The organism is Paenibacillus sp. sgz302190 (assembly GCF_059820445.1).
Window position 1 is genome coordinate 1 of the sequence record NZ_JBZYAO010000045.1, and the last position, 55,158, is coordinate 55,158.

Genomic DNA, 55,158 nt, shown 5'->3' on the forward strand with positions numbered 1-55,158 from the left:
GTCCGCCGCTATCCCCGAAGGGACCGCTCGACTTGCATGTATTAGGCACGCCGCCAGCGTTCGTCCTGAGCCAGGATCAAACTCTCCAAAAAGGTGTTACCTTATTGAAAGCTGAATAGCTCAATTTCAAAGCTGACGAGATTTTGCAATCTCTTGTTTTGGTTGATTGCTCAACGCTTCTTCACTCGTTGTTCAGTTTTCAAAGAACAATTTCCATCCTTCTTGCTTCGCCACCGTTTTAGCGGCGACTTTTATAATATAACATGTTCGCCTACTCAATTGCAAGTGTTTTTTTACTTTTATTTTAAAAAAGTTTTTCATTCACTTCATCACTGAGCTCTTCTTTCGAAGCGGCGAGATATAAAATAACATACTTTTAGAGGGTAAGTCAAGCCTATACCCTCTATTTTTTTTCCACTTGATAATTCCGGTTTCGTGCGTACTTGGAAATTTCCTTGGGGGAAGCCAATCGTGCATACATCCTGAAAATGACTTTGTATCTGGATTCAATGGCTCCTTTTATTTCTTGGTCGATCCTTTTGTCGTTTAAATCGAACAACATCTCGTCCAATTCTTTGCGAAGCACGTAATCCAGTTCCCTGCATTCGCGTTCATTAAACAAAAATCCAAGCATAAATCCATTCAAACCCCTCTCGACTGTAGATACAGACTTCAAAAACAAGGATTTATGGCAGTATCCCGGCAGGTGACATGAAGTGGCACGTCTCCCTTTCCGCTTTACTGTTATGCTCAGATTTTCCTTTTTTTATGAGGATTATTTTCAAATATTTTTTACCGATGAAGCAACCAATAAGTTAAAGTACTTTCGATGACAGCCGCCACAAATAAAGCGCCAACAAGCAGGATAGTTAAAGGTTTCGTTAACTTCAATACTTGGGCAAGCTCCGATCGGGCGGTTCTGGCGTGATCGGGAATGAACATCTGGAACCCGTTTTTCCAAACGAGCATCCCTAATTTCAATCCGTACGCGCAGGCCAGCAGAATGGCCGGAATTTCGATGATGCCGTGAGGCAGAATGCCCTTCAGAATAAGCGCCACGGTGCTTTCTTGGCTTTTCAAAGAAAGAACGAAGCCCAGTACCATTCCGTTGGCTACCAGCATAAAAAGCGGCAAAACGCCAAACAAAAGACCTAAAAACATAATGACGACAGCCTTGATCGCATTATTCAAAAAAATAACGATGAAAAACATCAATTGCGGATTGTCTTTACTGTTCAATGCTTCGCTTAGCGATTTAATGCCCTTGAGTTGTCCTTCAAGAAAGTTCGAAAATGAGCCCGAATAGGCCCAGCCCATGTAGAGACCAAATGCAAAAACAAGAACAGATGCAATAAAATAGTGTTTCATTTCCTTAAAATGATGGAACAACGGTTGAAATTTCACGTTTGATTTCCTCCCGACATTTGGAAGCATAAGTGGAGTGTGTACGAGCATACATTGATTGTAAAACTAATAAACAAGCCTTACCCGCTGTAGGGCGTCAAGGAGGCTCTTGTCAGTGAACTATTTTCTGGTGATGAACGGCAAAAAAATAAAGCAATATCTATTCATTGCGGTTGCTATTATATTCGCCGCGGCGATCGTGTATTCGGAGCAAAGCAACATTTCCGTCTTCTCGAGCAGCGAGCCGGCGGCGATCTACAGCGTGCAGACTGACAAAAAAATCATTGCTTTAACTTTCGATATCAGCTGGGGCGAGAAACGAACGGAGCCGATTCTAAAAGTACTTGAAGACAAGGGCGTCAAGAATGCGACTTTTTTCCTTTCCTCCCCCTGGAGCAAAAGCCATCCCGAAATTGTAGCGAAAATTAAAAAGGACGGCTTCGAAATTGCGAGCCACGGACATAAGCATGCCAATTACAGCACTTTGAGCGATGAAGAAATCCGCAAGCAAATTTCTACAGCACATGAGATTTTGACTGAATTAGTCGGAAAAGAGCCGAATTTGATTCGCATGCCGAATGGCGATTTCGACAAAAGAGTGCTGCGGATCGCGAATGACTTGGGATATTCCGTCATACAATGGGACACCGACTCCCAAGACTGGTTGAATAAAGGCGTCGATAATATCGTGGGTCGCGTCGTTTCCAAAGCTCATCCCGGTGACATCGTATTGCTTCACGCCAGCGATTCCAGCAAGCAAACGCATGAGGCGCTGCCGGCCATTATCGACCAGCTCCGGGCCAAAGGATACGAGTTTGTTACCGTCAGTGAATTGATCAAGCAGACTCAAGTCGATAATAAACCGGTCGAAGATCAGGCGATGAAACACGTTTATTAAAACTCGCAAGAAAGAGCTAGCCCGGACTAGCTCTTTTTGTTGTCCAAAATTTTATGCAGAATCAGAATTTGCCAAGCGTTGCATGCAATCAGCGGAGACAGCATAAACCAGCTGGAAGCCGAATTATCGAGCTTTAGCGCAGGAACTGCCTCACAAACGGTAACGGCAAGCATAAAGAACAGAGTGGGAATAAAAGCGCTGCGATTTGTCAGCTTGACTTTCCAATACGCGACGCCCAAGGCAATAATCAGCAAGACGACAGGCATTATTGAATAGGTTATAATCGTCCCTGAGTTGGCGAAGCTTGAATAACGCAAATATACAAGATCAAATAATACTACAATGACAATTGCCAATTGGAGAAAATCCCAGACCGTTTTGGAGCGAATAATTCCGGCAACAATGAATCTCACGATTAAATAAGCGAAAAAACCCATCTGACTCAGCACGCTTATGGTTGCTCCGCCCAATATCATATAGGACAGATTGATGCCTACAGCCGACAAGCCCATGACCGAAAATTCGCGATCCGAATATTGCATAATAAGACCGATAATGGTAGATACAATCATTCCGATGACCAAAGTCGTCCAAAACAAATGAAACCATTTGCGCAAAGTCAAGTTTATTAACCCCCAAACATGAAATCTAATAGTTAATTGTACCAACGTTTTCGGCAAAAAGCCAATGAATGGCGGTCATATTCTTTCCCGAACGACACATACTATCGATATCAAGCCAGGGAAAGGAGCAGGAGTTTCATGTTGAAGAATAGGCTAAAAAAGCTGCAAATTATACCTATTTTCCTGATGACTGTTCTTCTTGCATCGTGCGGGTCGGACAGTTCCTCTTCACAAGGCGCTTCTCAAGGAAGCAATTATAAAGATACGAAATCCATGGTGCTCGATATTTTGAAATCAGATGACGGCAAAAAGGCGATCACAGCCGCGACACAGGGCGGTTCGGGAGGCAGTTCAGGCGGTGGGGCAAGTTCCAGCAGCGCAGGCGGACAATCTCAAATCAAGCTGCTTTCCTCCAATGAGTCCCTCCATCTCCAAATGGCCGTCAAGGATGTTTTGACAGCTCAGGAAAACAATAAATTTCTTCAAGATATGATGAAAGACCCGAAATTTGCAGGCGATTTTGCCAAAGCGATTAAAACCGATACCAAACAAATGTTCAAAGAACTGCTCAAAGATCCTGAATACCAAAAATCGCTGGTTGATGTAATGAAAAATCCGGACTACGAGAAAATGATGATGGATTCGATGAAAACTGCGCCTTATCGTCAACAAATGATGACAGTTATGCAGGACGCGGTGAAAAGCCCTCTGTTCCGGGCGCAAATGATCGATTTGCTCAAAGCGGCCATCGAGCAGCAGAGCCAGCCTCAGCAGTTGTCCCAACAAGGCAAGAAAGGCGATCAAAGCGGCGGCGGCAAAGGCGGCGGGCAAGGAGATTCGGAAGGGGAAAGCAAGAAAAAGGATGACAGCGAGAAGAAGAAAAAGGATTCCGACTCCGGCTCTGACTCCGATTCTGATTCTTCCGATTCCAGCGGTTGATAAAAGGAAAAGGACTAACGGTCAAATCGCCGCTAGTCCTTTGTTTAATTTTCCAACTTATGGATAACTGTTTCCGCAACATCCAGATATATTTGCCCCGCGGTCGTCTCCGCTTTATAAACCGATGGAGAGTAATCCTTTTCGGAAATATGGTTGTCGGGAGCGCCGAGCGGGATTTGGGCCAACAGCTCGCTGTGCAGCTCTTCGGCCAGCTTCGCGCCTCCGCCCCGGCCAAAGATATAGTCTTTGGCTCCGCACGATTTGCATTCGTAATACGACATATTTTCTATGATTCCGATGATGTCGTGATTCGTCTGCACAGCCATCGCCCCCGCCCGCGCGGCTACGAAAGCTGCTGTCGCATGCGGTGTCGTCACGATGATTTCTTTGCTCTGCGGAATCATTTGATGGACGTCCAGCGCTACGTCGCCTGTGCCGGGAGGCAGATCAAGCAAAATGTAGTCCACGTCGCCCCAATCCACTTCGTTGAAAAAATTGCGCAGCATTTTGCCCAGCATAGGACCGCGCCAAATGACCGGAGCGTTATCCTGGACGAAGAAGCCCATGGAGATCACTTTTACGCCGTATTTTTCCACAGGAATGATCGTGCTGCCAACGACCTGCGGACGGTCTTCAATGCCCATCATATCCGGGATGCTGAAGCCGTATATATCGGCATCGACGATCCCGACTTTTTTGCCCTTGCGAGCCAAAGCAACGGCCAAGTTGACTGTAACGGTCGATTTGCCGACTCCGCCTTTGCCGCTTGCCACTGCGATGAACTGCACCTTGGAATCTTCGCCTAAAACGGCTTTTTTAGCCGATACAGCTTCTTCCTGATGGCCCGGGGATTGCAGCGCCTCTTCGATTTGATTTTTCTCATAATCGGTTATGGGACGGAAGCGGATATGTACTTGCGATATGCCGATTTCTTTTAAAAACCCTTCGATCGTCTTTCTGGCTTGTTCCTTATACGCTTCTTCCTCTACAGTCGTAATGAGGCTGAGCGAGATGCTATCTTCTTTAATCATGATATCCCGAACCAGATTCAAATCCGTAACGCTCTGTTTGTACCGCGGGTCCACAAAAGGTTTCAGAGCCTGCAGCAGTTGTTCTTTTGTGATCATAGCCATCCACACACCTTTACCGAGACAAAGTATTATGCGGGTCTATTATATCACAAATTGATCAAGAACCCACTTTTTCACCGGCATAATACCGCAGGATGCCTTGGTAGATGGAGGCGGCTATTTTTTGCTGATACTTCTCATTGTTCAGAAGTCTTGCTTCTTCCGGATTGGAAAGAAAGCCGACTTCGACCAGTACGCTGGGAATGGACAACGTTTTTAACAAATACACCGTCTTATCCGCTTGTTTGGCCACTCTGTCCGTATTCTCCAAATTTTTCACGAATTCGCTTTGAATCAATGCCGCCAAGTTCGAATTGTCCTTGTTGTTCGGGTAGAAGAACGTTTGTGCACCTCTCCATTTTTGGGAGGGAATGCTGTTCAGGTGAACGCTGAGGAACAGATCCGCTTTTTTATCGATAATGAAATCGGCACGATTGTGGAGATCCTCGGTTTTTCGTTTGCTGTAGCCTTTGGTGCCGGGCGAGGCCAGATCCTTGTCTTCCTCCCTGGTCATGACAACAACGGCGCCGGATTGCTGCAAATAGTCGCGAAGGTATAGCGTGATGGCCAAATTTATGTCTTTTTCGATAACGCCTTCCTTGCTCGAGGCGCCGCCGTCCGGGCCGCCATGTCCTGCATCCAGCGCAATCGTTTTTCCCGATAAGGGCAGCGTAAATTCGCTCCATGTTTTCGTAGCCGGCAATTCATACGTATAAATGAACACCATCAAGCCGAGCAGAACGGCCGACAACCCCAACTTCAGGGCCCCGTTTAAAGTCAACCAGACAATCAGCCTGCTCTTCCTTTTGCGCATAAAAAATCCACCTCTGTTCCCCATAGACTCTGTAACATCTATATGGGACAGGGTGGACAAATATACCTTGCTTACACTTGATATTCGGGGTCTCTGAGCCCTTCAATCAACACCTGCGCAACCTCCGGACGCGTGAACTCGGGAGGCGGACATTGACCGTCTCTCAGCAAGCCGCGGACTTTCGTACCGGAAAGATGCAAGTGAACGGACTTGTCGTGCGGGCATGTTTTGCTGGAAGCCATGTTGCCGCATTTCGTGCAGAAGAAGCTGTGCTCGAAGAACAGCGGCGTGATGCCGATTTCCTCAGCCGTAAAGTTGCTGAAAATTTCCTGCGCTTCGTAAGTGCCGTAATAGTCGCCTACGCCGGCGTGGTCGCGGCCAACGATGAAATGCGTGCAGCCGTAGTTTTTGCGCACCATGGCATGCAGAATCGCTTCACGCGGGCCTGCATAACGCATAGCGGCGGGATACACGCCCAGGAAGGTACGATCCTTCGGATAATAGTTTTCGAGTAGCACGAGGTAGCTTTTCATGCGTACGTCCGCCGAAATATCATCGGACTTCGTTTCCCCTACAAGCGGGTTCAGGAACAAGGCGTCAACGATTTCCATCGCCGATTTTTGAATGTACTCATGAGCGCGGTGAACCGGGTTGCGCGTTTGGAAACCGACTACCGTTTTCCAACCCTTTTCCGCGAAAATGCGGCGGGTTTCGGCCGGATCGAAGTAAAACTCTTCGAACTTCTTGGGCTTCGGACGGTTCAACAGCTGAATCGGTCCTCCCAGGTTTGTAGTCGGGCGCGAGAACAGCTTATCTACGCCCGGATGTGCCATATCGTCGGTTTTAAACACTTTGACGGCCTCATTCTGCCGGTCTACCGTGTATATGCTCGTTACATCCAGGATCGCGTAAGTTACGTTATCTTCTTCGCCGACAAGAGCAACCTGCTCGCCCGTTTGAAGCGTTGCCGCGACTTCCGCATTCACCGAAAGAGTAATAGGTATGCTCCACACCGTTCCGTTAGCAAGCCGCATGTTTTCTACGACCGATACGTAGTCCCGTTCATCCAAAAAACCGGTTAAAGGTGAAAATGCGCCAACCGCGATCAAATCAAGATCGGAAATCGTCCATGCATTTACGCGAATTTGTTTCAAAGCGGCAGCCTGCTGAAGAACGCGTTCCTTGTCCTCTTGCGGCACCAAGCGGTTGATCAGCTCTCCGCCATGCGGTTGAATCCTTGTCATTACGTACTACCTCCGTAAACGTTAATTATGATCGCAAAAACGATTATTTATGAAGTCCGCACTCTGTTTTCTCAAAGCTAGCCCAACGGCCTGCGCGCGGGTCTTCTCCAGCCGCTACAGGGCGTGTGCAGTGCTCGCAGCCGATGCTTGGAAAGTTGCGGTCATGCAGCGGATTGTAAATGACGTTATTCTCGCGAATGTAGTTCCACACATCTTCCGAAGTCCAGCTGGCGAGAGGGTTGAACTTGATCAGACCGAATTTCACGTCATACTCGACTTTCTTGGCGTTAGCACGCGTAGGGGCTTGGTCGCGGCGGATGCCGGTAATCCACGCGTCGTAGTTTTTAAGAATGTCCGTCAACGGATCGACTTTGCGGATGTTGCAGCATGCGGTAGGATCGCTTTTCCAAAGCTCATCGCCATGCTTTTGCGCCTGCTCTTCGAGCGTCAGCTTCGGCAGAACCTGAACGAACTTTTTGCCGTAGTGCTGCTCCAAGCGATCTCTCGTTTCATAGGTTTCAACAAAGTGAACGTTAGTGTCCAAGTAAAAAATATCTACATTCGGATTAATTTTTTGCAGCATATCTACTAATACTACATCTTCAGCGCCAAAACTGCACGCAAGCGTAAGACTAGGGAATGTTTCGACAGCAAGTTTAAGTACAGCTTCAGCGGATTGGTTTTCGAATTCTTCAGCCGCTTTGGCTACAAAAGCTTCTTTTTCAAAAAGGTTCATGACTTCAATTCCTCCCTCGGAAAATATATCCGACTATTATCATATGAATTATCTTAATTATAACTGACTTCTGTATCCTGTCAATGACTTTTTGCCATTTTGGTTTAAACTCGTTGAAATCAAAAAGTCAGTATACGAATCTGCAGCAGTTTTCGTGAAAAAGAAAAAACCTTTCCGGCAAGTTGCCGAAAAGGTTCTCTCTTAAGCGCACAATGGCGCTGCATATTAACGTTTGGAGAATTGAGGCGCACGACGTGCAGCTTTCAATCCGTATTTTTTACGTTCTTTCATACGAGGATCGCGAGTCAGGAAGCCTGCTTTTTTCAAAGATCCGCGATACTCAGGGTCAGCTTTGAGCAGCGCACGGGAAATGCCGTGACGGATGGCTCCAGCTTGTCCGCTGATTCCGCCGCCGTGCGCGAGAACCAGAACATCGTATTTGCCCAATGTTTCTGTCAGGTTCAGCGGTTGTTTCACGATCAGCTTCAAAGTTTCCAGACCGAAATATTCGTCCAGATTACGTTTATTAATAATGATGCGTCCTTCACCCGGTACAAGGCGCACACGCGCTACCGAATGCTTACGACGACCCGTTCCATAGTATTGAACTTGTGCCACAAAACAGTCCTCCCTTTATATTATCCGCGAAGATTCCAAACTTCAGGTTGTTGTGCTTGATGTGGATGCTCAGCACCGGCATAAACTTTCAGCTTTGTTTTCAAGCTGTCGCCAAGACGGTTCTTAGGAAGCATACCGTGTACAGCCAATTCGATGATGCGATCCGGCTTGTTGTTCAGCATATCCTGAGCGGACGTTACTTTCAATCCACCTGGATACAAGGAGTGACGGTAGTACATTTTGTTTTGCAATTTCTTACCGGTTAAATGAATTTGGGAAGCATTGATGACAATGACAAAATCCCCGGTGTCTACGTGCGGAGTGAACTCCGGCTTATGCTTTCCGCGGATGATGCTGGCCACTTCACTTGCCAGACGGCCAAGTGTTTGACCTGCTGCGTCAACAATGTACCATTTACGCTCAACTTCATTTGGCTTAGCCATATATGTGGTACGCATGCTTAATCCTCCTAAAATATATCTCGTAACATGTTCATGAGTTATTTTAACAATTATCGATGGATGTTGTGGCCGAATCCGTGATCCGGGGCCGTGGGATAGCCGATCAAGAAACGCCAAGTAATATTTTACACGAAACCGTAGGCAGAATCAAGCAAATATTTCTTCATCATCATACTCCACGTTCCACAACATGAGACCGATCGCTTCTGCAGTCGGACCTGCTTGACTGCGGTCTCTCGCTTCCAAAATGCACAGCATATCGCCGCTCTTTTTCTTGCCTTCGCCGATTTGCAGCAGCGTGCCCATAATGATCCGCACCATATTGTAAAGGAAGCCGTTTCCCGAAACAATCAAGCGTATCCGGGCTATGTTTCCTTTGGCAAAAGGCTCGTCATACTCCACCTCGAGGCGGGCCTCGTAAAGCGTTCTGACTTTCACTTCCTTATCCGTTCTTACCGTGCAAAATGAAGTAAAGTCATGCTCGCCGATCAAACACGGCAGCGCCTCTATCATCGCCTCCACGTTTAAACGCGTCGGATGATGATACTCATAATTGCGGTGAAAAACGTCCGGAAATCGAGCCGTACGCACCGTATAGCAATACGTCTTGCGCTTGGCGCCTTTGCGAGAATGGAAGGAGAGCGGAACTTCTTCCGCCGTATGGGCGACGATATCTCTGGGCAATCTGGCATTAAGAGCGAGGCACCAGCGTTCCACCGGTATTTTGGATTCCGTCGTAAAGTTAATCACTTGCGCTTTCGCATGAACCCCCGCATCCGTCCGGCCGGAAGAGATGACTTTCACTCTCTCGCCGGTCAGCATGTGGACGGCCTGCTCGAGCCTGTCTTGAATCGTATCCGCATTGGGCTGCGTCTGAAAGCCGGAGTAAGCCGTGCCATCATAGCTGATCGTAAACCGCAGATTTCTCAAGCGTTTTATTCCTCCGACAAACCATTGTTCCGCCGCTTCCAAGACTGCAAAAAAAGGGCTTCATCAGAATCAGCAGATTCTGTCCACCCTTTCCCATCCGTCTTATGCTCGATCTACAAGCTCTAGGTAAACCATAGGCGCTGCGTCTCCGCGGCGTGGTCCCAGTTTCAGGATACGCGTGTATCCGCCTGGACGCTCGGAGTAACGAGTTGCCAGTTCGGAGAAAAGCTTTTGAATCGCATCTTGATTCTCATTAGCAGCTTCTCTGCGAACAAAAGCAGCCACCTGACGGCGTGCATGAAGATCTCCGCGTTTCGCGAGTGTAATCAGCTTCTCAGCGATGGAACGAATCTCTTTTGCTTTTGCTTCGGTTGTTTGTATACGTTCATGTATGAACAGATCCGTTACCAGATCACGGAATAATGCTTTACGATTACTGGAATCGCGGTTCAATTTCCTGTAGTTCATTGAATTAACCTCCTTCTGACTGGATTATTCCTCTGTACGCAAGCCAAGGCCGAGCTCTTCGAGCTTCTCTTGAACTTCTTCAAGCGATTTGCGTCCCAAGTTGCGCACTTTCATCATATCTTCTTCTGTTTTGGTAATCAGCTCTTGTACCGTGTTGATGCCGGCACGCTTCAGGCAGTTGTAAGAGCGAACGGAAAGATCCAGCTCTTCGATCGTCATCTCGAGAACTTTTTCTTTCTTGTCTTCTTCCTTCTCCACCATGATCTCGGCATCCTTCGCTTCATCCGTCAAACCGACGAACAGGAACAAATGCTCCGTCAAGATTTTGGCGCCCAAGCTTACCGCTTCTTCAGGTCTGATGCTTCCATCGGTCCACACTTCGAGGGTCAGTTTATCATAGTTTGTCACTTGGCCGACACGAGTATTCTCGACACTGTAGTTTACGCGGGTAATCGGCGTGTAAATCGAATCGATAGGAATAACTCCGATCGGCTGGTCTTCACGCTTATTCTTGTCCGATTGAACATAACCGCGGCCTCTGCCTGCATGAATCCTCAAATGAAGACGAGCATCAGGAGACAAAGTCGCAATGTGCAGATCCGGATTGAGAATCTCCACATCACTATCACCGCGGATATCCGCTGCGGTAATATTCCCTTCTCCCTCAGCATCAATTTCAAGTACTTTCTCCTCATCGGAGTGAATTTTCAACGATAGGCCCTTAAGGTTGAGGATAATTTCCGTTACATCCTCAAGCACGCCAGGGATCGTCGAGAACTCATGCAAAACGCCATCGATTTGGACAGAGGTTACTGCAGCACCCGGTAAAGAGGACAGCAAGATACGACGTAGTGAGTTACCTAATGTGGTACCGTAGCCCCGTTCCAACGGCTCTACGACAAATTTGCCATAGGCGCCGTCTTCACTTAAAGCTACAGTTTCTATTTTTGGCTTTTCAATTTCGATCATGAAATGTACCCTCCATTCAAAACGTCGTTTCCCTCTGGATACTTCGGTAAAAATTTGATAGTATGCCTATCCTTCAAAACCATTATTCACGATTTTGAGATATTTATACTACAAAGTATGCCTGAATTATACGCGACGGCGTTTTGGAGGACGGCAGCCATTGTGAGGAACCGGAGTTACGTCTTTAATCAGGTTCACTTCAAGACCTGCTGCTTGCAAAGAACGAATTGCTGCTTCGCGGCCAGCGCCAGGGCCTTTAACCATGACTTCAACAGTTTTCAAACCGTGCTCCATAGCTGCTTTTGCTGCGGATTCTGCTGCCATTTGCGCTGCAAAAGGCGTGCTTTTACGGGAACCTTTGAAACCGAGGTTTCCTGAACTTGCCCAGGAAATCGCGTTGCCATGAGGATCCGTAATGGTAACGATAGTGTTGTTGAACGTGGAACGGATATGTGCCACGCCGGACTCAATATTTTTGCGGTCACGACGTTTCGTACGGACTACTTTTTTAGGTTTTGCCATTAGCTCTAACCCCCTTTATTATTTCTTCTTGTTAGCTACTGTACGACGAGGACCTTTACGCGTACGAGCATTCGTTTTAGTACGTTGTCCGCGAACAGGAAGGCCGCGGCGGTGACGAAGACCACGATACGATCCGATCTCGATCAGACGCTTGATGTTCAGGGAGATTTCACGACGCAGATCGCCTTCAACTTTCAGCGTTTTGTCGATTACATCACGAATTTTGCTCACTTCGTCTTCAGTCAGGTCGCGAACGCGAGTGTTCTCGCTAATTCCTGTAGCGCTGACGATTTTTTGAGCTGTTGTATTGCCGATACCGAAAATGTAAGTCAAAGCGATAACTACACGCTTATCACGAGGTAAGTCAACTCCAGCTATACGTGCCATTTACAGGCTGCACCTCCTTTTATCCTTGTTTTTGTTTGTGTTTCGGATTTTCACAGATAACCATTACATTGCCTTTGCGGCGAATAACTTTACATTTCTCGCAGATCGGTTTAACCGACGGTCTTACCTTCATTTTTAACCCCTCCTATAAAGATTTCTTCAAGAAATCTTGTATCGTAAGCACCATGTTGCGTTTTCGTTAGAAAACTTGCTTCGTAAGCATACGCCTTGAGAGAGTAACTTACATATAAGCCGAACATTTATTTAAAACGGTAGGTTATACGGCCTCTTGTTAAATCATAAGGCGATAATTCTACGGTAACCTTGTCTCCGGGCAAAATGCGGATAAAGTGCATTCTGATTTTACCGGATACATGGGCTAGGATTTTATGACCATTTTCCAATTCAACCTTAAACATTGCATTCGGAAGAGGTTCAATCACTGTACCTTCTACTTCAATTACATCTTCTTTGGCCACAGTCATTCTCCTTTCTCTTGTGCTTCAACTTGCAGACGATCTACGAATTTGGCAATTGCGAACCGCAACTTCCCATTAGTTACACGGCCTGTTTCCCTGATGCTTGACTCGACTTCGCTGCTGATTGCATCCTGCAATTGAAGGTGGTTCAGGTTCTTCTTCTTCGGCTGATCGAATTTGCGCTTATCACCGTCTGCGAGCAGCACAAAACGGGAATCTACAATTCCGATCACGACCGCATATTCTCCGGGATCTCTGCCGCGAAGCACCTTTACGATCTGGCCCAGTTGTGGAGTTAGGCTATCCACTCTTTATCACCTACGCTTTAGGCAAAGTTAGTATTTCATAACCGTCTGCCGTAATTGCTATCGTATGTTCAAAGTGAGCACATAGTGTTCCATCCACCGTAACTACGGTCCAATCGTCTTCGAGTGTTTTGACAAACCTTTCGCCAACGATCACCATTGGCTCAATGGCTAATACCATACCCGGTTTCAAGCGTGGTCCTTTGTCCGGTATGCCGTAGTTCGGAATTTGCGGCTCTTCGTGAAGATCCGTGCCAATCCCGTGCCCGACATACTCCCTGACTACGGAGAAGCCTGCATCTTCAATACAGGTTTGGATCGCATGCGACAGCGTGTAAAGCCTGGCATCCGGTTTTGCCTCGGCTAGACCTTGATAGAGCGACTTTTCGGTAACTTCCAATAAACGCTTGGCGGTTTCCGTGATTTCGCCTACCGGATAGGTCCATGCGGAATCTCCATGATAGCCCTTATAGCGAGCCCCGATATCGATGCTGATTATATCGCCCTCTGCCAGCTTTCTTGGACCAGGAATACCGTGAACTAATTCATCGTTGACTGAAGCACAGATGCTGCCTGGAAAACCGTTGTAGCCTTTAAAAGATGGAGTTGCTCCCTGACTGCGAATGTATTCCTCTGCGATCTGATCAAGTTCTTTCGTTGTAATGTTCGGACGAATCGCCCTTGCCAGCAAGCGGTGCGTCTCTGCTACGATCCGACCTGCTTCTCGCATAAGGTCCAGTTCAACCTCGGACTTACAAATGATCATTACGCCAGACCTCTTATCAGTGAGCTGATTTGTTCGGTTACCGCATTAATATCCTGTTCCCCGTTAACCTCACGCAACATTTCCCTCTTTTGGTAGTAATCCAACAGTGGAGCCGTTTTGTTTGTGTACTCATCCAGGCGGGTACCGACTTTTTCTTCCGTATCGTCAGATCTTTGATACAATTCACCGGAGCATTTATCGCATACGCCTTCTTGCTTCGGCGGATTGAAGACGACATGATACGTAGCGCCACAGGATTTGCAAATTCTGCGGCCCGTAAGTCGTGGAAGCAGATAGCTGCGATCGACGGCAAGATTGATGACAAGCTCAATCTTCTTGCCCAGGGATTCCACGATTTCGTTCAAAGCATCCGCCTGGGCGACGGTTCTGGGGAACCCGTCAAGCAAGAAGCCTTTATCGCAATCCGGCTGCGCAAGCCGTTCTTTCACAATACCGTTCGTGATTTCATCCGGAACCAGAAGTCCCTTATCCACATATCCCTTAGCCTCGACTCCGAGCGGCGTTCCTTGGCTCATCGCCAAACGGAATGCATCGCCGGTTGAAATATGAGGAATTTGAAATTCGCTTACGATTTTTTCCGCCTGCGTACCTTTGCCTGCACCAGGAGGACCCATAAAAATAACGTTCACTTTTAACTCCCTCCCATCGCACTCGGCAATACGAACAGCACAATAGGTGCCGATGTCGCAAAATAAACGCCCCATCAGAACCTATTTGCTATTTATTGATAAAACCTTTGTAATGTCGCTTGATCAATTGGCTCTCGATTTGTTTCATCGTCTCAAGACCAACGCCTACTACGATCAATAGTGAAGTTCCACCGATTCTAACCGAAGTAGGAAGACCTGCAAGCCCTCCGAACAGCATCGGCAAAATCGAAATGGCTGACAAAAACAAAGCGCCCGACAAAGTAATTCTGGTCATTACTCGCGTCAGATAAACAGAAGTTGTTTTACCAGGACGAATGCCCGGGATGTATCCGCCGTTCTTTTTCATCTGATCGGCCATCTGAACAGGATTGATTTGTACAAACGTGTAGAAGTAGGTGAACCCGATAATCAGCAGCACGTAAAGCACGATCGCGAGCGGAGCTGTCTGGTTAATGCTCAAGTTAGTAATGATCCACTCGGCAACCACGTTTCCTCTCCAGTAACTTGCAATGGTCGGAGGGAACATGAGCAGTGACAAAGCAAAGATTACAGGAATTACACCAGCCGCATTCACTTTCAGAGGGATGTGGGTCGTTTGACCGCCGTACATTTTTCTTCCAACCACACGCTTCGCGTATTGGACCGGAATTTTACGTACCCCCTGTTGAACGAAAATCACCCCGGCAATGATCAAAATTACGACCAAAGCAATGATGACGAGTTTTACGATGTTAAGGAACAAAGCTCCCTCTGCGTTGGCAAAGAGTGTTTTGTAAATTTGCTGGATGCCAGTCGGAATCGCCGCGACGATCCCTGCAAAGATGATAATGGAAATACCGTTTCCAATCCCATACTCGGTGATTTGCTCTCCAAGCCACATCAAGAAGGCAGTTCCTGCCGTCAGCACGATGGCAATTAACGCAAATGTTGTAAAGCCAGGCGTAATAACAAGCCCGCTGTACAGACGGTTAAAGCCGATCGAAAGTCCAAACGCTTGAATCAACCCTAAGACGATCGTTCCGTAACGGGTAATCTGCGTCATCTTCTTTCTTCCGACTTCGCCCTCTTTCGCCCATTGCGCAAAGCGTGGAATTACATCCATGGACAAAAGCTGAACGATAATCGAAGCTGTGATGTACGGCATGATCCCCATCGCGAAAATCGAAAATTGGAAGAGCGCTCCACCAGAGAACGTGTTGAGCAAACCAAAGACGTCATTCTGATTGGTCTGGTCTTGCAGCTTCAAAACATCTGTATTAATGTTCGGCACCGGGATAAAGGCACCTACTCTGTAGACGATCAGCATAATAAGAGTGAAAATAATTCTTCTTCGCAGATCCTCTACCTTGAAGATGTTGGATATGGTATTGAACATTAAATCACCTCGGTTTGACCGCCGGCAGCTTGGATTTTCTCAATTGCGGATTGAGAGAACTTATTCGCTTTTACGGTTAATTTTACTGTAATTTCACCGTTTCCTAAAATCTTGATGCCATCTTTAGGAGCCTTAACAATACCAGTCTCCAGCAATACTTCTGGAGTTACTTCGGTACCAGCTGCGAAATTGTTCAGATCCTCCAAGTTCACAATTGCAAACTCTTTACGGAAGCGGTTGTTGAAACCACGTTTAGGCAAACGACGGTACAACGGATTTTGTCCACCTTCGAAACCAGGACGAACGCCTCCGCCGGAACGTGCATTTTGACCTTTATGACCGCGAGTTGCTGTTTTACCCATACCACTACCAGTACCGCGACCAACGCGCTTACGAGTGTGACGAGAACCAGTTGCGGAGCTAAGCTCATGTAACTTCATCGTTGCACACCTCCTCTAGATCTAAATGTGTAGCATTTATGCTTCGATTTCTTTAACTTCTACCAAGTGGCTTACTTGATTGACCATGCCTCTGATCGCTGCGTTGTCTTGGTGAACAACAGTTTGGTGCAGCTTGCGCAGACCTAATGTTTTCACAGTGACGCGTTGAGTTTCAGGACGGCCGATCAGGCTGCGTTTCAGGGTAATTTGTAATTGCTTCGCCATGTTTACCCCTCCTTAACCTAATAGCTCTTCAACTGTTTTACCGCGAAGCTTAGCGACTTCTTCCGCTCTTTTCAAACGGCTTAAGCCTTCAAGCGTTGCGTTAACCATGTTAATGGAGTTGGAAGAGCCAAGGGATTTGGTCAAAATATCGCCGACACCGGCAAGCTCGAGAACCGCACGAACCGGTCCGCCTGCGATAACTCCAGTACCTTGGGAAGCCGGCTTAAGCAGAACGCGGCCTGCGCCAAAACGGCCAGTAACAAGGTGAGGAATGGAAGTTCCTACGATAGGAACGTGAATCAGGTTCTTTTTCGCATCTTCGATGCCTTTGCGAATCGCGTCTGGTACTTCGGATGCTTTACCGATCCCTGCACCAACCCAGCCATTGCCGTCGCCTACGACAACAAGTGCGCTGAAGCTGAAACGGCGTCCGCCTTTTACTACTTTAGCTACGCGGTTAATGTTTACAACTTTTTCAGTTAGTTCTAAAGTATTCGGATCTACACGCAAGTCTCTTACCTCCTTATATATGTTTTTCCTAGAATTCTAATCCTGCTTCGCGAGCTGCATCAGCCAATGCTTGCACGCGTCCATGGTACAGGTATCCGCCGCGGTCAAAAACCACTTGGGCAAAACCTTTTTCTTTTGCACGTTTTGCGATCAGTTCGCCGACTTTACGAGCAGCTTCTACGTTACCACCGTTGCCCACTTCTGCTTTCAGTTCTTTATCCTGAGTCGAAGCGGACGCTACAGTGACGCCAGTCGTATCATCGATCAATTGAGCGTACATGTGCTTGGAAGAACGGAAAATGTTCAACCGAGGACGAGCCGTAGTTCCTTCGATTTTTTTACGAACGCGAAGGTGTCTTTTCAGACGCGCTTTGTTTTTATCGCTTTTAGTAATCATGAATACTTACACTCCTTTCATCATCTTATGATGCGAGGTCTATACTTACGAAGCCGGTCTTCTCACGAAAACCCAGAGCTCTTACCCGCGATCTGACTAGCTTATTTTTTCTTACCTGCTTTACCTTCTTTGCGAAGGATGCGTTCGCCTTCATACTTGATACCTTTACCTTTGTAAGGCTCAGGCTCACGAACAGCGCGAACTTTGGCAGCTGTAGCGCCGACCAGTTCTTTATCGATGCCTTTAACGATAATTTTCGTGTTGGAAGGCACTTCGAATTCGATTCCGCTCTCGGGAGCGATTTCCACCGGATGGGAGTAGCCAACGTTCAGAACCAGTTTGTCGCCGCTTTTGTTAGCACGGTAACCAACGCCTACAAGATCCAACGATTTCGAGAAACCTTCCGTTACACCGTTTACCATGTTGGCAACGACACTGCGTGTAGTACCATGCAGGGAACGGTGAAGTTTGTTATCGGAAGGACGCTCAACGGAAATCTCGTTCTCCAGAACGTTGATTTTCATATCTTTATGAAGTTCACGAGACAAAGTGCCTTTAGGCCCTTTAACTGTGATTAAAGTATTGTCCAGGGTTACATTAACACCACTTGGAATGGTGATCGGTTTGCGACCAATACGAGACATGTTTGCACCTCCATTCAATTACAATTGTATTACCAAACGTAGCAGATAACCTCTCCGCCTGCTTTGGATTGACGAGCATCTTTATCCGTCATAACTCCTTTGGAAGTGGAGATGATGGCAATCCCCAAACCGCCCAGTACACGAGGGATTTCTTGAGACTTAGTATATACGCGCAGACCTGGTTTGCTGATTCTTTTCAAACCGGAGATAACACGCTCGTTGTTTGAACCGTATTTCAGGAACAAACGGATGATACCTTGTTTGCTGTCCTCAACGTATTCAGCGTCACGAATAAATCCTTCTTTTTTCAGGATTTCAGCGATTTCCCGTTTCATTTTGGATGCAGGGATTTCAACTGTTTCATGACGAACGATATTTGCGTTACGGATGCGTGTTAGCATATCTGCAATTGGATCTGACATGACCATTTGTGTAAACCTCCTTCCCGAAAATAGGCTGATTACCAGCTTGCTTTTTTCACACCTGGAATCTGACCTTTGTAAGCTAATTCACGGAAACAAATTCTGCAAATTTTAAACTTGCGAAGCACGGAATGCGGACGACCGCAGCGCTCGCAGCGTGTGTATGCTTGAACTTTAAACTTCGGAGCGCGTTGCTGCTTGATTTTCATCGAAGTTTTTGCCACTTAATATTCCACCTCCTGATAGGTACAATTGGTAACCTATTTAACGAAAGGAGCGCCGAGTTGGGTTAAAAGCTCGCGAGCTTCTTCGTCGGACTTAGCTGTCGTTACGATAACGATATCCATACCACGAACTTTATCAATTTTATCATACTCGATCTCTGGGAAGATCAGTTGCTCTTTCAGACCCAGTGTGTAGTTGCCGCGGCCGTCAAAAGCCTTGTTGGAAATACCACGGAAGTCACGTACGCGAGGAAGCGCAACGTTGAAGAGTTTATCCAAGAAGTGATACATACGCTCGCCGCGCAGTGTCACTTTCACGCCGATCGGCATATTTTCACGAAGCTTGAAACCCGCGATGGATTTTTTCGCTCTCGTTACAACCGGTTTTTGTCCTGCGATTTTTTGCAGATCTTCTACAGCGGTATCCAGTACTTTGGAGTTCGATACAGCTTCACCAACACCCATGTTGATAACGACTTTCTCGATCTTAGGTACTTGCATAACTGTTGTGTAGTTGAACTTTTGAATCAGCGCAGGCGTAATTTCATTCAAATAACGATCTTTCATTCTTGCTGACATGTTTCAGTTGCCTCCTTTCCGTGCTTTTGGCATTAGTCGATGACTTCACCGGATTTTTTCGCTACGCGAACTTTTGTTCCGTTCTCTAAAACTTTGTAACCTACGCGAGTAGGTTTGCCGCTCTTAGGATCAATCAGCATCACGTTGGAAACGTGGATTGGAGCTTCTTGATTCAAGATGCCGCCTTGCGGATTTTGTTGGGTAGGCTTCGCATGTTTTTTAACCATGTTGACACCTTCGACCAATACACGGTTTTCACGAGGGTAAGCAGCGATAACGCGGCCCTTTTTACCTTTGTCTTTACCGGTAATTACAAAAACCGTATCGTCTTTTTTCACGTGCAGTTTATTGTTATGAGACTCAAGTCTCTTTTTGGTTCTTGGCATTGTGTTCTACACCTCCTGAAAGCATACTTCAAAACGCTTTATTAGATAACTTCTGGAGCCAAGGATACGATCTTCATGAAGTCTTTGTCACGAAGTTCGCGAGCAACCGGTCCAAAAATACGAGTTCCGCGCGGGCTTTTATCTTCTTTCACGATAACAGCTGCGTTCTCGTCAAAAGAGATGTATGATCCGTCTTTACGGCGAGCACCGCTCTTCGTACGAACGATAACTGCTTTAACAACATCGCCTTTTTTGACAACGCCGCCTGGTGTTGCTTCTTTTACAGAACAGATGATCAAATCACCAATATGACCTACGCGACGACCTGTACCACCCAAAACGCGGATACACATCAATTGCTTAGCGCCCGAGTTGTCAGCAACCGCCAAACGAGTAAATGGTTGAATCATCGTAGTCCCTCCTTTCGGGGTTCATGCCTGAAATGTTTAAATAATTACTGCTTCTTCCACGATTTCAACCAGTCTCCAACGTTTGTCTTTGGAAATCGGTCTAGTTTCCATGATTTTCACGACGTCGCCAATTTTAGCTTGATTGTTTTCGTCGTGAGCTTTGAATTTTTTCGTATATTTGATTCTCTTGTGATAGAGATCATGTTTTTTGTAAGTTTCAACAGCAACAACGATGGTTTTATCCATTTTATCGCTGACGACTTTACCGATCTGCACTTTACGCTCATTGCGTTCAGCCATTTACGAAGCCCTCCTTTCTAGATTTGGTTAGCCAATCCCCAATTCTCTTTCACGCAAAACAGTCTTGGCACGAGCGATCTCTTTGCGCAAATCGCGAATTTGAGTCGGGTTGTCCAATTGACCTGTAGCTAGTTGAAAACGGAGGTTAAAGAGTTCTTCTTTAAAACCATTGACTTTTTGCTCGATCTCAGCAGTGGTTAAGTTGCGGAATTCACTAGCCTTCATTTGCTTCACCACCTACTTCATCTCTTTTCACGAACTTCGTTTTGATTGGAAGCTTGTGAGCAGCAAGACGCATCGCTTCGCGAGCGACTTCTTCGCTTACACCAGCAAGTTCAAACAAAATTTTGCCCGGTTTAACAACGGAAACCCATTTTTCCACGTTACCTTTACCGCTACCCATCCGAACTTCAAGCGGCTTTTGCGTAATTGGTTTTGCTGGGAAAATTTTGATCCATACTTTACCGCCACGTTTGATGTAACGTGTCATCGCAATACGCGCAGATTCGATTTGACGGTTGGTTACCCAAGCCGGTTCCATCGCTTGCAAGCCGTATTCGCCAAAGGCAACTTCCGTACCGCCTTTAGCGCGACCTTTCATGTTACCACGGTGTTCCTTACGGTGTTTTACACGTTTAGGTACTAACATGATTTAATTTCCTCCTTCCGGCTGAGCCTTTTTCTTAGCTGTCGGAAGAACTTCTCCACGATAAATCCATACTTTCACACCGATACGTCCGTAAGTAGTGTGTGCTTCTGCAGTACCGTAATCGATATCCGCGCGAAGCGTATGAAGTGGAACTGTTCCTTCGCTATATCCTTCCGTACGGGCGATCTCAGCGCCGCCAAGACGTCCGCTAGTTGCAACTTTAATTCCTTTTGCCCCGGATCTCATTGTTCTTTGGATAGCTTGTTTCATTGCACGACGGAATGAAACGCGGCGCTCCAATTGTTGAGCGATGCTTTCTGCAACAAGAATTGCGTCCAGCTCAGGGTTTTTGATTTCAGAGATGTTGATGTGAACTTTTTTACCGGACAGAGCAGCGATGTAGTTGCGGATAACTTCAACTTCAGCTCCGCCTTTACCGATAACCATGCCTGGTTTCGCAGTATGAATCGTTACGTTCACACGGTTAGCCGCGCGCTCGATATCGATGTGGGATACTGCAGAATCTTTTAATTTATTTTTCAAGTATTCGCGAATTTTGACGTCTTCAAGCAGCAGAGTTCCGAAATCTTTTTCTGCGAACCATTTGGACTCCCAATCGCGAATAATTCCGATTCTAAGACCTACCGGGTTTACTTTCTGACCCACACGTTATCCCTCCTTATTTCTCAGATACCACTAATGTAATGTGGCTGGTACGTTTTCTGATTGCACTTGCGCGGCCCATCGCACGTTGTTGGAACCTTTTCATTGTCGGTCCTTGGTTCACAAACGCTTGAGTAACCACTAATTTATTCGGATCTAACGAATAGTTGTGCTCTGCATTGGCAATAGCGGAGTTCAGAAGTTTCTCCAGAATTGGAGAAGCTGCTTTAGGTGTGTGACGCAGAATCGCAATCGCCTCACCTACCGCTTTTCCCCGAATCAAGTCAACAACGAGTTGTGCTTTACGAGGAGCAATCCGAGCATGATTAAGAACTGCTTTAGCTTGCATGGTAGTACCTCCTCTCGGTTAAAAATGCGATTAGCGTTTGCCTGTTTTCTTGTCGTCGTCGTGACCTTTGTAAGTACGAGTTGGCGCGAACTCACCAAGCTTATGTCCTACCATGTCTTCAGTTACATACACAGGCACGTGTTTTCTTCCATCGTACACTCCGAAAGTGTGGCCTACGAATTGCGGGAAAATCGTAGAGCGACGGGACCAAGTTTTAACAACTACTTTCTTGCTTGAAGCGTTCAAGTCTTCTACTTTTTTCAGCAAGTATCCATCGATAAATGGACCTTTCTTTAAGCTGCGACCCATGGGTGTTCCTCCCTTCCTTGAACCTCACGAATATTGAAATATCCAGGATTACTTCGTACGACGGCGCACGATGTATTTATCGGATGCTTTACCTTTTTTACGAGTTTTGTAACCGAGCGTAGGTTTGCCCCATGGAGACATAGGCGATTTACGTCCGATTGGCGCGCGTCCTTCACCACCACCGTGTGGGTGATCGTTAGGGTTCATAACAACCCCGCGGACTTGAGGGCGATTGCCTTTCCAGCGGTTACGACCAGCTTTACCGATTTTGACAAGCTCATGATCTTCGTTGCCTACAGATCCGATTGTCGCGCGGCAAACTTTAAGCACTTTGCGAACTTCGCCGGAAGAAAGACGAACTGTTGCATATTGCTCTTCTTTACCCAGCAATTGAGCTTCAGTTCCAGCGGCGCGAACCATTTGTCCGCCTTTGCCAGGCTTCAACTCAATGTTGTGGATAACTGTACCGACCGGAATGTTTTCCAGTGGAAGAGCGTTACCTATTTTAATGTCGGATTGCGGTCCGGATACGATTTGATCTCCCACTTTAAGACCTTTAGGAGCGAGAATGTATCTTTTCTCACCGTCTGCGTAGTTGATCAAAGCGATGTTAGCGGAACGGTTAGGATCGTACTCAATTGTAGCAACGCGTCCTGGTATTCCGTCTTTGGTACGTTTGAAATCGATAATCCGGTATTTACGCTTGTGGCCGCCGCCGTGGTGACGAACCGTAATTTTACCTTGGTTGTTCCGTCCAGCTGTTTTGCTCAAAGGAGACAGCAAGGACTTCTCCGGTGTAGATGTGGTGATTTCTTCAAAAGTAGAAACCGACATAGCACGTCTAGCCGGGGACGTTGGTTTATATTTTTTAATCGGCACTCCGATTCCCTCCTTACTTCAAAAAATGTGTTATACCGTTTCGAAGAATTCCAGTTCTTTGCTTTCCGCGCTCAGGGACACGATAGCTTTCTTCCATTCGGAAGTGTAGCCGAAGTGACGGCCGTAACGTTTTGGCTTGGCTGGCATTCTGAGTGTGTTAACATTCGTAACTTTAACTTTGAAAATAGCTTCGATAGCTTGTTTGATTTCCGTTTTGTTAGCGCGAATATCGACTTCAAAAGCGTACTTTTTGTTAGCCATCAGTTCGCTTGTACGTTCAGTGATGATCGGGCGCTTGATAATGTCGCGTGGATTTTTCATTGTGCAAGCACCTCCTCTACTTTCTGTACAGCGTCTTTTGTAATGATCAGTTTGTCATGCAGCATGACATCCAGAACGCTAATTCCATCAGCAGCAACAAATTTCACACCTGGGATGTTACGAGCGGAAAGAGCTGCGTTGGAGTCACTTTCAAGACCAACTACGAGCACTTTTCTATCCACTTTCAGGTTATTCAAAATAGCTGCGAACTCTTTCGTCTTAGGAGCATTCAATTGAAGTTGATCAAGTACAATCAATCCGTTATCGATCACTTTCGAAGACAAAGCGGATTTAATCGCCAAACGACGAACTTTTTTAGGCAGTTTGTAACCGTAGCTGCGAGGTGTCGGACCAAAAACGGTACCGCCGCCTTTCCACTGCGGAGCACGGATACTACCTTGACGGGCACGACCTGTACCTTTTTGCTTCCAAGGTTTACGTCCGCCGCCGCGCACTTCAGAACGACCTTTTGTTTTGTGAGTACCTTGACGAACAGCAGCCTGCTGTAAAAGAACAGCTTCATGAATCGCATGAACGTGAGGCTCAATTCCGAAAACAACATCAGACAGCTCGATTTCACCAACTTGAGCACCTGTTACGTTATATAAAGCTACTTTTGGCATCAGTCTTCCTCCTTTCTTACTTTTTAACAGCGGATTTCACGCTTACGTAGCTGTTAGTAGGGCCTGGAATGGAACCTTTAACAAGCAGTACATTGCGCTCAGCATCCACTTTAATGATTTGCAGATTTTGCAAAGTTACGGTTTCGTTACCCATATGTCCTGGCAGGTTTTTACCTTTAGGAACACGGTTGGCTTGAATGGAACCCATGGAACCTGGTCCGCGGTGATAGCGGGAGCCGTGAGCCATTGGCCCTCTGGATTGGTTATGTCTTTTGATGTTACCTTGGAACCCTTTACCTTTGGAAGTACCTGTTACATCAACGAATTCGCCTTCTGCGAACAGATCTGCCTTCAATTCCTGGCCAACTTCGTAATCAGCCAACTGAACGCCGCGAATTTCTTTAACGTAGCGCTTAGGTGCTGCCCCTGCTTTTTTCGCATGGCCGAGCTCTGGCTTAATGACTCTGCTTGCTTTTTTATCATCAAAACCGATTTGGATCGACTCATATCCGTCGTTATCCACATCTTTCTTTTGAAGAACCACACATGGTCCCGCTTGAATGACAGTTACCGGCACTACATTGCCTTCCGGAGTAAACACTTGTGTCATCCCAAGTTTTTTTCCTAAGATACCTTTCATCGTTGACACCTCTTTTCCTTCCTAAACGTTTGTTCTATAATTGTTTTACAGTTTGATCTCGATGTCTACACCAGACGGCAAGTCCAGTCTCATCAAAGCATCAACTGTTTGTGGCGTTGGATTCACAATATCGATAAGACGCTTATGCGTACGCATTTCGAATTGCTCGCGCGAATCCTTGTACTTGTGCACCGCACGAAGAATCGTGATGATTTGCTTCTCTGTAGGAAGCGGAATCGGACCGGATACACCTGCACCGGAACGCTTGGCAGTTTCCACGATTTTCTCAGCCGATTGATCGATAATTCTGTGATCATAAGCTTTCAAACGGATACGAATTTTTTGCTTTGCCATATAAGTCCCTCCTTCTATCGCCCAATTTAGTATCGGACATACTCCGTGAAAATTCTCCGGCAACCTGCCCCATGGCAAAGGGGCCGGGTGTGTCGGCAACCTCTCACATCATCGCAACGTCACAGACCAACGTTTAATATTATATAAAATCTGAAAATGAAAAGCAACAAAAATCTCAGCGAATATCACAAAAAGTTTAAAAAGCGAGCTTTCTGTGTCTTTCTTCATTATATTATAGAAGAAACAAGCGAAATTTTGCTGGTGTAAGCCTGTACTTTTGCAGGCTGTACTAGAAAGTCGCAAACACTCTGTGAGTGTTAGTGGAACCACTGGGGGGGCTAATTTAGAGAACAGCCGCTTTTTTCGAACGCGCGCCTCTCCTGGTGTAGGTCGTGGAACTGCATCACCGGGCAAGGGACAGCCTGCTAGAGAGAAAACCTGCAAAAGTGCAGGAATTTTCACTGAAAGTGAACCGGAGTCCATGTGTTCGGTGAAAAGCCTGCACTTTTGCAGGAATTGTTCGCAGCCAGTGATCAAGGACGCAAATTCATGTATTTTTGCAGGTTTTCTTCGTCCAGCGGGCAGTTTATGGCTATTCCCTCTAACGTGGGGGTTTTCTGGCAGCCATGTCGCAAGTCAAAAAAAATGAAATGACCCCATCATTAAAACGATGGGAAGCCCGGGACTTGTTGCTAGCTGCCGATTTTGCAGCAAGTACGGAAGCAGCTTGGCACGCAACTAGGGCCTGTACGAAGGCCGCAACTAACTGGCACTTACGCAAAAAACGCCCCCCGCCTAAGCGGAGAGCGCTCTTTATGGTGAAACAATTATTTTTGGATTGTAGCAACCGCGCCCGCACCAACTGTACGTCCGCCTTCACGAATCGCGAAACGAGTACCTTCTTCGATAGCGATTGGGGAGATCAGTTCTACAGTAACAGTGATGTTGTCGCCAGGCATAACCATTTCAGTACCTTCTGGAAGGTTGATGATACCAGTTACGTCTGTTGTACGGAAATAGAATTGTGGACGGTAGCCTGTGAAGAAAGGCTTATGACGGCCACCCTCTTCTTTAGTCAGAACGTAGATTTGAGCAGAAAAGTTCGTGTGAGGCTTAACTGAACCTGGTTTTGCAAGAACTTGTCCACGCTCGATATCTTTACGGTCTACACCGCGAAGCAGAGCTCCAATGTTGTCGCCAGCTTGAGCGGAATCAAGCAATTTGCGGAACATCTCTACGCCTGTTACGATGCATTTGCGAGTTTCTTCAGCGATACCTACGATTTCAACTTCGTCTTGTACTTTAACAGTACCACGCTCTACACGGCCTGTAGCAACTGTTCCGCGGCCTGTGATGGAGAATACGTCCTCAACCGGCATAAGGAAAGGCTTGTCAGTGTCGCGCTCTGGAGTTGGGATGTAAGTATCAACTTGCTCAAACAACTCGATGATTTTATCAGCCCAAGGACCATCCGGATTTTGAAGAGCTTCACGAGCTGCACCACGGATGATTGGAGTGTCATCGCCTGGGAACTCGTACTCGTTCAGCAGGTCGCGAACTTCCATCTCAACCAGTTCAAGCAACTCATCATCTTCAACCATGTCGCATTTGTTCAAGAATACGACGATGTAAGGAACGCCTACTTGGCGGGAGAGCAGGATGTGTTCGCGAGTTTGCGGCATAGGACCGTCAGCTGCGGATACAACCAGGATCGCTCCGTCCATTTGTGCAGCACCAGTGATCATGTTTTTAACATAGTCAGCATGGCCTGGGCAGTCAACGTGCGCATAGTGGCGGTTAGGTGTTTCATATTCAACGTGAGCTGTGGAGATTGTGATACCGCGCTCGCGCTCTTCTGGTGCTTTATCGATTTGGTCGAATGCTACTGCAGCTCCACCGTATCTTTTGGAAAGTACAGTTGTAATAGCAGCAGTCAAAGTTGTTTTACCATGGTCAACGTGACCGATAGTACCGATGTTAACATGCGGTTTGTTACGTTCAAATTTAGCCTTTGCCATTTCAAACGATTCCTCCTTAGAGTAACTATTAGTTTATATTAAGCGCCTTTACCCTTTGCGATAATTTCTTCAGCAATGGATTTAGGTACTTCTTCATAGTGGGAAATTTCCATGGAGTAAACACCACGGCCTTGTGTTCTGGAGCGAAGTGTTGTGGAGTATCCAAACATTTCGGACAGAGGCACTTTGGCACGGATGATTTGAGCGCCATGGCGGTTATCCATACCTTCGATACGTCCGCGGCGGGAGTTAAGGTCGCCCATAACATCGCCCATGTACTCTTCAGGCACAGTAACTTCCACTTTCATGATTGGCTCAAGAAGAACCGGCTTACATTTGTCTTTGGCAGCTTTAAGTGCCATGGAACCCGCGATTTTGAACGCCATTTCATTGGAGTCAACATCATGGTAGGAACCGTCGACAACAGTAGCTTTGATATCCACGAGTGGGAATCCTGCGAGAACCCCGTTCTTCATGGACTCTTCGATACCCGCTTGAATCGGAGCGATATATTCTCTAGGAATCGATCCGCCCACGATCTTGCTTTCGAATAAGAATCCTGCCCCAGCTTCTTGTGGTGCAAATTCAACCCAACAATGTCCGTATTGACCACGGCCACCGGATTGGCGAACGAACTTACCTTCCACTTTAGCTGCAGCGCGGAAAGTTTCACGGTAAGCAACCTGCGGTTTACCTACGTTGGTTTCCACTTTGAACTCGCGAAGCATACGGTCAACGAGAATCTCAAGGTGAAGCTCACCCATACCTGCGATAATCGTTTGTCCTGTTTCTTCGTCTGTGTGAGCGCGGAAAGTAGGATCTTCCTCGGCAAGCTTTTGCAGAGCGATACCCATTTTATCTTGGTCAGCCTTCGTTTTCGGTTCAACAGCAAGCTGGATAACCGGCTCAGGGAAGTTCATGGACTCAAGAATAACCGGGTTTTTCTCATCGCAAAGCGTGTCGCCCGTAGTCGTATCTTTCAAGCCAACCGCTGCCGCGATATCACCGGAGTAAACTTCGCTGATTTCTTGACGGCTGTTAGCATGCATTTGCAGGATACGGCCAACGCGCTCGCGTTTGCCTTTCGTTGCATTCAGAACGTAAGAACCGGAGCTCAATACGCCGGAGTACACGCGGAAGAAAGTGAGTCGGCCCACGAACGGGTCTGTCATGATTTTGAATGCAAGCGCTGAGAACGGTTGGTCGTCAGCAGATTTGCGAATCACTTCAGTACCATCGTCAAGTACGCCTTTAATGTCAGGTACGTCAACTGGAGCAGGAAGATAATCAATAACCGCATCCAGCATCAATTGAACGCCTTTGTTTCTGTAAGAAGATCCGCAGATAACCGGGAAAATCTTAACTTCGCAGACACCTTTGCGGAGTGCTGCTTTAATTTCAGCTACAGTAAGTTCTTCGCCTTCGAGATATTTCATTGTAAGCTCTTCATCAAGCTCAGCAACTTTCTCTACCAGTTCCAATCTCAGTTCTGCAACTTTATCTTTGAACTCAGCTGGGATTTCCACTTTCTCGATATCCTTGCCAAGATCGTCTTTGTACATATACGCCACTTCGTCAACCAAGTCGATGATGCCTTTGAAATCATTCTCAGCACCGATCGGAAGTTGAATAGCAACTGCATTTGCACCAAGCTTAAGGCGCATGGAATCAACGACGGCCAGGTAATCGGCTCCGATAATATCCATTTTGTTTACGTACGCGATCCGAGGAACGCCGTAACGGTCAGCTTGTCTCCAAACTGTTTCCGATTGCGGCTCAACGCCTTCTTTCGCACTGAAAACGCCAACTGCTCCATCCAACACACGAAGGGAACGCTCTACTTCAACAGTAAAGTCAACGTGTCCCGGGGTATCGATGATATTGATGCGGTGACCAGCCCATTGCGCAGTCGTAGCGGCGGAAGTAATCGTGATTCCGCGCTCCTGCTCTTGCTCCATCCAGTCCATCGTAGCGGCACCTTCGTGCACTTCTCCGATTTTGTGAACTCGGCCCGTGTAGTACAAAATGCGCTCTGTCGTAGTCGTTTTACCAGCGTCAATATGAGCCATGATCCCGATATTGCGTGTGTTTTTTAAGGAGAACTCTCTAGCCATAGGTCGGTATGTCTCCTTTCTGTATTTGAATCTTTATTCTACCAACGATAGTGAGCAAACGCTTTGTTTGCTTCAGCCATTTTGTGCGTATCTTCACGTTTCTTAACGGAAGAACCCGTGTTGTTGCTAGCGTCGATAATTTCAAAAGCCAATCTTTCTTCCATCGTCTTCTCACCGCGAAGACGGGAGTAGTTCACCAACCAACGCAAGCCTAAAGTCGTACGGCGCTCAGGCTTAACTTCGATCGGCACTTGGTAGTTAGCTCCACCCACACGGCGTGCTTTTACTTCCAAAACCGGCATGATGTTCTTGATTGCTTGCTCGAACACTTCCATCGGTTCTTTACCCGTGCGGTCTTTCACAAGGTTAAAAGCATTGTATAAAATGGACTGTGCCACCCCTCTTTTTCCGTCAATCATGATGCGATTGATGAGACGAGTAACAAGCTTGCTATTGTAAATCGGATCTGGCAATACATCTCTGCGAGTAACTGGACCTTTACGAGGCATAGTTATCCCCCTTTCTCGAAAAAATCATCCTTGAAATCAATTGCTTACTTTTTAACTTTCGGACGTTTAGCACCGTATTTGGAACGGGCTTGCTTACGGTTGTTAACACCCGCTGTATCCAAAGCGCCACGCACGATGTGGTAACGTACCCCTGGAAGGTCTTTAACCCTGCCCCCACGGATCAATACAACGCTATGCTCTTGCAGGTTGTGACCGATACCTGGAATGTAAGCAGTCACCTCTACGCGGTTCGTCAAGCGAACACGAGCATATTTACGAAGTGCGGAGTTCGGCTTCTTAGGAGTCATTGTACCTACACGAGTGCAGACACCGCGTTTTTGAGGCGCGCTCAAATCCGTCGACTCTCTTTTCAAAGCGTTGAATCCTTTTTGCAAAGCCGGGGATTTGGATTTATCCACCTTTGCTTCACGGCCTTTACGTACTAATTGGTTAATTGTTGGCATATCGCCACCTCCTCCCTACTTTCATGAAAATAACTACAGCTTTTTGCAAGCCCACAGATCCAGGCGAGTCGTAAATGAGCAAAGGAAAAGTTTTTGCCGAGGACTGCAAACAGATTCCCAAGAATCTTCATGTTTCTATCCAGCAACAAAAACATTCATATACCTATTCATTCACAACAGCTGCTACCGCAGCTCCAACTTCAATTCCACATGCTTTACCTAGCATTTTCATAGAATCAACGTAGGTTACGGGCACATCCATCTTTTTACAGAGGCTTACCAGTTTTATCGTCAATCGCGGATCTGCATCTTTGGCGACAAACACTTCGACGGCTTTGCCTTGCTCAACCGTCTTCGTCGCTTTCTTCGTACCTACACTTACATTCTTCGCCTGTTTGACTTTATCATAAGACATGAACGTCATCCTCCAAAGCGCAGGAAAGCATAGTAACTTAGGCACACTACGATATATTAGCATCTCGATCATGCAGTGTCAAGATTATACTTGCACATTACAAAATCTTTATTTTTGACAAAGCACACGGGAAAGTCCGCTCATTCAAACGGCTTTCCCGCATCGCTTTTTTCAACATTTATTCGACAGCAACCGTCTCTTTTTCCAAATCTTCGTCCTGCAAGAGCTCCTCATTCGGATCCGTGATGCGGATGTTCCGATAACGAGGCATACCGGTTCCAGCCGGAATCAGCTTGCCGATAATGACGTTCTCTTTCAGACCGAGGAGCTGGTCAACCTTGCCTTTAATAGCCGCATCCGTCAAGACGCGTGTAGTCTCCTGGAAAGATGCCGCGGACAAGAAGGAGTCCGTCTCCAGGGACGCTTTGGTAATACCGAGCAGGATGGGTCTCGCGACAGCCGGTTCGTTGCCTGCAAACAGGGCCACTTTGTTGGCTTCTTCATATTCGTGAATGTCTACGAAGGAACCTGGCAGCAGCGTCGTGTCTCCGGCGTCAACGATGCGGATTTTGCGCAGCATTTGACGAACCATCACTTCAATATGCTTATCGTTGATTTCTACCCCTTGGTTACGGTAAACGCGTTGTACTTCTTGCAAAATGTAGTTCTGCACACCGCGGATACCTTTGATACGCAGCATATCTTTAGGGTCGATGGAGCCGTCTGTCAGCTCATCCCCTGCTTCGATATGCTGGTTAACGGATACGCGGATACGGGAGCCGTAAGGCACAGCGTAAACCTTGGACTCCGCTTCGCCCTGAACCTCGATTTCGCGGCGGTCTTTGGCTTCGCGGATTTCTTTCACGATGCCATCGATTTCCGTGATAATCGCTTGGCCTTTCGGATTCCGGGCTTCGAAGAGCTCTTGAATACGCGGCAAACCTTGCGTAATGTCGTCTCCGGCAACGCCCCCGGTATGGAACGTACGCATCGTGAGCTGTGTTCCCGGCTCGCCGATCGATTGAGCGGCGATGATGCCGACAGCTTCCCCGATCTCGACGTGCTGGCCTGTCGCCAGGTTGCGGCCGTAGCATTTTTTACATACGCCATGGCGCGAGCGGCAGCTCAATACGGAACGGATTTGCAGCCTCTCGATTCCGGCCGCGATGATAGCGTCGGCAATGTTGGCTTCAATAAGCTCATTGCGCTGAACAATGACTTCGCCGGTCTCAGGATGACGCAAAGTTTCAAACGCGTAGCGTCCTTCAATACGGTCGTAAAGGTCTTCGATAACCTCTTTGCCGTCTTGAATTTTGCTGACCATAAAGCCTTTATCCGTGCCGCAATCTTCATCGCGGACGATAACGTCCTGCGCGACGTCGACGAGACGACGGGTCAAGTAACCGGAGTCGGCTGTACGAAGCGCCGTATCGGCAAGACCTTTACGGGCACCGTGCGTAGAAATAAAGTACTCCAGGATGGTCAGACCTTCACGGAAGTTCGATTTGATCGGCAACTCCATGATTTTACCGGACGGGTTGGCCATCAGCCCCCGCATACCGCCCAACTGGGTAATCTGCGATTTGTTACCCCGGGCTTTGGATTCCACCATCATGTTGATGGAATTGTATTTATCGAGGGATTTCATCAAAATTTCCGTGATTTCATCCTTCGCTTTGCTCCAGATCGCGATAACGCGGTCATAGCGCTCTTCATCGGTGATCAAGCCGCGGCGGTATTGGTTCGTAACTACGCGGACTTTCTCTTCGCATTCTTTGAGGATTCCTTCTTTTTCAGTTGGAACGACAACGTCGGATACGGCTACGGTAATCCCCGCTTTAGTGGAGTACGTAAAGCCGAGCTCCTTGATTTTATCCAGAATGATCGAAGTTTGCGTCGTATGGTACTTACGGAAACATTCGGCAATGATCGATCCCAGATACTCTTTGCCTACCGCTTTGTTCTCATCACGCTCCAGCATAATCGCCCTCAGATCGGCGCCTTTATCAAAAACAAAGTGCGAATCCGGAATACCGTTCAGCAGATTCGTTTTCGTCGGCTCGTTGATGAAAGGGAAATCGCTCGGGAAAATTTCGTTGAAAATGATCTTCCCGATCGTTGTGATCAGCATGGCGTTCTGTTGGCTCTCTGTGAAGCTTGCTTTGTTCAGCGCCTTGGCCGGAATAGCCACGCGGGCGTGCAAAGCTGACTTGCCGGATTGGTAAGACGAAACCGCCTCATGTACGGTTCTGATAATAGCGCCGGCGCCTTTGGCAAATTTGTTGTCCGTCGTCAAATAGAAGCTTCCGAGGACCATGTCCTGAGAAGGCGTAACGACCGGCTTGCCGTCTTTCGGGTTCAAAATGTTGCCCGATGCAAGCATCAGCACCCGGGCTTCCGCTTGCGCTTCGGACGACAACGGTACGTGAACGGCCATTTGGTCGCCGTCGAAGTCGGCGTTGTAAGCCGTACATACGAGCGGATGCAGCTTGATGGCGCGGCCTTCGACGAGAATCGGCTCGAACGCCTGAATCCCGAGTCTATGCAGCGTGGGGGCACGGTTCAGCAGAACCGGATGCTCCTTAATAACTTCTTCGAGTACGTCCCAAACATCAGGACTTACACGCTCAACCTTGCGTTTGGCGCTCTTGATGTTATGAGCCAACCCTTTATTCACAAGCTCTTTCATGACGAAAGGCTTGAACAGTTCAAGTGCCATTTCCTTAGGAAGACCGCATTGGTACATCTTCAGGTTAGGGCCTACGACGATAACGGAACGGCCGGAGTAGTCAACGCGTTTACCGAGCAAGTTTTGACGGAAACGTCCTTGTTTCCCTTTCAGCATATGGCTGAGCGATTTCAAAGGACGGTTGCCGGGACCTGTAACCGGACGGCCGCGGCGGCCGTTGTCGATCAATGCGTCAACCGCTTCCTGAAGCATCCGTTTTTCGTTTTGCACGATAATGTCCGGCGCGCCGAGATCGAGCAATCTTTTCAAACGGTTGTTGCGGTTAATGACGCGGCGGTACAGATCGTTCAAGTCGGAAGTCGCAAAGCGTCCGCCATCGAGCTGTACCATCGGGCGAAGCTCAGGCGGGATGACCGGAAGGACGTCAAGAACCATCCACTCCGGCATATTTTTGGAATTGCGGAATGCTTCCATAACTTCCAAACGCTTAATCGCACGGTTGCGGCGTTGGCCTTGAGCCGTTTTCAGCTCTTCCTTCAGCATCTCGACTTCGCGGTCGATGTCGATATCCTGCAGCAGCTTTTTCACGGCTTCCGCGCCCATGCCGGCCTGGAACGCATACCCGTATTTTTCACGGTAACTGCGGTATTCTTTTTCCGACAGCAGCTGTTTTTTCTCAAGAGGCGTATCGCCTGGATCCGTAACCACATAGGAAGCAAAGTAAATGATCTCCTCCAACGATCTTGGAGACATATCCAGAGCTAGCCCCATTCGGCTCGGAATTCCCTTAAAATACCAGATATGGGAAACAGGAGCAGCAAGTTCGATATGGCCCATGCGCTCGCGGCGAACCTTTTGACGGGTTACTTCAACGCCGCATCGGTCACAGACGACGCCTTTATAACGGACGCGCTTGTATTTACCGCAATGACATTCCCAGTCCTTGGTTGGCCCGAAGATTTTTTCGCAGAAGAGGCCTTCCTTCTCCGGTTTTAAGGTTCTGTAGTTGATTGTTTCCGGTTTTTTTACTTCCCCACGGGACCATGAGCGTATTTTTTCGGGCGATGCCAAGCCGATTTTCATAAACTCGAAGTTGTTAACGTCCATCAAGGAGCAACCCTCCTTTAAGAATTTAAACCTTACTATGCAGTGAATCGTGCTCGATCTATTGCTCTAAAGATTATTCGACCCCAAGTTCGGTACCCTCTAAATTCAGGTTCAATTTGTCGCTAGTGACTTCGTCGTCGTCATCCATTTCTTTCATTTCGATCTCTTCCTCGTTGCCGGACAGGATCTTCACATCCATACCCAAGCTTTGAAGCTCTTTGATCAAAACTTTGAACGACTCCGGAACGCCCGGTTCTGGAACGTTTTCGCCTTTAACGATGGATTCGTAAGTTTTCACGCGGCCTACGACATCGTCAGACTTAACGGTAAGAATTTCTTGCAGGGTATAAGCGGCTCCGTAAGCTTCGAGCGCCCAAACCTCCATCTCCCCGAAACGCTGTCCGCCGAACTGCGCTTTACCGCCCAGCGGCTGCTGGGTAACGAGCGAGTAAGGACCGGTGGAACGGGCGTGGATTTTATCGTCAACCATGTGCGCCAGTTTGATCATGTACATGACGCCGACGGTAACTTCGCGTTCAAACGGCTCGCCTGTACGGCCATCGTACAAAATGGTTTTGCCGTTGCGCTGCATGCCTGCTTCTTCCATCGTATCGAAAACGTCGTATTCACGCGCGCCGTCGAATACGGGAGTAGCTGCATGAATGCCCAAATACTTGGATGCCATACCCAAGTGAACTTCGAGCACCTGCCCGATGTTCATACGGGATGGAACCCCTAGCGGGTTCAGTACAACTTCAACCGGTGTGCCGTCAGGCAGGAACGGCATATCTTCTTCGGGAAGAATACGGGCTACGACCCCTTTGTTGCCGTGGCGTCCCGCCATTTTATCGCCTTCGGAAATTTTCCGTTTTTGCGCGATGTAGACGCGAACGAGTTGGTTTACGCCAGGAGGCAGCTCGTCGCCATTCTCACGGGTAAACACTTTTACGTCGACAACGATGCCGTCCGTACCATGCGGTACGCGAAGGGACGTGTCGCGGACTTCACGGGCTTTTTCACCGAAAATGGCGTGCAGCAATCTTTCTTCCGCAGTCAATTCGGTAACCCCTTTTGGCGTTACTTTACCTACGAGAATGTCGCCTGCGCCGATCTCTGCACCGACGCGAATGATTCCGCGCTCATCGAGATTTTTCAGCGCATCTTCCCCAACGTTCGGGATATCGCGTGTAATCTCTTCAGGTCCGAGCTTCGTATCGCGCGCTTCCGACTCGTATTCCTCGATATGAATCGAAGTGTACACGTCTTCCTTCACCAGCTTTTGGCTGAGCAGGATCGCATCCTCGTAGTTATAACCTTCCCAAGTCATGAAGGCTACGACAACGTTGCGGCCAAGCGCCAATTCGCCTTGCTCGGTCGACGGTCCGTCGGCAAGAATGTCGCCGACTTTAACCAACTGTCCTTTTTTCACGATCGGACGCTGGTTAATGCACGTTCCCTGGTTGGAACGCATGAATTTATGAAGTTTATATTTGACGATATTGCCGCTGACCAACTTACCGTCCACTGTTTCCTGACGGCGAAGCCAAATTTCATTTGCAGCAGCTTTTTCGATAATTCCGTCAAATTTGGATACAATACATACTCCCGAGTCTTTCGCAACCTTATGCTCCATGCCGGTACCGACCAACGGAGCTTTGGGGATCAGGAGAGGAACGGCCTGACGCTGCATGTTCGAACCCATGAGGGCGCGGTTGGAGTCGTCATTTTCCAAGAACGGAATGAGCGCCGTCGCAACCGAAACGACCTGCTTCGGCGATACGTCCATGTAGTCGACACGTTCGACAGGAAGCGTTAAGTTATCGTCTTTGTAACGAACGATAATGGATTCTTCCACGAACTTGCCTTCTTCGGTCAATTCCGCATTCGCCTGCGCGATAACATAATTATCTTCTTCATCCGCCGTAAGGTAAGCGATCTGATCGGTAACGGTACCCGACTTTGGATCAACCCAACGATACGGAGCCTCTATAAAACCATACTCGTTAATGCGTGCAAACGTCGACAACGAGTTGATCAAACCGATGTTCGGACCCTCCGGGGTCTCGATCGGACACATCCGCCCATAGTGGGAGTGATGCACGTCGCGGACTTCCATGCCCGCGCGCTCTCTCGTCAGACCGCCGGGTCCGAGTGCGGAGAGACGTCTTTTGTGCGTCAGCTCGGCAAGCGGGTTCGTCTGGTCCATAAACTGCGAGAGCTGGGAGCTTCCGAAAAACTCTTTAATCGACGCGATCACAGGCCGGATGTTGATCAAAGCCTGCGGCGTAATCACGTTAGCGTCTTGAATGGACATGCGCTCGCGAACGACGCGCTCCATACGGGAGAGACCGATGCGGAACTGATTTTGCAGCAGCTCGCCCACGGAACGGAGACGACGGTTGCCCAAGTGGTCGATATCGTCCGTGTTGCCGATGCCGTGCAGCAAGTTAATGAAGTAGTTGATCGACGAAATAATATCGGCAGGCGTGATATTTTTAACGGTTTTATCAATAATACCGTTAGAAATTACTTTCACGACTTTACCGTCTTCCACCGGCGAATATACGTTGATGCACTGAACAGGAATGCTGTCCGCTTCCGTAACGCCATTCGGAATGGAGTATTCTCTGAAACCTGCACCTTTTTCGATATAAGGGAGCACTTCATCGAGCGTACGGCGGTCAAGCAGCTGCCCGGCTTCGGCAATAATTTCACCGGTCTCGGCGTCCACCAAAGTTTCGGCCAAACGCTGATTGAACAGTCTATTTTTGATGTGCAGTTTTTTATTGATTTTGTAGCGGCCTACGTTCGCCAAATCATAACGCTTCGGATCGAAGAAACGAGCAACAAGCAGGCTTCTTGCGTTATCCAATGTAGGCGGCTCGCCCGGACGCAAACGTTCGTAAATTTCGATCAACGCTTTATCCGTGGAGTCGGTGTTATCTTTATCCAGTGTATTGCGAATGAATTCATCGTCGCCCAGCAGATCCAGAATCTCTGCATCCGTTCCGAAACCTAACGCTCTGAGCAGAACGGTAACGGGGATTTTACGAGTACGGTCGATGCGCACATAAATGATGTCTTTCGCGTCCGTCTCAAGCTCCAACCACGCGCCCCGGTTCGGAATAACTGTAGCGGTGTAAGTTTTTTTGCCGTTTTTATCCACTTTCGTGCTATAATAGACACTGGGAGAGCGAACGAGCTGGGAGACGATTACGCGCTCCGCGCCGTTGATAATGAAAGTACCCGTCTCGGTCATAATCGGGAAATCTCCCATGAACACTTCCTGTTCCTTGACCTCACCGGTTTCTTTATTGATCAAACGGACTTTGACTCTTAACGGCGCCGCATAAGTTACGTCGCGTTCTTTGGATTCGTCAACCGAATACTTAGGTTCGCCCAAGCTGTAGTCAATAAACTCCAACACCAGATTACCCGTAAAATCCTGAATCGGGGAGATATCCTGAAACATCTCTCTGAGTCCCTCTTCCAAAAACCACTCATACGATTTTTGCTGGATTTCAATCAGATTCGGAATGCCCAGCACCTCATTAATCCGTGCATAAGTCCTGCGTTTACGTCGTCCAAATTGAACAAGATGTCCCGCCAACTTTCATTCACCCCTCAAGTCTACTCAATAAATAAAAAAGAAAAGAAGAAAAACTTCTACCGACGTACACTCAGGACGCCTCCGAAGTTGGAGCCCGTCCGAATCAAGCGACTGTATGGATGGAGGTTTTTCTCTGTTGTTCAACAAGATTTTCCAGATATTTCTTCTCATCCTGTTAGAGTTGCCTAAAATTTCAACATTATACGTTACAGGTTAAAATTTTATTCATAAAGGCGAGAAAAAATACTTGACATTTTTGTTAACTAAAGACATGTGTCCCATCTTAATGCTGACATTTTTTAATAATACCACATCTGAGTTGTCAAGTCAAACAAAATTCCAAGCCCCAAAAACAATGATTGCTTCCTACATTTTGGTCGCCTTGATGATGCGATATCCTTTATCTTTGGACACCTCGACCGCCTCTGCGTAAATCGATTCGAGCTTCGCCATCGCCGAGGGCGCTCCCTGCTTTTTCTGAATGACCACCCATAAAGAGCCGCCTTCCTTCAGGCATTGAAAAGCATCCGTGAAAATCCGGTGCACGACTTCTTTGCCCGCGCGAATAGGCGGGTTCGTCAATATGACATCGAACTTCTCTTCCTTCACCTGCTCCAGCAAATCGCTTTGCAGGACGGACACATTATGAATGCCGTTGCGCTTCGCATTTTCCCGCGCGAGCTCGACAGCCCTCTCGTTGATATCAACCATCGTAACATGTCCCTCGGGGCATAAGCTTGCAGCGGCTAATCCGATCGGACCGTACCCGCAGCCTACATCGAGAACTCTGGCGTCCTCAGCTATGTCCATCGTTGCAATCAAATGCTTGCTTCCGTAGTCCACGTCTTTTTTTGAAAAGACGCCCGCATCGGTCTGAAACGTAAATTTCCGTCCGCGGAGCCATTCTTCAATCGTATGCACATCATGCTGAACCGTGGGACGTTTCGTATAATAATGTTCGGACACGTCGGTATATCCCTCCTACTCTTTTACCAATAGGAAAACCCGATAACCTCCGCCTTGCGCTATCCCGGCTTTCCTATCTGGTAAAAAAACCTCTTGAAGCCCGGCTTCAAGAGGTTTTGATTGGCAAAGCAGCTATTACTTCACTTCTACAGTAGCGCCAGCTTCTGTAAGTTTTGCTTTAACAGCTTCTGCTTCTTCTTGGCCAACTTTTTCTTTGATTGGCTTAGGAGCGCCGTCAACCAGGTCTTTTGCTTCTTTCAGACCAAGACCGGTGATTTCGCGAACTACTTTGATTACGTTGATTTTGGAAGCGCCAGCGTTAGTCAGGATTACGTCAAACTCAGTTTGAGCTTCTTCAACTGCAGCTGCGCCGCCTGCTACTACAGCTACAGGAGCTGCTGCAGTTACGCCGAATTCTTCTTCGATTGCTTTAACCAGATCGTTCAGTTCCAAAATAGTCATGCCTTTGATGGCTTCCAAGATTTGTGCGTTACTCATGGTTAAACCTCCATTATCATCTTAAAATTTGGTTTTTGTAAAACGGGATTAAGCTTGACCTTCAGCTTCTTTTTTCTCTGCAACTGCTTTAACTGCAAGAGCAAAGTTGCGGACAGGAGCTTGAAGAACGCTAAGCAACATGGAGAGAAGACCTTCTTTGGAAGGCAGATCCGCAAGTGCTTTAATTTGATCGTAACCAACGACGCGCCCTTCGACAACGCCGGCTTTTACGCTCAATGCGTCATTCTTTTTAGCGAATTCAGTCAAGATTTTTGCAGGAGTTACTACATCGTCTTTACTGAAAGCAATCGCTGTAGGACCAGTCAAGAACTCATCAAGCTCGCTCAGCTCAGCATTTGCAGTAGCGCGGCGGGCAAGTGTATTCTTAAGAACTGTGAATTCGATGCCGGCTTCGCGCAGGGATTTACGCAGCTGAGTTACTTGAGCTACATTCAAACCGCGGTAATCGGTAACGATTGTGCAGGAGCTGCCTTTGAGCTTTTCAGTCACCTCAGCTACTGCCTGTTCTTTTTCTGCAAGAATTTTCGCGTTTGCCATAGTACACCTCACTTCTTAAGCATTTGTATTTCCACGTTCGCAAACAGTAGGCCATCAGCATTTCTCAATAAATAAGAAATGCCTTCGTAGACGCTACGAAGGCATGATGTGTTCACTATTCTCTGATGTACAAAGAAATCGTTCCATTTATCATAACACCTCGGTAGGAAATTAAGCCCGAAGGCACCTACTGTCTACGGTTTGCATATTCACTTTTAAGACCTTAGATAGATTAGCACGACCGGCGCAAGAAGTCAACCGGATTGCTTATTCTTATCTGAAGGATTGCAGGTTCACGCGCACGCTTGGTCCCATAGTCGATGAAACTGCGATGCTTTTCAGGTATACCCCTTTAGCAGCTGCAGGCTTCGCTCTGAGAAGTGCATCAACCAACGCTTTGAAGTTTTCATTCAATTTGTCGGCATCGAACGATACTTTACCAAGTGGAGCATGGATTTGTCCCGCTTTGTCGAGACGGTATTCGATTTTACCGGCTTTGATCTCCTGAACGGCTTTCGCTACGTCGAATGTAACTGTACCTGCTTTAGGGTTCGGCATCAAACCTTTACCCCCGAGAATACGGCCCAGTTTACCGACTTCGCTCATCATATCCGGAGTAGCTACGCAAACGTCGAATTCGAACCAGCCTTGTTGAATTTTGTTGATCATGTCTTGATCGCCAACAAAATCAGCGCCGGCCGCTTCCGCTTCTTTCACTTTTTCGCCTTTGGCAAATACGAGTACGCGTTTTGTTTTACCAGTTCCGTGCGGAAGTACAACGACGCCGCGGACAGCCTGGTCTTGTTTTCTTGGGTCTACGCCCAGACGAACTGCAACATCGACAGTTTCGTCAAATTTAGCAGGAGCCGTTTTTTTAACAAGCTCGATTGCTTCTGACGGATCGTACAAGGTTTCAGCGTTGACAAGCTGAGCAACCTCGCGGTATTTTTTACCGTGTTTAGGCATTGATTGAGTCCTCCTTAGTGGTATTAGCGGATAATCCTCCCACCGAGCGCCCTAAAAACTTTCATGTAGGCCGCATATTCCCGAAAAGGAATTAATCTTCGATGATGATACCCATGCTGCGAGCAGTACCTTCCACCATGCGCATTGCAGCCTCTACGGACGCAGCGTTCAGGTCAGGCATTTTTTGCTCGGCGATTTCGCGAACTTTCGCACGCTTCACAGTTGCAACTTTCTTTTTGTTAGGTTCGCCGGATCCTTTTTCGATACCAGCAACTACGCGAAGAAGAACTGCAGCCGGAGGCGTTTTGGTGATAAATGTAAAGGAACGGTCTTCGAATACTGTGATTTCAACCGGAATGATAAGACCCGCTTGATCGGCAGTACGAGCGTTAAACTCTTTACAGAAAGCCATGATGTTCACACCTGCTTGACCCAAAGCCGGACCGATAGGTGGCGCTGGATTTGCTTTCGCAGCAGGAACTTGAAGCTTCACGATTTTAATAACCTTTTTTGCCATGTTTGACACCTCCTTGCACTTAGTGTGGTTAGACGGGCAGGTGACCTTGAGCGCATAGCGAGCAGTTGACAACTGACGCAGTCAACGACCGGCCCTCCCACTAACGAAGGTCTATCCCAAGGAATAGACCTGGCAGAAACCCTAGGTTGTCTCGTATTATAGCTTTTCCACCTGGTTGAAATCCAACTCAAGCGGGGTTTCTCTACCAAACATGTTGACGTGAACCTTGAGCTTGCCTTTATCAGCCACGATTTCTTCAACCGAGCCGACGAAGTTTGCAAAAGGTCCCACCTTGACGCGTACGGTTTCCTTGAGTTCGAAGTCGATCTTCGGCTTCGGCTCTTCCATTCCCATATGCTTCAGGATGGCTTCCACTTCTTCGGGAAGCAGTGCAGTCGGTTTTGAGCCAGATCCAGTAGAGCCCACGAATCCTGTAACTCCCGGGGTGTTGCGGACAACGTACCAGGAATCGTCAGTTTGAATCATTTCCACGAGGACATAGCCCGGATAAACTTTACGCATGACGGTTTTCTTCTTCCCGTCTTTGTTTACCAGTTCCTCTTCCATCGGCACAAGCACCCGAAAGATCTTGTCCTGCATTTCCATCGATTCAACGCGCTTCTCTAAATTGGCTTTCACTTTGTTCTCATACCCTGAATAGGTATGTACGACGTACCATCTTTTTTCCATGTTCGAATTCACCTATAGTCCTGTTTATTTAAAAACAAGGCGCAGCAGCTCAGTGATTCCAAGATCAAGCACAAAAAAATAAATGGCAACGAATGCTACCGTACCGATAACGACGAGCGTATAGGTGATCATTTCTTTGCGGCTTGGCCACTTGACTTTTTTGAGTTCTGACCAACTGTCGGTGAAGAAGGAAAAGGTGGATCCGAAGCTTTGTTTCATTCTAGCCAAGAACGCCACAAACTACACCTCCAAAGAACTACCTGGTCTCGCGATGAGCAGTATGTTCATTGCAAAATCTGCAATATTTCTTCAACTCAATACGGTCGGGATTGTTGCGCTTATTTTTAGTGGATGCATAGTTTCTTTGTTTGCAATTTGTGCACGCTAATGTGATGATAACCCGCATGATGTACACCTCCTACAGACGCTTTTCTGAGTACAGCCCTTTTTGCGCATCAGAAAGAAAGCGACATTTTAGGGCTACCTGAACTACTTTATCACAACCCGTAATAGGGTGTCAAGGAAGAAACTCTCTTAGCACCGCTATTTTTGCCTGAATGCCGCAGGCTGGAAGTATCATCATTATCGACCGCGAGCGCGGATATTAAACCTGATTCGGCACAAAAGAAAAACACCCGCCGCAATTGCAGCAAGGCGTTCTTATAGATCCCGAACTTCCAAGTATCTTTCGAGCTTGCGTTTCACACGTTGGAGGGCATTGTCGATAGACTTGACATGTCGATCAAGATCAACTGCAATCTCCTGATAAGACCGGCCGTCGAGGTAGAGCATAAGCACTCTGCGCTCCAGGTCGCTCAAAATTTCTCCCATCTTATCTTCGAGACCTGTAAATTCTTCCTGATTAATCACCAGTTCTTCCGGATCGGTGACCCGGGAACCGCTTATGACGTCAAGCAGAGTGCGATCGGAATCTTCATCATAGATGGGCTTGTCCAATGAAACGTAGGAATTCAGAGGAATGTGTTTCTGGCGGGTCGCGGTCTTGATCGCCGTAATGATCTGTCTCGTGATGCAAAGTTCGGCAAAGGCTTTAAAAGAAGCCAGCTTGTCGCCGCGAAAGTCACGGATAGATTTATATAAACCTATCATGCCTTCCTGCACGATATCTTCGCGATCAGCACCTATCAAAAAATAGGATCGCGCCTTGGCACGAACGAAATTCTTATATTTATTGATCAGGTATTCCAATGCTTCGCTACTGCCTTCACGGACTGCCTCGACTATGTCTTCATCCGGCTTGAGGTCATAATCATACATTCTCAGTTCTTTGAGGTCGACGCTCACCAACAATCCCTCCGGCCTGCAAGACTACCCAGATTCACTTCAAGGTTAGGTTAAGTATACATGAAGAAATCTCACATCGTCAACGGGGAACCGCGTCATTTCTAGCATTTGGAGGTTTATTCCCCCCTTCGCCACCGTTCGAAAATGTCTTTGAGGTCGCCTTTTATTTTCTCGTCAAAAGGGTTTCGCTTCGAAGACGTTTCAGGACGAATCCGCTCGCGGACCTCTCTCCGGTTTTGATTGATTTTGACCAGCAGTTCGCTTGCAGGCAGGCGCAGCGCCCCTTTGCCGAAAATAACGTGCTGCTCGATCATATCCGAAGTCGCCACATAGATTTGCTTGCGGCGCCCCATAAGCTCGGTAACCAAGCGCTCAATCAGTTCGTCGGCGGTCTCCTTCTCTTTGGTATAAAGCACATCCAGCTTGCTTTGCAAATATTTCTTGCCCAGTCCGGGCACCATGTAGGCGTCGAACACCAGATATACCTTCATTCCCGAGAAGGATTGATACTCCGCCAGCGTATGAATAAGTTTGTCCCGCGCTCCTTCAAGATCCGTATCCTTCAGCTTGCTGAGCTCGGGCCAGGCTCCGATGACATTATAGCCGTCAACGATCAAGAACTCTTCCATGGCGTCAGCTCATGCTGCGCTGTCTGACCACTTCATACATCAGCACTCCGGCCGCTACCGAAGCGTTCAGGGAATTGATATGCCCGGTCATCGGAAGCTTGACCAGAAAGTCGCACTTTTCCTTGATCAGCCTGCCGACTCCCTTGCCTTCGTTGCCGATGACCAGCGCGATAGCCATTTTGAAGTTGGCTTTATACACGTCCTGGGCTGCGGATACGTCCGTGCCCGCTACCCATACGCCTTCTTCTTTCAACTGTTCGATCGTTTGCGCGATATTCGTCACACGGGCTACCGGGACGTATTCCACAGCGCCGGCGGAAGTTTTGGAAACCGTCGCCGTCAAGCCGACCGACCGGCGTTTGGGAATGATGACCCCGTGCACGCCCGTGCAATCCGCCGTCCTTAGAATCGAGCCCAAATTGTGCGGGTCCTCGATTTCGTCCAAAATCAGAACGAACGGCTCCTCGCCCCGCTCCCTCGCTTTAGCCAATATGTCTTCGACCTCCACGTACTCGTAAGCGGCCACCTGAGCTACAACGCCTTGGTGCTGCAGCCCCTCGGCCATTTGGTCCAGTTTCCGCTTATCCGTGAACTGAACGACGATGCCGTGGTTTTTCGCTTCCGCGACGATGGGTCCGGCAAACTGTTTTTGCGCGTTGTCCGCAACCCAGATTTTGTTGATCGTCCGGCCTGAGCGAAGCGCCTCCAGAACGGAATGCTTTCCGCCGATATATTCTTCCATCAGGTGTATCCTCCCAAGAGCTTTGTTCGCAAGCATCTGCCGCGCGATGCATTTACGCGGGCGCGGTTAACCGTTTTGTTTGGAGGCAACCGCAAAATCCAGCAGTTCCCGCAAGCGTTCGTAAGATTTTGTATAGTACAAATATCCGATCAGGCACTCGAACGCAGTGCTGTGGCGGTATTCCAGCACGTCCGCGTTTTTGGCCGTCGTTCCCGACTTGGCGTTGCGCCCCCGCTTGACCACGTCCCGCTCCTCGTCCGTCAGCCGGGGCAGCAAAGCTTCCAGCAGCTTGGCCTGCGCTTTGGCCGAGACGAACCGAATCGCCTCCTTGTGTAAATGATTCGGCCGGTGATTCGGCAGAGAAATTACATACTGCCTGATATATACCTCGTACACGGCGTCCCCGATATAGGCAAGCACCAAAGGACTCAGCAACTGCGGACTTTTGGCCGGCGGAAAATGGAACAGCTGAGGGGCGTCCGAAAAGAACTCGCTCATTTGCGGCGCCAGCGTATTCCTTGCGGCGTATCCTCAAGGAATATCCCTTTCTCCGTCAGCAGGTCGCGGATTTCATCGGCTCTCACCCAGTTTTTGGACTTGCGGGCTTCCGTCCGCTCCACGATCAGCCGTTCGATTTCTTCATCCAGCAATTCGTCGGCCCCTTGGCTTAATATGCCGATAACCCGATCGAAAGCCTGCAGTTGATCAAGGAACAACTGCACGGCGGCGGCGTTCACCCGCTCCTGCTGCAAATACAAATTCGCTTCCGCGACCAAATCGAATACAGCGGTAATCGCGTCCGGCGTATTGAAATCGTCGTTCATCTTATCATCAAATTGACGCGCAATGGCAGCAATCCGCTCGCTCAGGGCAGCTTCCACCGCGTCATCGATAGATGCGGTGGCAAGGCGATGCTTCAAATTGTCGTAAGCATTTTGAATCCGTTCGAGCGCGTTGGCGGCCTGCTTCAAGCTTTCGTCGCTGAAATTCAGCGGGTTGCGGTAATGCGCGGAAAGCATGAAGAAGCGGAACACTTCCGGCTTGATCTTCTTGATCAAATCGCGGATCAGGATGCCGTTGCCGAGCGATTTGGACATTTTTTCGTTATCGATGTTCAGGAAGGCGTTGTGCAGCCAGTAGTTGGCCATCGGGTGTCCCGTAACCGCTTCGGTCTGGGCGATTTCGCACTCATGATGCGGGAACGCCAAGTCCTGTCCGCCTCCGTGAATGTCGATCGTTTCGCCCAAATATTTGCGTACCATGGCGGAGCATTCGATATGCCAGCCGGGGCGGCCTTGTCCCCACGGGCTGTCCCAGTAAATCTCGCCCGGCTTGGCCGCCTTCCACAGGACGAAATCCTGCGGATTCTCCTTGCGGTCGTCGACTTCGATGCGGATGCCGTACTGAAGCTCCTCCAAATTTTGATGGGACAGCTTTCCGTACTCGGCGAATTTCGTCGTTCTGTAGTATACGTCCCCTCGGCTTTCATAGGCGTAGCCTTGCGCTTCGAGCGCAGCGATGAAATCGATAATTTCCTGAATATTTTCCGTAACCCGGGGATTCAGGCTGGCCTCGCGCACGCCGAGCGCCCGGATATCTTCCAGAAACGCCTGGATGTACGTCTCCGCGAGCTGAGGCACCGTCTGGCCGACCTCTTCGGCCTTACGGATCATTTTATCGTCCACATCGGTAAAGTTGGTCACGTAAGTCACGGCATACCCTTGAGATTCCAGAAATCTCCGGACAACATCGAAGAAAATAACCGGTCTGCCGTTGCCGATATGAATATAGTTATATACGGTTGGGCCGCAAACATACATTTTGACCTTGTTCGGCTCGATCGGAACGAACTCTTCTTTTTTACGGGATAGCGTGTTATACACTTTGAGCGTCATGCTCTCTGGCTCCTCCATTCTTGTGCCTTTCTTGTTCAAGCTGCGACTTCAGGTCGTTGATCTGCTTCTGCAGACCCTCAAATATATCGATGACTGGGTCCGGCAAGCTCGTATGATCCAATCGGTTCACGCGCACACCGTCCCGCTTTACGATTTTACCCGGAATACAAACAACGGTGCTGTTGGAAGGCACTTCTTTAATGACTACGGTATTCGGGCCGATTCGGGAATTTTCCCCTACGGTAAACGATCCGATGATTTTGGCTCCCGATCCTATAATAACATTATTCCCGATCGTTGGATGCCTTTTTCCCTTCTCCTTGCCTGTTCCCCCCAGCGTGACGCCCTGGTACAAAGTTACATCGTCGCCGATGATGCACGTTTCCCCGATTACGACTCCCATGCCATGATCGATGAACAGCCGGTCTCCGATTACTGCGCCGGGATGAATTTCGATTCCCGTCATGAACCGGCTGAATTGCGAGACGATGCGGGCCACTGTGAAAATGCCGCGTTTATAAAACCAATGACCGATCCGATGCCACCAAATGGCATGAAGCCCCGAATACGTAAACACGACTTCAAACCAGCTTCGTGCAGCCGGGTCGTTATCGAATACGGCGGAAATATCGGATTTGATCGTTTTCCACATGCTCTTCACCTTCTTAAACGGGAGTAAAATCAAAAAGCCCCCGCAGCCATAAGGCTGCAGAGGCGTTCTACCGCGGTTCCACTCTGCTTGGTGACTCGGAAGTCTCCCAACTCTAGCGTCCCTTAACGTGGGCATCCGGCTGCGCCTACGGTTCTCGTGCGAGAATTCGGCGCGGCAGCTCACAGGTGCATTTCCGGTTGCAGGAATTGGATAACTCACAGCCCGAAGCCTAACGCTTCGATTATCCTCTCTGGGAATTCCTTGACAATCGTACTCTCCTGATCGTCGCTTATCATAATGAACTAAGTATAGCGAAAAGATAGCGGCTTTACAATCACTTCCGCAGCCTTGACACAACTTTTTGTTTGCCGAGCAAATAAATCGACATATTCAAATCCGGTCCGTGCACTTGTCCGGTCAAGGCCGCGCGAATGGACATGAACAGCTGCTTGCCTTTATAGCCGGTATCTTTTTGCACCTGCTTGAGCAGGGCCGGAATCCCATCGACCGTCAGCTCGGCTGCCTGTTCGATCTGCTGCAGGAAGCTTTGCAGCACGACAGGAACGTGCTCTTCTTGCAGAACCGCTGCCGCTTCTTCGTCGATATGGAGCTCGTCCTGGAAAAACAGCCTCGACAAATCGACAATTTCCGCCGCGTAGCGCATTCTTTCCTGGTTAAGCCCTACCAGAGCGCTTACCCACTCTTGCGCAGCTGCATCCAGCTCTTCCCGGATGAACCCGGCTTTTTGCAGATGAGGAATGCACAGTTCGACAACGCGGGACAGCGGAGCTTTTTTCAAATAATGGTTGTTCATCCAATTGAGCTTGTCCATGTCGAATACGGCAGGGCTCTTGGATACGCGGCTCAGGTCGAACCCAGCGATCAGCTCTTCTTTGGTGAAAATTTCTTCTTCTCCCCCTGGCGACCAGCCGAGCAGCGCGATAAAGTTCAGCACCGCTTCAGGCAAATAACCGAGTTCCTTGTACTGCTCGATAAATTGGATAATGGACTCGTCCCGCTTGCTCATTTTTTTGCGGTCCTGATTCAGAATCAGCGCCAAATGGGCGAATTCGGGAATCGGCAGCCCCAAAGCTTCATACATCATAATCTGTCTCGGCGTATTGGACAAATGCTCCTCGCCGCGAATGACGAGATTGATCCGCATCAGGTGGTCGTCGAGAATAACGGCGAAATTATAAGTAGGTATGCCGTCCGGGCGAACAATGATAAAATCGCCGATGCCGTTCGACTCGAATTCGACATGCTCGCGCACTTTGTCCTCGAAGGCGATCACGCGGTCTTCGGGGACGCGAAAACGAATGGACGGCTTGCGGCCCGCAGCCTTATAAGCTTCGGCCTGCTCGGCCGTCAGATTGCGGCACTTGCCGGAGTACCGCGGCATTTCGCCGCTCGCTTCCTGCTCGGCGCGCTCCTGCTCAAGCTCTTCCTCCGAGCAGTAGCAATGATAAGCGTCGCCTTGACTCAGCAATTGCTCGACGTACGGCCGGTACAGGTCCAGGCGCTCCATTTGGCGGTACGGACCGTACGGGCCTCCGATATCCACGCTTTCGTCCCACTCGAGACCAAGCCATTTGAGACCGTTCAGCTGGTCGGCGATGCCGGACTCCTTGTGGCGGGTTTGATCCGTATCTTCAAAACGAACGATGAAAGCCCCGTTATGCCGACGGGCCAGCAAATAGTCAAAAAGCGCGGTACGGGCGCCGCCGATATGCAAATGCCCGGTAGGACTGGGCGCATAACGCACGCGTAATGGATGACTCATGATAAATCCCCTCTTTGTCCATAATTATCTGCTATTCTAGCACATCTCGAATTAAACAAACAACCGATTGCGCGGCGATGCCTTCGCCTCTTCCGGTGAATCCGAGCTGTTCCGTCGTTGTCGCCTTGACGTTCACCTGCTCGGGCGTCGCCTCCAGCGCCTCCGCGATAATCGCTGCCATTTGCGGAATATAGGGCGACATTTTCGGCTTCTGTGCAATGATCGTCGAATCGGCGTTGCCCAACCGGTAGCCTTTGGCTTTGGCCAACTGCCAGACCTGCTTCAGCAGCACCAGACTGTCGGCATCTTTGAACTCCGCGGACGTGTCGGGAAAATGCTTGCCGATATCCCCCAGACCGAGCGCTCCCAAAATCGCGTCAGTGATCGCATGCAGCAGCACGTCGGCGTCCGAATGGCCGAGCAGCCCCTTTTCATAAGGAATCGTGACGCCCCCGATAATGCATTTGCGGCCCTCCGCCAATTGATGCACGTCAAAACCTTGTCCAACTCGAATCATGACTTACCCTCTCCCCTTGCATGTTCTAAAAGCCATTCCGCCCAAGGCAAGTCCTCGGGGGACGTAATTTTGATGTTGTAGTAGTCCCCTTCGACAACGAGAACTTTTGTTCCCATTCTCTCCACCAGGCTTGCATCGTCCGTGCCGATAAAGCCTTCCCGGGCAGCTCGCTCATGCGCCTCTCTTAAAAGAGAAAGCTGAAAAGCCTGCGGCGTTTGGATCGCCCACAAGCTTCGTCTGTCCGGCGTGGATTGAATTTGCTTCGCTTCATCGACAATTTTGATCGTATCCTTCACAGGCACGGCCAGCACCGCGGCACCCGCCTCCTTCGCCTTTTGCAGACAATCGAGAACGTGCTCCACGGCTACGAAAGGCCTGACGCCGTCATGCACAAGCACCCACTCCGTGTCCGGCCCCAGCGCTTCCAAGCCCAGTCTTACGGAATCCTGCCGCTCGGCGCCGCCGACTTGAATGCGGGTCACTTTGGTCAGCGCGTTATCCGCCACGAATTGCTGGCAACGGACAACATCCGCCTCCGGAGCGACCAAAATGATTTCGTCCACTTCACGTATGTTTTGAAATAATTGCAACGTATGTACCAAAATCGGTTTTTTGCCGATCTGCAAATATTGTTTGCTCTCTACCGTCCGCATGCGGGACCCTTTGCCCGCCGCCACGATGACAACCCCTAGCTTCCCCATAAATTCCCCACCTGGATAATTGCTGATTTGCCTCCCCCTATCATACTAATTTTACTGGGCTTTTTCCAACAATTTCGGCTTTGCGAAAATCATCCGGCCCGCCGATGTCTGCAGCACGCTCGTAACCATCACTTCCAGCGTCGTTCCGATAAACTCGCGCCCGCCTTCCACTACGATCATCGTGCCGTCGTCGAGATAGGCAACGCCTTGTCCGTGCTCCTTGCCGTCTTTGATGACCTGCACAATAATTTCTTCCCCGGGAAGCACCACCGGTTTGACGGCGTTAGCCAGATCGTTGATGTTCAGAACCGAGACGCCTTGAAGCTCGCACACCTTATTCAGGTTAAAATCGTTCGTAATCACTTTGCCCTGCAGCACTTTAGCCAAGCGGACGAGCTTGCTGTCTACCTCGGAAATTTCCTCGAAATCCCCTTCGTAGATCAGCACCTTCACTTCCAGCTCTTTCTGAATCTTGTTTAAAATGTCCAGACCGCGCCGGCCGCGGTTGCGTTTGAGCAAATCCGAGGAATCCGCGATATGCTGCAGCTCTTCCAGCACGAATTCCGGGATTACCAGCGTGCCTTCGATAAAGCCCGTTTTGCAAATATCCGCGATGCGCCCGTCGATAATCACGCTCGTGTCCAAGATTTTATGCTCCTCATACGGTCGATGCGTCTGCTTATCGGAGCCTTGGGACCGGCTTTTGGCCCAAATTTGCATCAGCTCGTCCCGCTTGTTATAACCGATGCGGAATCCCATAACGGCGAGCACGGCAGCGGCAACGACCGGTACGAAAGGCCCGGCCCAAGTAGCTTGCGCAAGCACGGGAAAAGCGAGCGCCGAGATCAGCAGGCCGATGACAAGTCCGACAGTTCCCGAGAGCAGGTCGGCTGCGGGAATGCTTTCGACGTTCCTTTCTCCCCGGATCAGCAGCTTCATGCCATAATCGGCCACCCAGGCCGACAACACGAACATAGCGGCGGCACACAAGCCGGCCAGCCAGAAAGCTTGTCCTTTTCCGTCGGCAAAACCCGTCATACGAAGTATCGAATCACTCCATTGATAGCCCAAACTTCCCCCCATGATTGCAAAAATGATTTGTATCCATTTCTTCATCATAGATTCACCTCCACGTCAAACTATGTTTAAGTCCCTTTTACAATTATGTTCCAATTTATCCAACGTTAATCATTCAAATTGAAATATTAGGGGGCTTCCATTATAATGAAGTTGGAAGTTACAAACACACCGAGGTGGATAAATGAGCACCCTGACCTTAAAGCAGTTCCAGGATCAAGTATCCGAGTTGTTGCTCCGTCACCGCAGCTTGCTTGACGTCCTATCCAAATTTCAACAAACGAATGCAGCAACGAACCGCTCGGTCATTAAATCCATTACGGAATGCGGATGTATCGGGATTCATGCCGCCAAACAGCAGTATCATTCCGATATGACGTTGGACGAGGCCAAGGAAGTACTGGAGACTCATGTGAACGGACAGTTGTGCGAGCAATGCAGCGAAGTTCTGAGCGCCGAACTCGGGCGGAACTTGTTCTATATGGCGGCTCTTGGCAACATTCTTCAGGTAGATTTGGAGCAAGTTTTGGAGAATGAATCCAAAAAATGCTCGACACTCGGACTTTTCAACATGTCTTGATGACGATGACAAAACAAAAAAGCATTTATTTTTTCTGAAGCGCTTCAGAGAAAATAAATGCTTTTTATTTTCGGAATGCCGGTCTTATACGTCGGATTTGACGGAGTTGTCATCCATTGCGCGTCTTTTGTTGCGTCTGCGCAATCGGATGAAGATGCCATCAACGTTTTTTTTTAAGCCGTACAATGCGTAGAGCAGCAAAGGTACGAAAATCATTTTGGAAATCGACTCCGGCCATTTCACCGCTATTAAGACCGCAACCGCTACGATAAGCGGCGTCACCCATATGGCGGCCTTCGGAATGCCGGCTTTCTTGAAGTTCGGGTATTTTACCGTGCTGACCATCAAATAAGACAGAAGAACAGTGCTGACCAACAGGACGTACACGTTAATTTCGTTATTGAACAAAGCAAGCGTACAGAGCACGCCGCCCGCAGCCGGTATCGGCAGCCCGATGAAATATCCGGGAGTTCCGGCCACGACATTAAAGCGGGCCAGACGCAGAGCGCCGCAAATCGGGAATATCGCCGTTACGATCCAAGCAAAAGCCGGACTGATTACGGCCGGATTGTTAAACGCAACGACATACATAATAAATGCGGGAGCAACACCGAACGAAATAACGTCGGACAGCGAATCCAGCTCCTTGCCAAATTCACTTTGCGCATTCAGTGCCCGTGCCACTCTTCCATCCAGCCCATCCAGCAGCATGGCTACGATTACAAGAACTGCGGCGCGCCCCGGTTCTCCGTTGAACACCAGGATGATCGAGAGAACGCCAAGAAATAAGTTCCCTACGGTAAAAAGGCTGGGAATCGATTTTGTTAACATATGTTTTTGTCCACCTCTGGATTTACTATACCCTAATTCACGCCTTAATAAAACCTCAACAATGATACTTTATGATTGTATCTACTTTAAATATGTCTGTCAATGAAGACTTGTTCCTGAATTCGTTTCAAACCTTCCTTGATCGCGCGCGCTCTGACCTCTCCGATGCCGTCGACTTCATCCAGCTCCTCGATGGTTGCCATCATCATATGCGGCAGGTAGCCGAATTTCTCGACCAGATTGGCAATAATGATCGAGGGAAGCCGCGGGATTTTGCCAAGCATTCTGAATCCTCTGGGCGATACGGGCTCTTCCGCAATCGCATTCGTATGTGAGTAGCCCAGCAGGCGGATAATTTGTTGAGGTTCCAAAAGCTCATCCGACGAGAGGCGCTTCAGCCCCGTCAACACGTCTTTGACCTTGTCATCCGATAGGTCGCGAACGTAATCTTTGATCAGCAGTCGCGCCTCCAACTCCGAATTGCCGACCAGTTCTTCGAGCTGCATGCTGATTAGACGGCCCTCATTGCCAAGCTCGTTGATGTACCGGTTGATTTCGGCCCTGATTCTAAGCACCATCTCGAACCGGGCGATGACGTTGGTCACATCGTGCAAAGTAACCAGCTCTTCGAATTCCGACGCGCCCAAATTGGTAAGCGATTGATCCAGGACCACTTTGTACCGCTCCAGCGTCTGAATCGCCTGATTCGCCTTGGTCAAAATAACGCCGATATCTTTCAACGCATAGCGCAAATTGCCTTGATACAGCGTTATGACATTGCGCCTTTGCGAGATCGAGACGACGAGCTTGTTCGTCTGCTTAGCCACCCGCTCGGCGGTCCGATGCCGGATACCTGTTTCGGACGACTGGATCGACGAGTCAGGAATCAGCTGCGTGTTCGCATACAATATTCTTTTTATATCTTCGCTTAAAATAATCGCCCCGTCCATTTTTGCAAGCTCGTAGAGGTAATTGGGCGAGAAATCGCAATCAATCGAAAAGCCGCCGTCTACGATTTCCATCACTTCCGGACTATAGCCGACGACAATCAGTCCTCCCGTTTTGGCACGCAGGACATTTTCCAATCCGTCTCTGAACGCGGTACCAGGGGCTACCATTTGCAGCAACTGGCTCATTACGTCCCGCTTCGTCTCTTCTTTGCTCATTTTATTCCTCCTGATGACTGGCTGGCTCCATGCAGGCGAGTCAGCCCAGCGCCGCTGCTAGTGCCTCTGATACCGTGTTTACTCCGATAATCTCCATTCCGGGGGGATGCGTCCATCCCTTCAAGCTTTTCTCCGGCATAATGACTCTGCGGAAGCCCAGCTTCTGCGCCTCTTTCACCCGCTGATCAATGCGGGAAACGCCGCGCACTTCGCCCGTCAAGCCGATCTCCCCAAACACAACGTCATACGGCCGGGTCGGCTGGTCCTTGAAAGAAGAGGCTATACTGATCGCCACAGCCAGATCGACTGCAGGCTCATCCAGTTTGACGCCGCCCGCTACATTCAGGTAGGCGTCCTGATTTTGCAGGAAAAGCCCCATGCGCTTCTCCAGCACCGCCATAATCAGCGAAAGCCGGTTATGATCGATGCCCGTAGCCATTCTGCGCGGGGATGGAAAATTCGTAGTTGATACTAATGCCTGAATTTCGACGAGCACAGGCCGGGTTCCTTCCATACTCGCTACAACCGTGGAACCCGCCACCCCGAGCGGCCGCTCGGACAGGAACAGCTCCGACGGATTGCTGACTTCGACAAGTCCCGCTTCCTGCATTTCAAAGATACCGATTTCATTGGTCGAACCAAAACGGTTCTTCACCGCTCTCAGCAAGCGATAGGAATGATGCCGCTCGCCCTCGAAGTACAGCACGCAATCAACCATGTGCTCCAGCATTCTCGGTCCTGCAATGGCCCCTTCCTTCGTGACGTGACCGACGAGGACCGTTGCAATTCCTTTGCCTTTAGCAATTCTCATAAAATGGCCTGTGCATTCACGAACTTGGCCAACCGTGCCCGGAGCGGACGCAATAGCCGGATGATAAACCGTTTGAATGGAATCAATGACCAAAAAATCGGGATCCGTTTCCTGAATCGCCTCTTCGATCAGCTCCAGATTCGTTTCGCAGAGCACATACAGCAGCGGCGATGACGCTTCCAGGCGGTCAGCCCGCAGCTTCGTTTGCTTAACCGATTCCTCTCCGGATATATAAAGCACTTTCTGCCCGGCTTGCGTAAGCGCGAATGAAGTTTGCAGCAGCAG

Annotated in this window: 72 protein-coding genes, 1 rRNA gene and 1 other annotated feature (1 of these 74 only partly in view); of the genes, 3 read left to right on the forward strand and 70 right to left on the reverse strand. The window is 48.6% G+C overall.

Translation table 11 applies throughout. The features are described from left to right. From AC6RNO_RS31595 to AC6RNO_RS31605, 3 genes are all read right to left on the reverse strand, one after another. Positions 1–92: ribosomal RNA gene (locus tag AC6RNO_RS31595) — 16S ribosomal RNA — on the reverse strand; the annotation flags it as partial. 311 nt (positions 93–403) lie between these two features. Next, on the reverse strand, positions 404–634 hold the full coding sequence (locus tag AC6RNO_RS31600) for a hypothetical protein (protein ID WP_474686373.1): 231 nt from the start codon (positions 632–634) through the stop codon (positions 404–406). Positions 635–792: 158 nt separating this feature from the next. After that, positions 793–1,404 carry a stage II sporulation protein M gene (locus tag AC6RNO_RS31605; protein ID WP_497107882.1) on the reverse strand — a complete coding sequence of 204 codons (612 nt, stop codon included), beginning with the start codon at positions 1,402–1,404 and terminating at the stop codon, positions 793–795. Positions 1,405–1,519: 115 nt separating this feature from the next. On the opposite strand from AC6RNO_RS31605, the gene pdaB reads away from it, so the two are divergent. After that, positions 1,520–2,302, forward strand: coding sequence for a polysaccharide deacetylase family sporulation protein PdaB (pdaB, locus tag AC6RNO_RS31610; RefSeq protein ID WP_497107883.1), 783 nt, complete (start codon positions 1,520–1,522; stop codon positions 2,300–2,302). A 26-nt stretch (positions 2,303–2,328) separates the two neighbouring features. Here the strand turns inward: pdaB and AC6RNO_RS31615 are convergent, their stop codons facing one another. Beyond that, a complete protein-coding gene (locus AC6RNO_RS31615; protein WP_474686367.1) occupies positions 2,329–2,925 on the reverse strand; it encodes a KinB-signaling pathway activation protein in 597 nt (198 codons plus the stop codon). A gap of 138 nt (positions 2,926–3,063) precedes the next feature. Between AC6RNO_RS31615 and gerD the strand changes: the two genes are divergently transcribed. Next, positions 3,064–3,864 (forward strand): spore germination lipoprotein GerD, encoded by an 801-nt coding sequence (gene gerD / locus AC6RNO_RS31620; RefSeq protein WP_474686365.1) that lies wholly within the window; start codon positions 3,064–3,066, stop codon positions 3,862–3,864. Positions 3,865–3,908: 44 nt separating this feature from the next. Here gerD and salA read toward each other — a convergent pair whose 3' ends face one another. From salA to AC6RNO_RS31935, 63 genes are all read right to left on the reverse strand, one after another. After that, positions 3,909–4,991: an iron-sulfur carrier protein/transcriptional regulator SalA gene (gene salA, locus AC6RNO_RS31625; protein WP_474686363.1), complete on the reverse strand. Its 1,083-nt coding sequence runs from the start codon at positions 4,989–4,991 to the stop codon at positions 3,909–3,911. Positions 4,992–5,052: 61 nt separating this feature from the next. Then, positions 5,053–5,808: an N-acetylmuramoyl-L-alanine amidase CwlD gene (gene cwlD / locus AC6RNO_RS31630; protein WP_474686361.1), complete on the reverse strand. Its 756-nt coding sequence runs from the start codon at positions 5,806–5,808 to the stop codon at positions 5,053–5,055. Positions 5,809–5,879: 71 nt separating this feature from the next. Next, a complete protein-coding gene (gene sat, locus AC6RNO_RS31635; RefSeq protein WP_497107884.1) occupies positions 5,880–7,052 on the reverse strand; it encodes a sulfate adenylyltransferase in 1,173 nt (390 codons plus the stop codon). Between the two features lie 43 nt (positions 7,053–7,095). Further along, positions 7,096–7,788 carry a phosphoadenylyl-sulfate reductase gene (locus tag AC6RNO_RS31640; protein WP_474686357.1) on the reverse strand — a complete coding sequence of 231 codons (693 nt, stop codon included), beginning with the start codon at positions 7,786–7,788 and terminating at the stop codon, positions 7,096–7,098. Between the two features lie 225 nt (positions 7,789–8,013). Continuing rightward, positions 8,014–8,406, reverse strand: a complete 393-nt coding sequence (gene rpsI, locus AC6RNO_RS31645; protein ID WP_474686355.1) for a 30S ribosomal protein S9 — start codon at positions 8,404–8,406, stop codon at positions 8,014–8,016. Between the two features lie 20 nt (positions 8,407–8,426). Beyond that, entirely contained in the window at positions 8,427–8,864 is a 438-nt protein-coding gene (rplM, locus tag AC6RNO_RS31650; RefSeq protein WP_474686353.1) for a 50S ribosomal protein L13, read from the reverse strand. Positions 8,865–9,014: 150 nt separating this feature from the next. Then, entirely contained in the window at positions 9,015–9,797 is a 783-nt protein-coding gene (truA, locus tag AC6RNO_RS31655) for a tRNA pseudouridine(38-40) synthase TruA (protein ID WP_474686351.1), read from the reverse strand. A 102-nt stretch (positions 9,798–9,899) separates the two neighbouring features. Beyond that, complete coding sequence (rplQ, locus tag AC6RNO_RS31660; protein ID WP_163953683.1) at positions 9,900–10,265, reverse strand: 50S ribosomal protein L17; 366 nt, start codon at positions 10,263–10,265, stop codon at positions 9,900–9,902. Between the two features lie 24 nt (positions 10,266–10,289). Continuing rightward, on the reverse strand, positions 10,290–11,234 hold the full coding sequence (locus AC6RNO_RS31665; protein WP_474686349.1) for a DNA-directed RNA polymerase subunit alpha: 945 nt from the start codon (positions 11,232–11,234) through the stop codon (positions 10,290–10,292). Positions 11,235–11,360: 126 nt separating this feature from the next. Continuing rightward, positions 11,361–11,756, reverse strand: coding sequence for a 30S ribosomal protein S11 (rpsK, locus tag AC6RNO_RS31670; RefSeq protein WP_188178365.1), 396 nt, complete (start codon positions 11,754–11,756; stop codon positions 11,361–11,363). An 18-nt stretch (positions 11,757–11,774) separates the two neighbouring features. Next, entirely contained in the window at positions 11,775–12,143 is a 369-nt protein-coding gene (gene rpsM / locus AC6RNO_RS31675) for a 30S ribosomal protein S13 (protein ID WP_474686347.1), read from the reverse strand. A gap of 19 nt (positions 12,144–12,162) precedes the next feature. Continuing rightward, positions 12,163–12,276, reverse strand: coding sequence for a 50S ribosomal protein L36 (rpmJ, locus tag AC6RNO_RS31680; protein WP_003333770.1), 114 nt, complete (start codon positions 12,274–12,276; stop codon positions 12,163–12,165). Between the two features lie 127 nt (positions 12,277–12,403). Next, positions 12,404–12,622 (reverse strand): translation initiation factor IF-1, encoded by a 219-nt coding sequence (gene infA / locus AC6RNO_RS31685; protein ID WP_009676800.1) that lies wholly within the window; start codon positions 12,620–12,622, stop codon positions 12,404–12,406. A 2-nt stretch (positions 12,623–12,624) separates the two neighbouring features. Next, the gene (locus AC6RNO_RS31690) at positions 12,625–12,930 is read right to left on the reverse strand and encodes a hypothetical protein (protein ID WP_474686345.1); all 306 of its coding nucleotides are present in this window, start codon (positions 12,928–12,930) and stop codon (positions 12,625–12,627) included. Between the two features lie 10 nt (positions 12,931–12,940). Further along, on the reverse strand, positions 12,941–13,693 hold the full coding sequence (gene map / locus AC6RNO_RS31695; RefSeq protein WP_474686343.1) for a type I methionyl aminopeptidase: 753 nt from the start codon (positions 13,691–13,693) through the stop codon (positions 12,941–12,943). Continuing rightward, positions 13,693–14,343 carry an adenylate kinase gene (locus AC6RNO_RS31700; protein ID WP_474686341.1) on the reverse strand — a complete coding sequence of 217 codons (651 nt, stop codon included), beginning with the start codon at positions 14,341–14,343 and terminating at the stop codon, positions 13,693–13,695. Before AC6RNO_RS31700 ends, map begins: the two co-directional genes overlap by 1 nt. An 88-nt stretch (positions 14,344–14,431) precedes the next feature. Beyond that, on the reverse strand, positions 14,432–15,739 hold the full coding sequence (gene secY, locus AC6RNO_RS31705; RefSeq protein ID WP_474686339.1) for a preprotein translocase subunit SecY: 1,308 nt from the start codon (positions 15,737–15,739) through the stop codon (positions 14,432–14,434). Next, the gene (gene rplO, locus AC6RNO_RS31710) at positions 15,739–16,179 is read right to left on the reverse strand and encodes a 50S ribosomal protein L15 (RefSeq protein ID WP_474686337.1); all 441 of its coding nucleotides are present in this window, start codon (positions 16,177–16,179) and stop codon (positions 15,739–15,741) included. Before rplO ends, secY begins: the two co-directional genes overlap by 1 nt. Positions 16,180–16,215: 36 nt before the next feature. Next, positions 16,216–16,404: a 50S ribosomal protein L30 gene (gene rpmD, locus AC6RNO_RS31715; protein ID WP_163953700.1), complete on the reverse strand. Its 189-nt coding sequence runs from the start codon at positions 16,402–16,404 to the stop codon at positions 16,216–16,218. 12 nt (positions 16,405–16,416) lie between these two features. After that, on the reverse strand, positions 16,417–16,914 hold the full coding sequence (gene rpsE / locus AC6RNO_RS31720; RefSeq protein ID WP_474686335.1) for a 30S ribosomal protein S5: 498 nt from the start codon (positions 16,912–16,914) through the stop codon (positions 16,417–16,419). A 28-nt stretch (positions 16,915–16,942) separates the two neighbouring features. Next, positions 16,943–17,311, reverse strand: a complete 369-nt coding sequence (gene rplR / locus AC6RNO_RS31725; RefSeq protein ID WP_474686333.1) for a 50S ribosomal protein L18 — start codon at positions 17,309–17,311, stop codon at positions 16,943–16,945. Positions 17,312–17,412: 101 nt separating this feature from the next. Further along, the gene (gene rplF, locus AC6RNO_RS31730; protein WP_474686331.1) at positions 17,413–17,955 is read right to left on the reverse strand and encodes a 50S ribosomal protein L6; all 543 of its coding nucleotides are present in this window, start codon (positions 17,953–17,955) and stop codon (positions 17,413–17,415) included. Positions 17,956–17,984: 29 nt separating this feature from the next. Continuing rightward, positions 17,985–18,383, reverse strand: a complete 399-nt coding sequence (gene rpsH / locus AC6RNO_RS31735; protein ID WP_474686329.1) for a 30S ribosomal protein S8 — start codon at positions 18,381–18,383, stop codon at positions 17,985–17,987. Positions 18,384–18,415: 32 nt separating this feature from the next. Then, positions 18,416–18,601 (reverse strand): type Z 30S ribosomal protein S14, encoded by a 186-nt coding sequence (locus AC6RNO_RS31740; RefSeq protein WP_113022649.1) that lies wholly within the window; start codon positions 18,599–18,601, stop codon positions 18,416–18,418. Positions 18,602–18,637: 36 nt separating this feature from the next. After that, complete coding sequence (gene rplE / locus AC6RNO_RS31745; protein ID WP_474686327.1) at positions 18,638–19,180, reverse strand: 50S ribosomal protein L5; 543 nt, start codon at positions 19,178–19,180, stop codon at positions 18,638–18,640. Positions 19,181–19,212: 32 nt separating this feature from the next. Further along, a complete protein-coding gene (gene rplX, locus AC6RNO_RS31750; protein ID WP_474686325.1) occupies positions 19,213–19,566 on the reverse strand; it encodes a 50S ribosomal protein L24 in 354 nt (117 codons plus the stop codon). Positions 19,567–19,607: 41 nt separating this feature from the next. After that, positions 19,608–19,976, reverse strand: a complete 369-nt coding sequence (rplN, locus tag AC6RNO_RS31755; RefSeq protein ID WP_474686323.1) for a 50S ribosomal protein L14 — start codon at positions 19,974–19,976, stop codon at positions 19,608–19,610. A 36-nt stretch (positions 19,977–20,012) separates the two neighbouring features. Beyond that, positions 20,013–20,276 carry a 30S ribosomal protein S17 gene (gene rpsQ, locus AC6RNO_RS31760; protein WP_474686321.1) on the reverse strand — a complete coding sequence of 88 codons (264 nt, stop codon included), beginning with the start codon at positions 20,274–20,276 and terminating at the stop codon, positions 20,013–20,015. A gap of 27 nt (positions 20,277–20,303) precedes the next feature. Beyond that, complete coding sequence (gene rpmC, locus AC6RNO_RS31765) at positions 20,304–20,501, reverse strand: 50S ribosomal protein L29 (protein ID WP_134756089.1); 198 nt, start codon at positions 20,499–20,501, stop codon at positions 20,304–20,306. Continuing rightward, the gene (rplP, locus tag AC6RNO_RS31770; RefSeq protein WP_474686319.1) at positions 20,491–20,925 is read right to left on the reverse strand and encodes a 50S ribosomal protein L16; all 435 of its coding nucleotides are present in this window, start codon (positions 20,923–20,925) and stop codon (positions 20,491–20,493) included. Before rplP ends, rpmC begins: the two co-directional genes overlap by 11 nt. 3 nt (positions 20,926–20,928) lie before the next feature. Then, positions 20,929–21,591 (reverse strand): 30S ribosomal protein S3, encoded by a 663-nt coding sequence (gene rpsC / locus AC6RNO_RS31775; RefSeq protein ID WP_474686317.1) that lies wholly within the window; start codon positions 21,589–21,591, stop codon positions 20,929–20,931. 13 nt (positions 21,592–21,604) lie between these two features. Further along, complete coding sequence (rplV, locus tag AC6RNO_RS31780; RefSeq protein WP_474686315.1) at positions 21,605–21,937, reverse strand: 50S ribosomal protein L22; 333 nt, start codon at positions 21,935–21,937, stop codon at positions 21,605–21,607. A 30-nt stretch (positions 21,938–21,967) separates the two neighbouring features. Beyond that, entirely contained in the window at positions 21,968–22,246 is a 279-nt protein-coding gene (gene rpsS / locus AC6RNO_RS31785; protein ID WP_474686313.1) for a 30S ribosomal protein S19, read from the reverse strand. A 48-nt stretch (positions 22,247–22,294) separates the two neighbouring features. Beyond that, positions 22,295–23,125 (reverse strand): 50S ribosomal protein L2, encoded by an 831-nt coding sequence (rplB, locus tag AC6RNO_RS31790; protein ID WP_474686311.1) that lies wholly within the window; start codon positions 23,123–23,125, stop codon positions 22,295–22,297. A gap of 30 nt (positions 23,126–23,155) precedes the next feature. Further along, positions 23,156–23,446 (reverse strand): 50S ribosomal protein L23, encoded by a 291-nt coding sequence (rplW, locus tag AC6RNO_RS31795; protein ID WP_474686309.1) that lies wholly within the window; start codon positions 23,444–23,446, stop codon positions 23,156–23,158. Beyond that, a complete protein-coding gene (gene rplD / locus AC6RNO_RS31800) occupies positions 23,443–24,069 on the reverse strand; it encodes a 50S ribosomal protein L4 (protein WP_474686308.1) in 627 nt (208 codons plus the stop codon). Before rplD ends, rplW begins: the two co-directional genes overlap by 4 nt. 16 nt (positions 24,070–24,085) lie before the next feature. Beyond that, complete coding sequence (gene rplC / locus AC6RNO_RS31805) at positions 24,086–24,709, reverse strand: 50S ribosomal protein L3 (RefSeq protein WP_474686306.1); 624 nt, start codon at positions 24,707–24,709, stop codon at positions 24,086–24,088. Positions 24,710–24,754: 45 nt separating this feature from the next. Further along, positions 24,755–25,063 (reverse strand): 30S ribosomal protein S10, encoded by a 309-nt coding sequence (rpsJ, locus tag AC6RNO_RS31810; protein WP_028557496.1) that lies wholly within the window; start codon positions 25,061–25,063, stop codon positions 24,755–24,757. 827 nt (positions 25,064–25,890) lie between these two features. Continuing rightward, positions 25,891–27,081, reverse strand: a complete 1,191-nt coding sequence (tuf, locus tag AC6RNO_RS31815; RefSeq protein ID WP_474686304.1) for an elongation factor Tu — start codon at positions 27,079–27,081, stop codon at positions 25,891–25,893. A 38-nt stretch (positions 27,082–27,119) separates the two neighbouring features. After that, positions 27,120–29,195 carry an elongation factor G gene (gene fusA / locus AC6RNO_RS31820; protein WP_474686302.1) on the reverse strand — a complete coding sequence of 692 codons (2,076 nt, stop codon included), beginning with the start codon at positions 29,193–29,195 and terminating at the stop codon, positions 27,120–27,122. Between the two features lie 38 nt (positions 29,196–29,233). Then, complete coding sequence (gene rpsG / locus AC6RNO_RS31825; RefSeq protein ID WP_134756067.1) at positions 29,234–29,704, reverse strand: 30S ribosomal protein S7; 471 nt, start codon at positions 29,702–29,704, stop codon at positions 29,234–29,236. 44 nt (positions 29,705–29,748) lie between these two features. Next, positions 29,749–30,168, reverse strand: a complete 420-nt coding sequence (rpsL, locus tag AC6RNO_RS31830; RefSeq protein WP_474686300.1) for a 30S ribosomal protein S12 — start codon at positions 30,166–30,168, stop codon at positions 29,749–29,751. 163 nt (positions 30,169–30,331) lie between these two features. Next, positions 30,332–30,583, reverse strand: a complete 252-nt coding sequence (locus AC6RNO_RS31835; protein ID WP_474686298.1) for a ribosomal L7Ae/L30e/S12e/Gadd45 family protein — start codon at positions 30,581–30,583, stop codon at positions 30,332–30,334. A gap of 178 nt (positions 30,584–30,761) precedes the next feature. Continuing rightward, positions 30,762–34,382, reverse strand: a complete 3,621-nt coding sequence (rpoC, locus tag AC6RNO_RS31840) for a DNA-directed RNA polymerase subunit beta' (protein ID WP_474686296.1) — start codon at positions 34,380–34,382, stop codon at positions 30,762–30,764. A gap of 70 nt (positions 34,383–34,452) precedes the next feature. Next, positions 34,453–37,989, reverse strand: coding sequence for a DNA-directed RNA polymerase subunit beta (rpoB, locus tag AC6RNO_RS31845; protein WP_488438183.1), 3,537 nt, complete (start codon positions 37,987–37,989; stop codon positions 34,453–34,455). Positions 37,990–38,355: 366 nt separating this feature from the next. Beyond that, on the reverse strand, positions 38,356–38,955 hold the full coding sequence (locus AC6RNO_RS31850) for a class I SAM-dependent methyltransferase (protein ID WP_474686292.1): 600 nt from the start codon (positions 38,953–38,955) through the stop codon (positions 38,356–38,358). A gap of 135 nt (positions 38,956–39,090) precedes the next feature. Continuing rightward, positions 39,091–39,453 carry a 50S ribosomal protein L7/L12 gene (gene rplL, locus AC6RNO_RS31855; protein WP_235120077.1) on the reverse strand — a complete coding sequence of 121 codons (363 nt, stop codon included), beginning with the start codon at positions 39,451–39,453 and terminating at the stop codon, positions 39,091–39,093. A 48-nt stretch (positions 39,454–39,501) separates the two neighbouring features. Continuing rightward, positions 39,502–40,011 carry a 50S ribosomal protein L10 gene (rplJ, locus tag AC6RNO_RS31860; protein WP_474686290.1) on the reverse strand — a complete coding sequence of 170 codons (510 nt, stop codon included), beginning with the start codon at positions 40,009–40,011 and terminating at the stop codon, positions 39,502–39,504. A 64-nt stretch (positions 40,012–40,075) separates the two neighbouring features. Further along, positions 40,076–40,229 (reverse strand) — a sequence feature (ribosomal protein L10 leader region). Positions 40,230–40,284: 55 nt separating this feature from the next. Then, positions 40,285–40,977, reverse strand: coding sequence for a 50S ribosomal protein L1 (gene rplA, locus AC6RNO_RS31865; protein WP_474686288.1), 693 nt, complete (start codon positions 40,975–40,977; stop codon positions 40,285–40,287). A 91-nt stretch (positions 40,978–41,068) separates the two neighbouring features. Beyond that, the gene (rplK, locus tag AC6RNO_RS31870; RefSeq protein WP_474686286.1) at positions 41,069–41,494 is read right to left on the reverse strand and encodes a 50S ribosomal protein L11; all 426 of its coding nucleotides are present in this window, start codon (positions 41,492–41,494) and stop codon (positions 41,069–41,071) included. A 156-nt stretch (positions 41,495–41,650) separates the two neighbouring features. Beyond that, a complete protein-coding gene (gene nusG, locus AC6RNO_RS31875; RefSeq protein ID WP_235120070.1) occupies positions 41,651–42,184 on the reverse strand; it encodes a transcription termination/antitermination protein NusG in 534 nt (177 codons plus the stop codon). A gap of 24 nt (positions 42,185–42,208) precedes the next feature. Continuing rightward, positions 42,209–42,421: a preprotein translocase subunit SecE gene (secE, locus tag AC6RNO_RS31880; protein WP_474686284.1), complete on the reverse strand. Its 213-nt coding sequence runs from the start codon at positions 42,419–42,421 to the stop codon at positions 42,209–42,211. 19 nt (positions 42,422–42,440) lie between these two features. Further along, positions 42,441–42,590 (reverse strand): 50S ribosomal protein L33, encoded by a 150-nt coding sequence (rpmG, locus tag AC6RNO_RS31885; RefSeq protein WP_134756045.1) that lies wholly within the window; start codon positions 42,588–42,590, stop codon positions 42,441–42,443. A gap of 254 nt (positions 42,591–42,844) precedes the next feature. Next, positions 42,845–43,489: an RNA polymerase sporulation sigma factor SigH gene (sigH, locus tag AC6RNO_RS31890; protein WP_028557511.1), complete on the reverse strand. Its 645-nt coding sequence runs from the start codon at positions 43,487–43,489 to the stop codon at positions 42,845–42,847. 116 nt (positions 43,490–43,605) lie between these two features. Next, entirely contained in the window at positions 43,606–44,118 is a 513-nt protein-coding gene (locus tag AC6RNO_RS31895) for an NYN domain-containing protein (protein WP_474686281.1), read from the reverse strand. Positions 44,119–44,122: 4 nt separating this feature from the next. After that, positions 44,123–44,860, reverse strand: coding sequence for a 23S rRNA (guanosine(2251)-2'-O)-methyltransferase RlmB (rlmB, locus tag AC6RNO_RS31900; RefSeq protein WP_474686279.1), 738 nt, complete (start codon positions 44,858–44,860; stop codon positions 44,123–44,125). A 66-nt stretch (positions 44,861–44,926) separates the two neighbouring features. Then, a complete protein-coding gene (locus AC6RNO_RS31905) occupies positions 44,927–45,358 on the reverse strand; it encodes a ribonuclease III domain-containing protein (RefSeq protein ID WP_497107885.1) in 432 nt (143 codons plus the stop codon). Then, positions 45,355–46,755, reverse strand: a complete 1,401-nt coding sequence (gene cysS, locus AC6RNO_RS31910) for a cysteine--tRNA ligase (protein WP_497107886.1) — start codon at positions 46,753–46,755, stop codon at positions 45,355–45,357. Before cysS ends, AC6RNO_RS31905 begins: the two co-directional genes overlap by 4 nt. Continuing rightward, positions 46,736–47,407 carry a serine O-acetyltransferase gene (cysE, locus tag AC6RNO_RS31915; RefSeq protein WP_488438185.1) on the reverse strand — a complete coding sequence of 224 codons (672 nt, stop codon included), beginning with the start codon at positions 47,405–47,407 and terminating at the stop codon, positions 46,736–46,738. Before cysE ends, cysS begins: the two co-directional genes overlap by 20 nt. Before the next feature lie 334 nt (positions 47,408–47,741). Beyond that, positions 47,742–49,190 (reverse strand): glutamate--tRNA ligase, encoded by a 1,449-nt coding sequence (gltX, locus tag AC6RNO_RS31920; RefSeq protein ID WP_497107887.1) that lies wholly within the window; start codon positions 49,188–49,190, stop codon positions 47,742–47,744. Between the two features lie 31 nt (positions 49,191–49,221). Then, entirely contained in the window at positions 49,222–49,707 is a 486-nt protein-coding gene (ispF, locus tag AC6RNO_RS31925) for a 2-C-methyl-D-erythritol 2,4-cyclodiphosphate synthase (protein WP_497107888.1), read from the reverse strand. Next, positions 49,704–50,408, reverse strand: a complete 705-nt coding sequence (gene ispD / locus AC6RNO_RS31930) for a 2-C-methyl-D-erythritol 4-phosphate cytidylyltransferase (protein WP_474686268.1) — start codon at positions 50,406–50,408, stop codon at positions 49,704–49,706. Before ispD ends, ispF begins: the two co-directional genes overlap by 4 nt. A 51-nt stretch (positions 50,409–50,459) precedes the next feature. After that, entirely contained in the window at positions 50,460–51,527 is a 1,068-nt protein-coding gene (locus tag AC6RNO_RS31935; RefSeq protein ID WP_474686266.1) for a PIN/TRAM domain-containing protein, read from the reverse strand. Between the two features lie 142 nt (positions 51,528–51,669). On the opposite strand from AC6RNO_RS31935, the gene AC6RNO_RS31940 reads away from it, so the two are divergent. Next, complete coding sequence (locus AC6RNO_RS31940) at positions 51,670–52,065, forward strand: nucleoside triphosphate pyrophosphohydrolase family protein (protein WP_474686264.1); 396 nt, start codon at positions 51,670–51,672, stop codon at positions 52,063–52,065. Positions 52,066–52,149: 84 nt separating this feature from the next. Here the strand turns inward: AC6RNO_RS31940 and pssA are convergent, their stop codons facing one another. The 3 genes from pssA to radA form a co-directional block, all read right to left on the reverse strand. Then, positions 52,150–52,896, reverse strand: coding sequence for a CDP-diacylglycerol--serine O-phosphatidyltransferase (gene pssA / locus AC6RNO_RS31945; RefSeq protein ID WP_474686262.1), 747 nt, complete (start codon positions 52,894–52,896; stop codon positions 52,150–52,152). 86 nt (positions 52,897–52,982) lie between these two features. Next, on the reverse strand, positions 52,983–54,062 hold the full coding sequence (gene disA / locus AC6RNO_RS31950; RefSeq protein WP_474686260.1) for a DNA integrity scanning diadenylate cyclase DisA: 1,080 nt from the start codon (positions 54,060–54,062) through the stop codon (positions 52,983–52,985). A 40-nt stretch (positions 54,063–54,102) separates the two neighbouring features. Beyond that, on the reverse strand, positions 54,103–55,158 hold the 3' portion of the coding sequence (gene radA, locus AC6RNO_RS31955; RefSeq protein WP_474686257.1) for a DNA repair protein RadA. The gene runs 312 nt beyond the window's last position; only the last 1,056 of its 1,368 coding nucleotides appear in the window; its start codon lies off the right edge, out of view — the gene reads right to left on this strand; the stop codon is at positions 54,103–54,105.

Excerpts from the sequence above, each read along its gene's own strand:
- AC6RNO_RS31895 (WP_474686281.1), bottom strand. The coding sequence starts at position 44,118 with ATGGAAGAGTTCTTGATCGTTGACGGCTATAATGTCATCGGAGCCTGG.
- rplV (WP_474686315.1), bottom strand. The coding sequence starts at position 21,937 with ATGCAAGCTAAAGCAGTTCTTAATCATGCTCGGATTGCTCCTCGTAAA.
- rpmC (WP_134756089.1), bottom strand. The coding sequence starts at position 20,501 with ATGAAGGCTAGTGAATTCCGCAACTTAACCACTGCTGAGATCGAGCAA.
- pssA (WP_474686262.1), bottom strand. The coding sequence starts at position 52,896 with ATGTTAACAAAATCGATTCCCAGCCTTTTTACCGTAGGGAACTTATTT.
- nusG (WP_235120070.1), bottom strand. The coding sequence starts at position 42,184 with ATGGAAAAAAGATGGTACGTCGTACATACCTATTCAGGGTATGAGAAC.
- AC6RNO_RS31640 (WP_474686357.1), bottom strand. The coding sequence starts at position 7,788 with ATGAACCTTTTTGAAAAAGAAGCTTTTGTAGCCAAAGCGGCTGAAGAA.
- ispF (WP_497107888.1), bottom strand. The coding sequence starts at position 49,707 with ATGATTCGAGTTGGACAAGGTTTTGACGTGCATCAATTGGCGGAGGGC.
- rpsL (WP_474686300.1), bottom strand. The coding sequence starts at position 30,168 with ATGCCAACAATTAACCAATTAGTACGTAAAGGCCGTGAAGCAAAGGTG.
- rplW (WP_474686309.1), bottom strand. The coding sequence starts at position 23,446 with ATGAAAAATCCACGCGACATTATCAAGCGCCCGATCATCACTGAACGT.
- rplC (WP_474686306.1), bottom strand. The coding sequence starts at position 24,709 with ATGAAAGGTATCTTAGGAAAAAAACTTGGGATGACACAAGTGTTTACT.
- AC6RNO_RS31940 (WP_474686264.1), top strand. The coding sequence starts at position 51,670 with ATGAGCACCCTGACCTTAAAGCAGTTCCAGGATCAAGTATCCGAGTTG.
- rplE (WP_474686327.1), bottom strand. The coding sequence starts at position 19,180 with ATGTCAGCAAGAATGAAAGATCGTTATTTGAATGAAATTACGCCTGCG.
- rpsM (WP_474686347.1), bottom strand. The coding sequence starts at position 12,143 with ATGGCACGTATAGCTGGAGTTGACTTACCTCGTGATAAGCGTGTAGTT.
- rpmG (WP_134756045.1), bottom strand. The coding sequence starts at position 42,590 with ATGCGGGTTATCATCACATTAGCGTGCACAAATTGCAAACAAAGAAAC.
- rpsG (WP_134756067.1), bottom strand. The coding sequence starts at position 29,704 with ATGCCTCGTAAAGGTCCAGTTACTCGCAGAGATGTATTGCCAGATCCG.
- rplF (WP_474686331.1), bottom strand. The coding sequence starts at position 17,955 with ATGTCTCGTATTGGTCGCAAACCGATCACCATTCCAAGTGGTGTTAAT.
- disA (WP_474686260.1), bottom strand. The coding sequence starts at position 54,062 with ATGAGCAAAGAAGAGACGAAGCGGGACGTAATGAGCCAGTTGCTGCAA.
- AC6RNO_RS31835 (WP_474686298.1), bottom strand. The coding sequence starts at position 30,583 with ATGTCTTATGATAAAGTCAAACAGGCGAAGAATGTAAGTGTAGGTACG.
- rplJ (WP_474686290.1), bottom strand. The coding sequence starts at position 40,011 with ATGGCAAACGCGAAAATTCTTGCAGAAAAAGAACAGGCAGTAGCTGAG.
- AC6RNO_RS31600 (WP_474686373.1), bottom strand. The coding sequence starts at position 634 with ATGCTTGGATTTTTGTTTAATGAACGCGAATGCAGGGAACTGGATTAC.
- rpsH (WP_474686329.1), bottom strand. The coding sequence starts at position 18,383 with ATGGTCATGTCAGATCCAATTGCAGATATGCTAACACGCATCCGTAAC.
- rpsJ (WP_028557496.1), bottom strand. The coding sequence starts at position 25,063 with ATGGCAAAGCAAAAAATTCGTATCCGTTTGAAAGCTTATGATCACAGA.
- sat (WP_497107884.1), bottom strand. The coding sequence starts at position 7,052 with ATGACAAGGATTCAACCGCATGGCGGAGAGCTGATCAACCGCTTGGTG.
- rlmB (WP_474686279.1), bottom strand. The coding sequence starts at position 44,860 with ATGGAAGAATATATCGGCGGAAAGCATTCCGTTCTGGAGGCGCTTCGC.
- rpsS (WP_474686313.1), bottom strand. The coding sequence starts at position 22,246 with ATGGGTCGCAGCTTAAAGAAAGGTCCATTTATCGATGGATACTTGCTG.
- rplR (WP_474686333.1), bottom strand. The coding sequence starts at position 17,311 with ATGATTACTAAAAGCGATAAAAACAAAGCGCGTCTGAAAAGACACCTT.
- rplL (WP_235120077.1), bottom strand. The coding sequence starts at position 39,453 with ATGAGTAACGCACAAATCTTGGAAGCCATCAAAGGCATGACTATTTTG.
- rplX (WP_474686325.1), bottom strand. The coding sequence starts at position 19,566 with ATGCCAAGAACCAAAAAGAGACTTGAGTCTCATAACAATAAACTGCAC.
- rplA (WP_474686288.1), bottom strand. The coding sequence starts at position 40,977 with ATGCCTAAACACGGTAAAAAATACCGCGAGGTTGCTCAGCTTGTCAAC.
- gerD (WP_474686365.1), top strand. The coding sequence starts at position 3,064 with ATGTTGAAGAATAGGCTAAAAAAGCTGCAAATTATACCTATTTTCCTG.
- salA (WP_474686363.1), bottom strand. The coding sequence starts at position 4,991 with ATGATCACAAAAGAACAACTGCTGCAGGCTCTGAAACCTTTTGTGGAC.
- secY (WP_474686339.1), bottom strand. The coding sequence starts at position 15,739 with ATGTTCAATACCATATCCAACATCTTCAAGGTAGAGGATCTGCGAAGA.
- map (WP_474686343.1), bottom strand. The coding sequence starts at position 13,693 with ATGATCATTTGTAAGTCCGAGGTTGAACTGGACCTTATGCGAGAAGCA.
- fusA (WP_474686302.1), bottom strand. The coding sequence starts at position 29,195 with ATGGCTAGAGAGTTCTCCTTAAAAAACACACGCAATATCGGGATCATG.
- cysS (WP_497107886.1), bottom strand. The coding sequence starts at position 46,755 with ATGACGCTCAAAGTGTATAACACGCTATCCCGTAAAAAAGAAGAGTTC.
- tuf (WP_474686304.1), bottom strand. The coding sequence starts at position 27,081 with ATGGCAAAGGCTAAATTTGAACGTAACAAACCGCATGTTAACATCGGT.
- rplK (WP_474686286.1), bottom strand. The coding sequence starts at position 41,494 with ATGGCAAAAAAGGTTATTAAAATCGTGAAGCTTCAAGTTCCTGCTGCG.
- AC6RNO_RS31935 (WP_474686266.1), bottom strand. The coding sequence starts at position 51,527 with ATGATGAAGAAATGGATACAAATCATTTTTGCAATCATGGGGGGAAGT.
- rplP (WP_474686319.1), bottom strand. The coding sequence starts at position 20,925 with ATGTTAGTACCTAAACGTGTAAAACACCGTAAGGAACACCGTGGTAAC.
- cwlD (WP_474686361.1), bottom strand. The coding sequence starts at position 5,808 with ATGCGCAAAAGGAAGAGCAGGCTGATTGTCTGGTTGACTTTAAACGGG.
- rplQ (WP_163953683.1), bottom strand. The coding sequence starts at position 10,265 with ATGAACTACAGGAAATTGAACCGCGATTCCAGTAATCGTAAAGCATTA.
- rpmJ (WP_003333770.1), bottom strand. The coding sequence starts at position 12,276 with ATGAAGGTAAGACCGTCGGTTAAACCGATCTGCGAGAAATGTAAAGTT.
- AC6RNO_RS31665 (WP_474686349.1), bottom strand. The coding sequence starts at position 11,234 with ATGATCGAAATTGAAAAGCCAAAAATAGAAACTGTAGCTTTAAGTGAA.
- rplD (WP_474686308.1), bottom strand. The coding sequence starts at position 24,069 with ATGCCAAAAGTAGCTTTATATAACGTAACAGGTGCTCAAGTTGGTGAA.
- rpsQ (WP_474686321.1), bottom strand. The coding sequence starts at position 20,276 with ATGGCTGAACGCAATGAGCGTAAAGTGCAGATCGGTAAAGTCGTCAGC.
- rplM (WP_474686353.1), bottom strand. The coding sequence starts at position 8,864 with ATGCGTACCACATATATGGCTAAGCCAAATGAAGTTGAGCGTAAATGG.
- AC6RNO_RS31905 (WP_497107885.1), bottom strand. The coding sequence starts at position 45,358 with ATGAGCGAGTTCTTTTCGGACGCCCCTCAGCTGTTCCATTTTCCGCCG.
- cysE (WP_488438185.1), bottom strand. The coding sequence starts at position 47,407 with ATGTGGAAAACGATCAAATCCGATATTTCCGCCGTATTCGATAACGAC.
- rpmD (WP_163953700.1), bottom strand. The coding sequence starts at position 16,404 with ATGGCGAAGCAATTACAAATTACCCTGAAACGCAGCCTGATCGGCCGT.
- rplN (WP_474686323.1), bottom strand. The coding sequence starts at position 19,976 with ATGATTCAACCATTTACTCGTTTGGCGGTTGCTGACAACTCGGGCGCT.
- rpsK (WP_188178365.1), bottom strand. The coding sequence starts at position 11,756 with ATGGCAAAACCTAAAAAAGTAGTCCGTACGAAACGTCGTGACCGCAAA.
- ispD (WP_474686268.1), bottom strand. The coding sequence starts at position 50,408 with ATGGGGAAGCTAGGGGTTGTCATCGTGGCGGCGGGCAAAGGGTCCCGC.
- rplO (WP_474686337.1), bottom strand. The coding sequence starts at position 16,179 with ATGAAGTTACATGAGCTTAGCTCCGCAACTGGTTCTCGTCACACTCGT.
- gltX (WP_497107887.1), bottom strand. The coding sequence starts at position 49,190 with ATGAGTCATCCATTACGCGTGCGTTATGCGCCCAGTCCTACCGGGCAT.